The organism is Bianquea renquensis (genome assembly GCF_014384895.1).
GTDB lineage: Bacteria > Bacillota > Clostridia > Lachnospirales > Bianqueaceae > Bianquea > Bianquea renquensis.
The window spans coordinates 57,672-115,342 of record NZ_JACRSQ010000013.1; the positions used below are offsets into that span (position 1 = coordinate 57,672).

Annotated in this window: 45 protein-coding genes and 5 pseudogenes (2 of these 50 cut by a window edge); 3 read left to right on the forward strand and 47 right to left on the reverse strand. The window is 50.3% G+C overall.

Annotated elements, in window-relative coordinates; translation table 11 throughout:
• The 31 genes and pseudogenes from H8730_RS09880 to H8730_RS10035 all read right to left on the reverse strand — a co-directional run.
• On the reverse strand, positions 1–62 hold the beginning of the coding sequence (locus tag H8730_RS09880) for a DUF6262 family protein (protein WP_346726571.1). It extends 325 nt beyond the left edge of the window; only the first 62 of its 387 coding nucleotides appear in the window; it begins with the start codon at positions 60–62; its stop codon lies beyond the left edge, outside the window.
• Positions 63–82: 20 nt separating this feature from the next.
• Positions 83–478, reverse strand: coding sequence for a hypothetical protein (locus H8730_RS09885; RefSeq protein ID WP_177716513.1), 396 nt, complete (start codon positions 476–478; stop codon positions 83–85).
• A 497-nt stretch (positions 479–975) separates the two neighbouring features.
• Positions 976–3,312, reverse strand: a complete 2,337-nt coding sequence (locus tag H8730_RS09890; RefSeq protein ID WP_177716517.1) for an LPXTG cell wall anchor domain-containing protein — start codon at positions 3,310–3,312, stop codon at positions 976–978.
• Between the two features lie 47 nt (positions 3,313–3,359).
• On the reverse strand, positions 3,360–5,627 hold the full coding sequence (locus H8730_RS09895; RefSeq protein WP_177716519.1) for a DUF6273 domain-containing protein: 2,268 nt from the start codon (positions 5,625–5,627) through the stop codon (positions 3,360–3,362).
• A complete protein-coding gene (locus H8730_RS09900; protein WP_177716521.1) occupies positions 5,624–5,959 on the reverse strand; it encodes a hypothetical protein in 336 nt (111 codons plus the stop codon). The genes H8730_RS09895 and H8730_RS09900 overlap by 4 nt, the downstream gene beginning before the upstream one ends.
• Before the next feature lie 519 nt (positions 5,960–6,478).
• Positions 6,479–7,687 carry a LuxR C-terminal-related transcriptional regulator gene (locus H8730_RS17895; RefSeq protein ID WP_430385382.1) on the reverse strand — a complete coding sequence of 403 codons (1,209 nt, stop codon included), beginning with the start codon at positions 7,685–7,687 and terminating at the stop codon, positions 6,479–6,481.
• A 386-nt stretch (positions 7,688–8,073) separates the two neighbouring features.
• Positions 8,074–8,643, reverse strand: a pseudogene (locus tag H8730_RS18035) (type IV secretory system conjugative DNA transfer family protein); the annotation flags it as partial.
• A gap of 24 nt (positions 8,644–8,667) precedes the next feature.
• Positions 8,668–8,934, reverse strand: coding sequence for a transposase (locus H8730_RS09920; protein WP_249289776.1), 267 nt, complete (start codon positions 8,932–8,934; stop codon positions 8,668–8,670).
• Between the two features lie 64 nt (positions 8,935–8,998).
• Positions 8,999–9,181: a hypothetical protein gene (locus H8730_RS09925; protein ID WP_177714656.1), complete on the reverse strand. Its 183-nt coding sequence runs from the start codon at positions 9,179–9,181 to the stop codon at positions 8,999–9,001.
• 95 nt (positions 9,182–9,276) lie between these two features.
• Complete coding sequence (locus H8730_RS09930) at positions 9,277–11,148, reverse strand: DUF6788 family protein (RefSeq protein ID WP_177714658.1); 1,872 nt, start codon at positions 11,146–11,148, stop codon at positions 9,277–9,279.
• Positions 11,149–11,240: 92 nt separating this feature from the next.
• Complete coding sequence (locus H8730_RS09935; protein WP_249289777.1) at positions 11,241–11,702, reverse strand: class B sortase; 462 nt, start codon at positions 11,700–11,702, stop codon at positions 11,241–11,243.
• On the reverse strand, positions 11,600–12,640 hold the full coding sequence (locus H8730_RS09940) for a HipA domain-containing protein (RefSeq protein ID WP_249289778.1): 1,041 nt from the start codon (positions 12,638–12,640) through the stop codon (positions 11,600–11,602). The genes H8730_RS09935 and H8730_RS09940 overlap by 103 nt, the downstream gene beginning before the upstream one ends.
• A complete protein-coding gene (locus H8730_RS09945; RefSeq protein ID WP_249289779.1) occupies positions 12,637–13,056 on the reverse strand; it encodes a helix-turn-helix domain-containing protein in 420 nt (139 codons plus the stop codon). The genes H8730_RS09940 and H8730_RS09945 overlap by 4 nt, the downstream gene beginning before the upstream one ends.
• A gap of 82 nt (positions 13,057–13,138) precedes the next feature.
• A pseudogene (locus tag H8730_RS09950) lies at positions 13,139–13,456 on the reverse strand (conjugal transfer protein TrbL family protein); the annotation flags it as partial.
• Between the two features lie 46 nt (positions 13,457–13,502).
• Positions 13,503–13,880: a DDE-type integrase/transposase/recombinase gene (locus H8730_RS09955; RefSeq protein WP_346726572.1), complete on the reverse strand. Its 378-nt coding sequence runs from the start codon at positions 13,878–13,880 to the stop codon at positions 13,503–13,505.
• Positions 13,816–14,334, reverse strand: coding sequence for a hypothetical protein (locus tag H8730_RS09960; RefSeq protein WP_177718675.1), 519 nt, complete (start codon positions 14,332–14,334; stop codon positions 13,816–13,818). The genes H8730_RS09955 and H8730_RS09960 overlap by 65 nt, the downstream gene beginning before the upstream one ends.
• A gap of 179 nt (positions 14,335–14,513) precedes the next feature.
• Entirely contained in the window at positions 14,514–15,188 is a 675-nt protein-coding gene (locus tag H8730_RS09965; protein ID WP_346726573.1) for a flavodoxin, read from the reverse strand.
• Positions 15,189–15,319: 131 nt separating this feature from the next.
• Positions 15,320–15,574, reverse strand: a pseudogene (locus H8730_RS09970) (flavodoxin); the annotation flags it as partial.
• Positions 15,575–15,630: 56 nt separating this feature from the next.
• On the reverse strand, positions 15,631–16,974 hold the full coding sequence (locus H8730_RS09975; RefSeq protein WP_177718695.1) for an MATE family efflux transporter: 1,344 nt from the start codon (positions 16,972–16,974) through the stop codon (positions 15,631–15,633).
• 36 nt (positions 16,975–17,010) lie between these two features.
• Complete coding sequence (locus tag H8730_RS09980) at positions 17,011–18,486, reverse strand: flavodoxin (RefSeq protein WP_177718693.1); 1,476 nt, start codon at positions 18,484–18,486, stop codon at positions 17,011–17,013.
• Positions 18,473–19,186 carry a DUF4405 domain-containing protein gene (locus H8730_RS09985; protein WP_177718691.1) on the reverse strand — a complete coding sequence of 238 codons (714 nt, stop codon included), beginning with the start codon at positions 19,184–19,186 and terminating at the stop codon, positions 18,473–18,475. Before H8730_RS09985 ends, H8730_RS09980 begins: the two co-directional genes overlap by 14 nt.
• Before the next feature lie 20 nt (positions 19,187–19,206).
• Positions 19,207–19,989, reverse strand: coding sequence for a flavodoxin (locus H8730_RS09990; protein ID WP_177718689.1), 783 nt, complete (start codon positions 19,987–19,989; stop codon positions 19,207–19,209).
• Between the two features lie 31 nt (positions 19,990–20,020).
• Entirely contained in the window at positions 20,021–20,719 is a 699-nt protein-coding gene (locus H8730_RS09995; protein WP_177718687.1) for a flavodoxin, read from the reverse strand.
• Positions 20,720–20,890: 171 nt separating this feature from the next.
• The gene (locus tag H8730_RS10000; protein ID WP_177718685.1) at positions 20,891–21,433 is read right to left on the reverse strand and encodes a cyclophilin-like fold protein; all 543 of its coding nucleotides are present in this window, start codon (positions 21,431–21,433) and stop codon (positions 20,891–20,893) included.
• Positions 21,430–21,768 carry a carboxymuconolactone decarboxylase family protein gene (locus H8730_RS10005; protein WP_177718683.1) on the reverse strand — a complete coding sequence of 113 codons (339 nt, stop codon included), beginning with the start codon at positions 21,766–21,768 and terminating at the stop codon, positions 21,430–21,432. The genes H8730_RS10000 and H8730_RS10005 overlap by 4 nt, the downstream gene beginning before the upstream one ends.
• Before the next feature lie 14 nt (positions 21,769–21,782).
• Entirely contained in the window at positions 21,783–22,196 is a 414-nt protein-coding gene (locus tag H8730_RS10010) for a cupin domain-containing protein (protein ID WP_177718681.1), read from the reverse strand.
• A gap of 18 nt (positions 22,197–22,214) precedes the next feature.
• The gene (locus H8730_RS10015; protein WP_177718679.1) at positions 22,215–23,387 is read right to left on the reverse strand and encodes an iron-containing alcohol dehydrogenase; all 1,173 of its coding nucleotides are present in this window, start codon (positions 23,385–23,387) and stop codon (positions 22,215–22,217) included.
• A 14-nt stretch (positions 23,388–23,401) separates the two neighbouring features.
• Positions 23,402–23,569 carry a hypothetical protein gene (locus H8730_RS10020; RefSeq protein WP_177718677.1) on the reverse strand — a complete coding sequence of 56 codons (168 nt, stop codon included), beginning with the start codon at positions 23,567–23,569 and terminating at the stop codon, positions 23,402–23,404.
• 336 nt (positions 23,570–23,905) lie between these two features.
• Positions 23,906–30,655 carry an Ig-like domain-containing protein gene (locus H8730_RS10025; protein WP_249289780.1) on the reverse strand — a complete coding sequence of 2,250 codons (6,750 nt, stop codon included), beginning with the start codon at positions 30,653–30,655 and terminating at the stop codon, positions 23,906–23,908.
• Between the two features lie 25 nt (positions 30,656–30,680).
• Positions 30,681–38,216 carry a hypothetical protein gene (locus tag H8730_RS10030; protein ID WP_249289781.1) on the reverse strand — a complete coding sequence of 2,512 codons (7,536 nt, stop codon included), beginning with the start codon at positions 38,214–38,216 and terminating at the stop codon, positions 30,681–30,683.
• Positions 38,213–38,665, reverse strand: coding sequence for a response regulator (locus H8730_RS10035; protein WP_249289782.1), 453 nt, complete (start codon positions 38,663–38,665; stop codon positions 38,213–38,215). The genes H8730_RS10030 and H8730_RS10035 overlap by 4 nt, the downstream gene beginning before the upstream one ends.
• Positions 38,666–38,896: 231 nt before the next feature.
• On the opposite strand from H8730_RS10035, the gene H8730_RS10040 reads away from it, so the two are divergent.
• Both H8730_RS10040 and H8730_RS10045 read left to right on the forward strand, forming a co-directional pair.
• Positions 38,897–39,616 (forward strand): LytR/AlgR family response regulator transcription factor, encoded by a 720-nt coding sequence (locus H8730_RS10040; RefSeq protein WP_177715531.1) that lies wholly within the window; start codon positions 38,897–38,899, stop codon positions 39,614–39,616.
• Positions 39,613–40,926, forward strand: a complete 1,314-nt coding sequence (locus H8730_RS10045; RefSeq protein ID WP_177715533.1) for a sensor histidine kinase — start codon at positions 39,613–39,615, stop codon at positions 40,924–40,926. The genes H8730_RS10040 and H8730_RS10045 overlap by 4 nt, the downstream gene beginning before the upstream one ends.
• 177 nt (positions 40,927–41,103) lie before the next feature.
• Here H8730_RS10045 and H8730_RS10050 read toward each other — a convergent pair whose 3' ends face one another.
• The 14 genes and pseudogenes from H8730_RS10050 to tnpA all read right to left on the reverse strand — a co-directional run.
• On the reverse strand, positions 41,104–42,003 hold the full coding sequence (locus H8730_RS10050; RefSeq protein ID WP_346726574.1) for a HipA domain-containing protein: 900 nt from the start codon (positions 42,001–42,003) through the stop codon (positions 41,104–41,106).
• Positions 42,000–42,419, reverse strand: a complete 420-nt coding sequence (locus H8730_RS10055) for a helix-turn-helix transcriptional regulator (RefSeq protein ID WP_249289783.1) — start codon at positions 42,417–42,419, stop codon at positions 42,000–42,002. The genes H8730_RS10050 and H8730_RS10055 overlap by 4 nt, the downstream gene beginning before the upstream one ends.
• A 14-nt stretch (positions 42,420–42,433) precedes the next feature.
• Positions 42,434–43,750 (reverse strand): ATP-binding protein, encoded by a 1,317-nt coding sequence (locus H8730_RS10060; RefSeq protein ID WP_249289784.1) that lies wholly within the window; start codon positions 43,748–43,750, stop codon positions 42,434–42,436.
• A 126-nt stretch (positions 43,751–43,876) separates the two neighbouring features.
• A pseudogene (locus H8730_RS18185) lies at positions 43,877–43,969 on the reverse strand (DUF6788 family protein); the annotation flags it as partial.
• 72 nt (positions 43,970–44,041) lie between these two features.
• Entirely contained in the window at positions 44,042–44,173 is a 132-nt protein-coding gene (locus H8730_RS18040; protein WP_430385385.1) for a flavodoxin, read from the reverse strand.
• Positions 44,174–44,208: 35 nt separating this feature from the next.
• Complete coding sequence (locus H8730_RS10065; RefSeq protein ID WP_177714666.1) at positions 44,209–45,366, reverse strand: iron-containing alcohol dehydrogenase; 1,158 nt, start codon at positions 45,364–45,366, stop codon at positions 44,209–44,211.
• 30 nt (positions 45,367–45,396) lie between these two features.
• Positions 45,397–46,287 (reverse strand): alpha/beta hydrolase, encoded by an 891-nt coding sequence (locus H8730_RS10070; protein ID WP_249289785.1) that lies wholly within the window; start codon positions 46,285–46,287, stop codon positions 45,397–45,399.
• 342 nt (positions 46,288–46,629) lie between these two features.
• On the reverse strand, positions 46,630–47,559 hold the full coding sequence (locus tag H8730_RS10075; protein WP_177714670.1) for a LysR family transcriptional regulator: 930 nt from the start codon (positions 47,557–47,559) through the stop codon (positions 46,630–46,632).
• Positions 47,540–47,752 carry a helix-turn-helix domain-containing protein gene (locus tag H8730_RS10080; protein ID WP_283243935.1) on the reverse strand — a complete coding sequence of 71 codons (213 nt, stop codon included), beginning with the start codon at positions 47,750–47,752 and terminating at the stop codon, positions 47,540–47,542. The genes H8730_RS10075 and H8730_RS10080 overlap by 20 nt, the downstream gene beginning before the upstream one ends.
• A complete protein-coding gene (locus H8730_RS18045) occupies positions 47,733–47,951 on the reverse strand; it encodes a DUF6886 family protein (protein ID WP_430385383.1) in 219 nt (72 codons plus the stop codon). Before H8730_RS18045 ends, H8730_RS10080 begins: the two co-directional genes overlap by 20 nt.
• A gap of 42 nt (positions 47,952–47,993) precedes the next feature.
• The gene (locus tag H8730_RS10085; RefSeq protein ID WP_177714672.1) at positions 47,994–48,554 is read right to left on the reverse strand and encodes a hypothetical protein; all 561 of its coding nucleotides are present in this window, start codon (positions 48,552–48,554) and stop codon (positions 47,994–47,996) included.
• A gap of 337 nt (positions 48,555–48,891) precedes the next feature.
• A complete protein-coding gene (locus H8730_RS10090) occupies positions 48,892–52,830 on the reverse strand; it encodes a hypothetical protein (protein WP_177714674.1) in 3,939 nt (1,312 codons plus the stop codon).
• Positions 52,820–53,080 (reverse strand): hypothetical protein, encoded by a 261-nt coding sequence (locus tag H8730_RS10095; RefSeq protein ID WP_177714676.1) that lies wholly within the window; start codon positions 53,078–53,080, stop codon positions 52,820–52,822. The genes H8730_RS10090 and H8730_RS10095 overlap by 11 nt, the downstream gene beginning before the upstream one ends.
• Positions 53,081–53,442: 362 nt before the next feature.
• Positions 53,443–53,679 (reverse strand): annotated as a pseudogene (gene tnpA, locus H8730_RS10100) (IS200/IS605 family transposase); the annotation flags it as partial.
• Positions 53,680–53,860: 181 nt separating this feature from the next.
• Between tnpA and H8730_RS10105 the strand changes: the two are divergent.
• The gene (locus tag H8730_RS10105) at positions 53,861–55,489 is read left to right on the forward strand and encodes an IS1182 family transposase (RefSeq protein ID WP_177714678.1); all 1,629 of its coding nucleotides are present in this window, start codon (positions 53,861–53,863) and stop codon (positions 55,487–55,489) included.
• A 394-nt stretch (positions 55,490–55,883) separates the two neighbouring features.
• Here H8730_RS10105 and H8730_RS10110 read toward each other — a convergent pair whose 3' ends face one another.
• Positions 55,884–57,596, reverse strand: coding sequence for a UvrD-helicase domain-containing protein (locus H8730_RS10110; RefSeq protein WP_177714679.1), 1,713 nt, complete (start codon positions 57,594–57,596; stop codon positions 55,884–55,886).
• 6 nt (positions 57,597–57,602) lie between these two features.
• Positions 57,603–57,671, reverse strand: partial view of an ATP-dependent nuclease gene (locus H8730_RS10115; protein ID WP_177714680.1) — the end only. The gene runs 1,689 nt beyond the window's last position; 69 of the gene's 1,758 nt are visible here — the last part of the coding sequence; the start codon falls outside the window, past its right edge; the stop codon is at positions 57,603–57,605.

Here is a 57,671-nt window from a genome sequence, read left to right on the forward strand (position 1 = left end):
ACCTTTTCATCACTGCGTTCTTTGTTAATCTCAACCATCTTGTCGTATTTGTTCATATTCATCACCCCATCCTTCTAAGTTTTCAAGTAATATTCGTGTTGATGAACAATCCTTCCAGATTTGCATATCCGAATAGCTTTCCGATACTTTCCAGCACATTTCGCAGCTTTAATATATCGTCACCGTTTGATTTTCCTGATGAGCCGTTGGTTGCCTTGTGGATCAGGTATTCTTCAATCAGCTCCCGGTTTATATCTTTACAGGATTGAATGTCGCTTCGTTTATCCTGCAGATACTTGGAAAACTGCCGTAAGGAACTGATTTCCCGCTGCACTGTTCTGAGTTTTTCGTATTTCAGGTGCAGATAGACCGCCTGTTTGACTTCCTGCCGGATTTGCTCCTGCGTGATCTTGGTGAAATTCAGTGTGTTTGTCCTGTAAATCGGGTTTTGTTCGATGGGAATATCCAGTTTTTCCAAGCACCAGATGTCTTTTTCCTACTCCGGTCTGATATCCTCCGGCTGCAAAAATCTTACCACTCGCCGTATAAGCCGCAGCAGGTGTGCTTCCCGATAGCTTTGAGTGCCATATACGCTGGTTTTCGTTTCGTAGAAGGAAACGCCATTTTGCGTTGGCATATTTATCATCTGCCATTTTGTATACCTCCAATCAATCGTTTTTGAATTTTTCAAAACGATTGACCGAGGCGGGCTTCTGCAGCCTGCGCACGGCTGCCTGCCCGTTAGATGGACGCGACGCAAAAAGCCAAACCTATCCCATGAAAAACACGGGACAAATTCGGCTTTACGGTTGAAGTATTTACATTCCTGTCGATGAGGTATGTAAAAAAAATATGCGGCAGGATGTTTTTCTACAGAGATATGGCGGGCATATCTAAAAATAATCGTCCTTCATTTATGCGCTCCAACCGCAGCAATACCGTCGGTTGAAGGGCTTTGGTCAGTTATTATTTGCTTTATGCGGCTTTTCTTTTTTTGCGAGCTGCTATTACAATCAGTGTTCCTCCGGATACAGCCATCAGCGCCAGCCACAGGGTCATATTGCTGTTATCCCCGGTCTGAGGAGATTGTACATTTGTATCGGTATTATTGGTACTTGTGCTGGTGCCCGGATTCGGCTTTGCGGCAGGCAGCTTTTCAATCTCCACCTTCTCCGTATAGCCGCAAACGGTGCAGGTGTGCTCCTTTTCGCCGCATTCCGTTTCGGTGGCTTCTTTCGTTACCGTCCACTCACCGTACCGGTGCGCTTCCTTGTTCTGCACATCGCCGCAGCCGCATTCATCCCAGTGCTCGGTTTCGTTGTGTTCCAGGGTATAGTCGTGGGCAGTGTAAGCATTGGTAAAGAGCATCTTCTCCTCCGGGGAGTCCCAGTCCATGTTATCCCAATCTATATAGTAGATCGAGCCGTTCTCCGTTTCCTCGCAGGTTGCCTGGAAGATCAGTATTTTATATTCCGGTTCGTATTCCGGCTCCACACCATCCGATAAGGCCATCGCAGCGGCTTCGGTATCATCTGCCAGAACCAGGTACCACACCGCGTCGTCGTATGTCCAGTTCTCTTTGCCGTCGTCCACCTGCTGCACGAACATGCCTTGGCGGAGCATACTCTTAAGCTGCTGAGAGAGGCCGGTGAAGGTCATGGCTCCGTCATAATCACCCTTTCCGTTGGTGGTGACGGAAGCGGAAATTGTCATATCCTGATACATGTCCTCATCGACTTCGCCCATAAACATGATCTCCAACGTAAACACGGTTTCGCCGGGAACACCGCTGTCGCCCAATTCCACCGTGGTGGTGAAGGGCGCGGTCAGGGTAATGATCTCGTCCCAATAAGCAATGAAGGTCGCATCTTCTGTCACCGCATACTTTTCACCAGCGTAATAGAGGGAAGAGCCAGAAGAATCTATGCCCCACCAGCCAATGAACACACGGTTGCCGTTGTCGTCCTTCAGTTCGGGGAGTGAGATGGGGTCATCGCCCTCTTCCACCGCCATGGTATCGAGAATTGTCCCATCCTCGTCTTGGAAGGTGACGGAAAAAGTCGCTGGCTCAGGAGCAACGACAAGCTCCCAATAAAGGCGAGGGACACCGTTTGCATCTTGAACCCAAATTCCTTCTTCGGATATTTCACAGAGTTTTTGGAAAAGTTCTGTCAAATTTGTTGATAAGGTTCCATTCTCATCTGTTCCGACAGTATAGTAACAGTTTTCAACTATCGCATTCGCCCTTCCGTTTTCTTCACCTGCATAATTCATTTTTGATAGTGAAGGAGAAATTGCACCAGCAGCAACATCGCCTGCTATCGCAGCAGAAGAATAGCAACTATAAACCCCTGAAGTTGCCGTACCTGTCTGACCGCTAGATAATACAGCACTCACCACTCCTGCGATACCACCGGCATTTCTGGGTGAAGTAACAGCCCCCTCGTTATAGCAATCTCGAATTTCCGAAACAACGGGATCACCTCCTGTATAAACCATTCCCGCAATGCCGCCAGCGTTTCCATATTTACCGTTTGCTGCTTTTACAGAGATATCCCCTTCATTCTTGCAAGCGTCTATCTTCCCTGCATAAACGGTCCCAGAAAGCCCTCCGGCATATAAATCACCATAAGCGGCAGAAAAATTCAAATCAATGCGGCCGGAATAAAGACAATTTTGCATGGCTCCTGCCTGCACTTCGCCAGTCACTCCGCCAAAGAATGAAGCGTTTGAATTTCCCTCTTGAATCGTAATATCCACATTGGAAGCACAGTTGGTAATATTACCGGCAAACAGACCGCAGATACCGCCTAACCAGGAAGCCTCAATCTTCGAAACGTCTGAGATGCTTCCGTTCACAGTCAGATTCAAAATTTCACCTTCAGCAATGCCAAACAAACCTACGCCAGAACGAGGGCCAACATTGCTTAATTCTGAAATACTGTATGCGATACAGCGCCCCTGGCCATCAAAATTGCCATGAAAGTAGTGGCCGGCATAGTAATCGTTCTGCAGCGAGCCGCCTATAGGCTCCCAGCTCACAGCCGTCATATCAAGATCGCTGGTCAGAATATAATGAGCATCCGCCCCGGCACCGGCTTTGATTTGTTCTGCAAAATAGGCGAACTGTTCTGCCGTTGCAATCTCATACGGGTTTGCTTCCGTACCATCGCCACTTTCATATGCAGTTGCCACAGAGTTTCCGTCCCACACGCTCACAGTGGACTCCTCCGCAAAAGCCATTGTCGGCATAAGCCCTGCCAGCAGGCAAAATGCAAGCAGCAAACTTAATAATCGTTTTTTTGTTTTCATATCGTCGGTTTCCTTTCTGTATACATTGAATGAACTATATGCAGTTCTTATTTCCCAAACAAGACCTTGCGCTTTGTATAGAGGAAGATCAGCAGGGCAATCAACCCGGCAAGGGAAAGGCCGGATATACCCATAAAGACATGGAGAAGCGTTGACTGGCCGGAGTTCTGTTCGCTAATCGGCGCCATAGCCGCTACCGCTTCTTCCGTGCGTACCACGCCGGCGTTCAGTTCGGTTCCATCGGACAAGGTTAAAATGCGTTCACCGTCCTCGTTGATCGTTGCACCGATGATCCCCACGCCGTCGCTGCCCGTTACCTTGCCGAGATTTTTTTCTGTGCCGTCGGTAAGGGTAACAATCAGCTCGCCGCTGTCGTTGATCTCAATGTTGGCAATCCCAACGCCATCTTTACCGTCTTGGCCATCCACACCATTTTTGCCGTCTTTTCCGGGAGCGCCGTTTGTACCGTCAACGCCGTCTTTGCCATTTACGCCGTCCGAACCGTCTTTTCCGTCGGCACTCGTTGCCTTAATGCCGGTATCAGTGGTGCCAATCCACCAGTTGCCATTATCGCCTATGTACGGGGGCAAGCCGTCTTGTCCATCTTTGCCGTCCTGCCCGTCTGCGCCGGGGTCGCCTTTATCACCCTTGTCGCCTTTCAAGCCTTGCAGGGCGGAAATGGCGATCAGATTTTTCCACTCGGTATCGGAGCCGGTTGTGTATCTCCACTGGATATAACCGCCGTCAACCCGCAGTTCTACCTCACGGCCATCGGCTCCGTCCTGTCCGTCTTTGCCGTCCTGTCCGGCCGCACCGGTAAGCGCAGAAAGGTCAACAAGATCATTCCATGTGGTATCACCCTTATATCGCCATTGAATGGTAGTGCCGTTGTTTTGCAGTTCGATCTCGCGGCCATCTGCGCCGTCGGAGCCGCCGGAGCCGTCCCCGCCAGCAATGGCGGAAAGGGCAAGCAGGTCACGCCACGCGTCGTCGCCCTCACTCTTATATTTCCACTGGATATGGGTTTCGTTGGTGCGAAGCTCCACCTTGCCGCCATCCGCGATTACAATAGAGGTAATATCTACAAAATCACTTGCGTAGTCCGTCTTTTGATCCCCGTTGTACTGTTCGTTGAATACATACAGCTTGGTATTCGCGCTTAAAGTTACATCCGCCGGGAGGGAAAGGCTCGCCGTTCCGTTTGCGCCGTTCGCCGTGCCGTCCAACTGCAAAACGTGCCCGTAGTAGGTGACCGCGCCGTTATCCACCACAACAGCGGAAATGTATTCGTCTGTCCCGGTCTGTGCGCCGGAGTAAGAAAAGCTGACTGTACCGTTTTGCATCGACACGCCGGAAACAGAGAAGCTTTTACGGCTTGCGTCCAGCAGCGTCAGCTTCCATTCATTGCCGGAATAGCCGGCAACGGCTTGCAGCGCGTCTGCGCCCACGGTGCCGGAGGCTTTGCCGTCGACCGCGGCCGATGTAAGGAGGACGGCGTTTTGATCCAGGTTAAAAGCGGGGCGAGCCGGCCAAAGAAGGTTCGATTGGAAGTTGCTCACAACACCATCTGCTGTGACCCGACCTACATACCAAGTTTTGAGTTGTGCGGTATTGCCTGTGTAAGGAGAACGGAGCCACCAATTGCTCACGACCGAACCCAAATAGGCGATTCGCGCAGCGTCATTGGTAAATCCGTAAGCCCCGGTTTCCGCTTCCTCTGCCGAAAGGAAAAACACCTTGTCCCCGTTTAAAATATTGTCAGAAGCGGCAAATGTGGCGCTATATGTGCTGCTGGTAAATGCTCCGTCGCTTTTCGTCGTCGCCAAAACCGCGCCCTGTTCCAGCATGGTCAGATTGCCGCTGTAAAAGTCATTGCACCATTCCTGCGCCTCGCTGTCCTGCCATGCGTTCGCGATCTGGCAATTTGCGTGGTCGCCATCATGGGACTCGCCTTTGTAATATGTCCAGGAGTTACCATCATAAACAGAATGCTGGGACTCCTGAAAATACACACTCGTCCAATTGTCTTTTATCAACAGCGTTTCAGACAGCATGAACAAGCCCGTTTCCTCAGTGTTGGTCTGGTCGTCCAGCACCCGCCATTTGATGGGGCCGGGGGTGGTGTAGTCGGTCTCAATCTCCCAGTAGCCGAAATAGATATAGTCATATCCATCCGCGCTGTCCCAGCCGGAAATCCCGCCTGTGCCAAGCTGTATGGCTTTGCCAGTGTCTGTTCCCACTGCCAATACCGCTGGCGGCACAAGCCCCACAAGCAGGCAAACGCAGAGCAGTACCGCGAATAATCGTTTTTTCATGTTGTGTCCTCCTTTTTTGCTCTGGCTTTGGTTCTTTTGGGTTTCACGCCGGAGCGTCTTTGTTCATTCCTGCATACCCCCAGCAGGGAGCCGGGGAATTGGTGATAGTGGCGGCAGGAGCCGCAGTCAATGCTGTCCGGATTGTCGTCCGCCATATCGGTATAGGGGCAGGCGTCCTCAATGGTCAAAAGGACAGGCCGCCCTGATGGCGAGTAGATCGGGTTTTCAATCACGCTTTTGTAATCTTCCACATACGTTTGGGCGCCCTCGTCCCAGCGCAGGGGTACTTCAATCACTTCACCCTCAAACGCATACCGTTTGACCTGTTCCATTTCTCAACCTCCGCTCGGTTGGCGGCGGCGCTTTGTCGCTGCGTCCAGAGCCACCCCCGCAGCAAAGGCGGCCAGTATCAAAACGCCGGAGCGGGCGCGGGTTTCATGGCTATACACTCTGCGGACACCCCCTTTCCCCAAACGCCGGGTTTGCCAAAGCGCAAAAAGGACGCGCCCCGCCCACGGAATGACCGTGGACGCAGCACGTCCCTTGAAACAGCGTTAGGAAGCTCTGATTGTACGCAGGAAAAAAGGATAGACTTATCCTGCTGTCTGTCTGTCTGTCTGTCTGTCTGTCTGTCTGTCTGTCTAATTATGGGGGATAAATCCCATTTGTCAAGACTTATTTTATAAATTTCCATCTTTTCTCCCTGCATTTTTACGGCAAACTCCGCCGCCCTTTTAGCGGCAGGTCTATGGCCGCACTCATATTATACAGGAAAGAAAAAGGAAAAAAAATCACCCATTTTGACCCCTAAAATGGGTGGCCCCCGAAGCCCTTTTCGGGGGTCGCTTTGCCTATAAAAGCATGTACTTTTTCAGGTCTTTCCGGTTCTCCACGTTCAGTTTCCGCATGGCTGCGGAAATGTGGATTTTGGCCGTATTTACTGATATTTTCAGGTGTTTTGCGATCTCCTGGGTCGTCCAGTCGCGGGCGGCAAGCATGGCAATCGCAAACTCCGTGGTGGTTAAATCGTCGGCCACGTCATGCCCTGTTATGGGGTTGTGAACTCTACGCCAGCCCGAAGAGAAACGATAAGTGATGTCGATAATCCTTTTAAAATCTTTCGGCCATTTGGGTTTAATGACCGCCTCCAGCATAGCCCCCAAAAGCCCGTGGTGTTCTCCAAAGCCCTCGATCAGATCATCGGGGCGGGCAAGCTCCCACGCCGCCAGAAGATGGGTCTCTGCCCGGTCAGGCTGTTTCATGCTCATGTAGTCCATGACCGCCACCAGATGTAAGTAGATGGCGGGGATTGGGTAACTGGCCGCGCCCATAGCAAGGGTAGCCGCCACAATTCCCGCGCTTTGGGCATATTCCCCTTTCAAATAGAGGGCGTGGGCCTGCACATACAGGGCAAAGGCGCGTATCCCCGGCGGCAGCAAAGGCAGGAAGTAATCGGCCTCCGGCATTTCCTCCGGCAGCGGCAAATGTAAAAGCACCGCCCCCGTGGACGCGATAAACGCCGACGCCGCCCGAAACTGGGGCGACTGCTCCCCCGCAGCGGCAAGGGAAGCGTCCAGCTCCCCCAGGGCAAACCGGGAGCGCTGTATCTGCCCCATAGGGAGATTGGCATAGGCATAAATCAGACAGGCGGAGAGCCGCGCCCCCATGTCGGGGCTGGTGAGATAGGCTTCCGCCTCTTTTGCCGCCGCTTCCGGCTGGCCGCTGAAATAGTGGTACTCCGCCATAGCAATATCCCGCCGTGGGCCTGCCGCCATCGCTTCCACCGCTTCCCGGCAATGTCCCGGCGCAAAAGCTGTATTCATAAGGGGCATAAGGTTTGTGTAGTCAATCCCGCCCGCGTCTGCTTCTTTTGCAGGGGGCTTTGTCTGCCGTCTGGTCCGGCGCGGGTCTTTGGGCTTCTCCGCGCCGGCGGGAACCGCCCATGCGTTTCCGATTTTCTGTGCGCCGGGGATACGCCCCTCGGCGCAGTATTGGTTGATCCTCCGTTCCGACACGCCCCATTTTTCCGCCGCTTCCCGGAGAGAAAGATATTGTTTCATGCTGCCACCGCCTTTATGTCTGCGGATTGTTTTCCGCTTATTATCAGCCTCTATTATATACGAAATGCCGTATGTTTTCAAGTTCGCAAGCAATCCACGATTCGACAGCAGAGAGAAATACAACTTTTTGCCGGGCTGCTTTTCTCTCTGCATATCGTTCTTCGTTTTTTATCCTGCTGTAAATGGATAATCTTTTCTTTCTGCCGTAGTTTCCTTAGATTGGGAGGTTCAAAGGGGTTCATGATGAACCGGCGCTCGGTTCACCATGAAGACATACTGCCCCCTTGTGAGTGAAGATGTCTTGTTTTACAGCAGATAATATCGATTGGAGGTCGCACTGCCGTTTTCACGGTAGTGCGCCTCTTTTCGTATCAGCCCGGCTTTTTCTAAATCCTTGACTGCCCATCGCTTTGCACCTCCGGTTCATGACGGACAGCAGGAGGGCTGTTCCGTCTGTTTTTCGGCGCAGTTGTCTGCAGGCCTGCGCCGCCGGATTTTTTCTCCCTTGCCGGCGGTTTTCTGTTCTTCGGTGCGTTCTTTTCGCTCATCTGCTGATCCTGTCCACCGGGAGGAGCTTCCTCCGGCGGAAGTGATACCGCTGCCAGTTCGGGATGATATTTTTCGATAATGCCGTCCATGATTTCTTTCTTATCGGCATATTCCACCTTTCTGCTACCGTTGTCGGCTACGGTGTAGGGATTATTCTCATCAAACCGAATGCCCCATTTGAAGAACAGCTTCAGTTTGACACGCATAGGATGCACACCGGTTTTCATCACCACAAACTGTCCTTTGGGCATGGATTTGAGTTCATCGGGCGTGAGCAAGGGCCGTTCTATCATCTGCAGAGATTGTGACGGATCGTTCTTGCCGCGGCTGACCGAGCCGGACATGACCGTCCGGCTGCCAAGCGCTTTGGATAATACCTCCGCAGAACTGCTGTTGGGCGCAAAACCTAACATTTTCTGGCTGCTTCAATGTCAATGCCTGATACATGCGTATCCGGCCATAAGTCCCTTTACCTGCTGGCGAAGCTGGATGAGTTCCTCATTAAGCGTCATGGCGCTTTGTGGGGTCTGTGACCCTGCCCCCAGATCAAGATTGCCAAGACGGTTAGCCCGCACCCAGCCATACATGGTATTCTTGGGAACCCCCAGTTCTTTGGCCGCCTTAGCTTGTCCGATTTCTTTTGCCAGCTTCACGGCCTGTACTTTGTATTCGTGGTCATATTGTCTGTTTTCTGCCATTTTTGTTCACTCCTTATTCTCTTAATTATATCTCAAATCCTTGAGTATGGAGTGTCAACTTTTTTTATACCACATCAGTGGATGGCGGGTATTCCCGGATCACCCATGTGCATCGGTAACTGTCGCCGAGGATATAGTGGTCGGATAAAAATTTGATGGTACCGGGCAGGATCATATCGAAAAAGTCCTTTGTGCGGATTTCTTCCATCTGCTCCGGCGTGAGTACCTTTGGTTTTCGTTTCAGCATGTTTCCTCCTTCCGCCGTCTTGTGAAAGCTGAAAAGGCGCAAAAAAATCAGCCGCTTCGCTTTCACAAAACGACTGATTCTTGTTACTGTTTGATTTATAAAGTCGGGTGGAATCCCTCATCCTCCGAGACGGTTTCCTCCAGCCTGCTGGCCAGTGTGATCTCCGGCAGCGCCTTTAGGAACTGCTCGGCGTTCCGGTAGGCGATGCCATCCTCCGTGTCCACATCCTCTCCAAGATACAGGACATACCGGCCTGCCAGCGTCCCGTACCGGGGCGAGGTCAGCGCCAACTTTTCCTCATCCAGCAGATGCCTTGCCTGCTCCCGTACATACTGGCTGCTGTGCTTGATCTCATAGGCGGCGCAGGAATTGGTTTCTCTATCATAGATGACCATATCATATTCGCCGCTGGCAAACTGCAGCTTGAACACCTTGTACTGCTTGGGAAGCGCCTTCATCGTTTCCAATAGGATAATGTCCTCCAGCATCCGCCCCCGGACTTCTCCGAGGATACGCTCCGTGATATAGTCCCTTTCATCCGATGATAGCTGGCTGAATGTTTCGTCCTGCATCAGCGAATACACCAAAGCCTGCGCCTGGCAGTAGCGCATACCGGGCTGTGTAAACAAGACCCTCTGCTCTTTCTCAGCGCCGGGCGCATACTCGATGGGGCATTCCACGATCAAATCCAGCGATTTTAAATACTGCTTGATCTGTAGTGCCTGGGAATCGGTCACGTTAAGCGTCTGCTGCTCCCGGTTGCGGATATTGAGAAGCTGCATCAGCTTTTCAGTCACGGCCTGTTTGTCAATCCTGCCGAGCGCGTCCGTCCTTTTTGTGGCATCCCTCTCATTGCGCAGGTTCCGTTCTGAAATGCCCAGGTCATGGGAGACAAAATCCTGCGTGATAACCTTCTGCACAAAACTGTGGTTCATATCCTCAATGATACGGTTGATGGCATTGGTCAGTTCATCCGCTTCATAGAGACTGCGCAGATGCCCGAAATAATGGCCATATCTAAAGCACGCCAGCGAATGCTGGATGTTTTTCGCAATGGCTGTGTCAATATACCGCCGGGTGGACTCGTTATCCCGGAAGGAGGAATCGTCTGCGGCGGCATCCTCATCCTCGAAGGCCAGTTCCCCCGGCTGGAGCATCCCGCCGTAGCGGATATACTCATCGATGCTGTCGATGCCAAGTAGACGGCTATATTCCCGGAATGGGATGAATGTCGTGTGGATGGTGCGCACCCGGTCATACAGCTCGTTGTCCCGTGCAAACCAGAAGCCCAGGGAATCCGTACCGGACAGCACGATCCGCATTCCCATAGGGACATACAGGTCGGAAAGCAGCGCGGCGGAGTCGATAAAATCCTCCATCAGAGTTACTTCATCGATAAAGATATACTTATATCCGGCATGGTACAGTGTATCCAGGTCATGGACAAGGTTGTTCATGATATCGCTGCTTCGCATCTTCACATAAGCGGTTTTTTCCAGTTCTTCCTCATTCATATCTGCAATCGCCTGATACAGCATGGTCGTCTTTCCTGTCCTGCGAAGGCCGTAGACAGCGCAGACCCTCGTCCAGTTTTTATCATCCCGCAGATAACGCACAAGTTTTTCAAAGCAATCCCGCTTTTCAAGTTCCCTGACATTCCGAACCATACTGCCAAGTGCAGCCCCGGTTATGAGATTTGTTTCAAACTTCATCGCTTTCACCTCCTGGATGGGAACCTGTTTTTTCAGTTCCTTCAACCGTTCTTCCAACTGTTTCCGTTCCCCGATCTGATCCCGGATTTCCTCCAGTTCATCTTCCCGGATATATTTGCTTTTGATTTTCCCGTCCTCCCGCCACTGTCGGTAGTGCTGGACTTTCCCTTTAATCGTCTTTCGGGAAATGTATCCGGCAGGCAGCCCTGCAATCCGTTCTTCGATACGGCGTATGATCTCATACACATCCTCCATAGGTCACTGCACCTCCTTTGCTTATAGTATATCCAAAGATAACCTACAAGTCAAGAGGTTATCCAGAAAAGGGGGATAACATCCGCAGACGCTCATCCGTCTGCTGTGGTTTCCGCCGCAATCACAAGCAGCCGGTCATCGCTGCCGGATCCATGGCAGGTGGAGAGGGTCAGAAGCTGCCCGCCGTAAACCGGCATTGCTTCCGTCTTGAGCAGGGATTTCTCCCGGATACGGGAAACCTGTTCCTGACACACCGCCTCATCTGCCGCATCAAGGAAGCTGTACCAGTCATCATACTTATTGACAACGGCCACGGCGAACACCTCATACCGCATACAGCCGGAGGCGGTTTCAAATTCAATGGCCGGATGCGCTGTAAGGTAGTCCCTGTCTGTATACTGCTCCAGGCTCCCAAACATCGTACCGTTTTTCATGTTATGGCCGAACAGGATCAGGTTATCACTTTGCAGGCTGCATCTGGCGTCCAGGAACGGCACACCGCTTTGGCTGTACTCGCCGGATAATTCACCTCTGTGCCTGGGATACAAATCCATCCGATGCAGTCGCTGTTCTCTGCGAAGAGTGGGGCAAGGTTTCTCGCCTCCGCAGCTTCGGGAACCTGTTCTGCTTCCTCTGCCACAGGTTCTGATTCCGTTTCCTTTGTGGGTTCCGGTTCCACCATTTCCACAAGCGTCTGAAAATGCTCCTTGTCTGACCTGATTCGTTCCATATCGATTCTCGGCACAATCCGCCGGATAGCCGCCTTGCACTCCTTATCCTCCACGCCGGACAGGAAATCATAGTAATTGATTTTCCGGCCGTTCTGCTTGATAGCGGAGGTTGGGAACTGATAGACACGGGCGTTCAGCGCGTCCTCGTCTGCCAGGACTTCTCTCATGACATTTTCATCCGCCTGCGGCAGCAGACAGCTCCCGCAGTCAAACACCGGCGCTATACACGCCTGATTTGCGATGTCGTCATAAAGGAATCCCCAGTTTCCATTGTGGCGGTCGAAATTTCCAAGCAGGGCGTCCACCACGAACACATTCCAGAAATGCCCGGTCAGCATAGCAGGATCGACATACTGCTGTTTTTCCAACGCTTCCAGTATATCCGAAAGTTCTGTACCGCTGCCGTCTGATTCCGAATCGAGAATCGTATTCTTGATGGAGCAGAAATCAAAGAACCGCTTTCCGTCTGCTGTAAAATCCTTGCAAGCGCATACAACCTTTGTCTTTGTTCCCACCCGGTAAGTGCCGAGCAGCGTTTCCTGCGCCGTCACACCCAGAAGATTGAAGATGCTGCTGGCGATATGCTCGCTGATACAGCTATTGGTATAGGACAGCGTTGTGGGTTTTTTCCCGCCGGATGGGGAAAACTTCAGCATATACTGACTCCCGCCGTATTCTATGGCAATTTTCTTTCCGTTTGCTCCGTTGTAAGCTCTGCCGAGTATCTTGCGGCAGTCTGTAAAGTCAACTCCTTCCATCATGGATTCCTTCCCCATAGATATTTCTTTCGCAGGTAATCGGCGTGTTCCGGCGTAATAACGCCTTCGCTGATTTCTGCCAGATTGATGCTTCCGTAAAGCTCTCCCCAATAACAGTCGAGGAGTTTGGACTTCGTCTTAAGCCCGTCCTTGTAGGCGTCCAGATCGTGCTGGAGATATTCGGGAAGTCCGTATTCATAAGCGCGTTCACGCTCGGTCTGCCGGATGCCGCCTTCTGCAAGCAGTTCCATTGTAACGCCAAGCGCCTTTGCCAGCTTGTAAACCGTTTCAGCAGAACATTTTTCCAGTTTCGTTTTTCCGCTGCATATATCGCTCAGCGTAGCGTGCGGGATACCCGCCTGTTCTGCAAGCCGGTATTTGGTCATGTGCGCCTGCTTTAACAAATCGTCAATAATCATCGTACCATCACCTCTCACTTTATTATATCGGCATACCGAAATAAAATCAAGTGGGTTTGAAAAACTTTACGAAAGGTTCCCTTTATTTTCCGGCTGCTCTTGCCACGCTTCGGGTTAGGTTCACCGCTGTGGTAGTCGCGTGAACGACACTCATCATGTTCACTCTGACAGAGGAGTCCAGGCCGAACTGCTGCGCAATCCTCGGCACTTCATTGGACGCAAGCATGATGCCGAGTCCCAGGAGCATATTTCCGGGAAAGGTCAAAAGTCCGAGATACAAAAGCGTTGTCTGCATAAAAGCAGTTAAACACAAAGCTGTTATCTGCTTGCACCATTGATTGAAGCCGTCCTGATAACCTCTTGGGACTGAGAACATATATAAAGAGCCGACTGCCATCTGATTTTGTCAATATTAGTTGACACATTTTCCTCAAGGATTTTGTATCCTATGCTGCTTTTTTCAACGAATCATAGTATTGCTGTCGTTTGACCATCGGAGGGAGCCCACCATTAGCAGAACATATCCTTCGGTTATTCCAGTAGCTGACAAAATACCTCCAGATGACAGTCCTGAGTTCCTCAGTGGTCATTTCTTCTGTATCATAACGGTCATACAGCAGTTCTGACTTCATTCTGGCCCACATGCTTTCACATCGGGCATTATCGTGACATCTGCCGCCTGCGCTGTTCATGCTTTGCTGTATGCCATACTGCCGGATTGCATCCCGGTAAAGCTGGCTGGTGTACTGGCCCCCCCTGTCACTGTGGATAATAGCTCCACGGATTCCTGGATACGCTTTCGCTGCATTCTCCAGTGTCTGCACACATAACGGGGCTTTCATGTTGGTATCCATCGCCAGACCGACCACGCTGGAAATGAATGTCTTGGAATTGGATTTCGTTCTTTGCCACAAACCGTTTCACTGCATCCCATAATTTCAAATCTGCCGTCAGCAGATACAGGGCAGACATGAGGGAATAATTCTTTTTGTCGAGCTTCTCCGTAGCTTCGGCAAATACCTTTCGATGCTTCTCGTTTCTGAATTCCATAGGGTTGTTCTCACTTTCTCTGATATATTTTTCAAGCCGAATTAAAAACGGCTCATAGTTGATACACGACATGGCTTTGGCCATAACCTCCCGGTATGTCGCCATGCCGGACTCTATGCCCTCTGCAGAACAGATTACAACGACGCCATGTCCTCTCGGCGGGAAGTTTGGAATTCTCCGCATCATCTTTTCATATTCCTGGAGAGGATAGTTGTCGGTAAAATACATTTCGTTTGATTCCTTTCGATAAAATAAAAAAGAGATGGCTTTTGTTCCATCTCTCTGATTCATAACTGTATTTGATTTTTCTTGTAGAGGCGATTAAGCCTAAAAAGGCTAATCGCCTCTTTACAAAAAAAATAAGGCACGATCCTTTCATTGAATCATGCCCCAAAACTTTTTTGCTGTTATAATCCCAAGCTGTCAATCCATTCTTTGATGTCAGCTTCGGAAACGCTTGAACTGAACCGCTGTCCTTCCAGCCAATTTCCGGTTCCCGCCATTTCTTCAAGCAATTTCCCCGATTCTCCAATACCTGAACTGGAGGATGTACAAAATGGTATCACCGTCTTACCTGTAAAATCATTATTCCTTATGAACTCGTTGACCGGCCAGGCAGCAATCCCCCACCACACAGGATAACCTACATAGACTACAGATGCGTCCTGGAAACCATCGATTGTGGCTGAAACTAACTCCACCGTTCTTTCTGCTTCGTTTTCATGCTCTCTGCTGACACGGCTATCACTATTTGTCCAATCCAAATCTTCATCTGTATATGGTTCGACAGGCTCAAGCTCGAATAACTCACCTCCTGTAGCGTCAGCAATCATACCTGCTGCTTTTTCGGTCGTTCCTGTTGCTGAGAAATATACGACAAGTGTTTTCTCTGCGGTCGGTTCATTTGTATCTTCCTTTACATCCGAGGTATCTTCATTCTGTGAAGATTGGTTGGTCTGTTGCGGCTGTGATGTACTGCTGCCTTCCTGTTCCTCTTTAACTGTACCACACCCGCTTAACACGCCAACCAAAACCACCCCTACAAGCAGAATGGATAAAACTCTTTTTTTCATACTTGGCATAACTTCTTTCACATCCTATTTTCTATTTATCACGATACACACTTTTCAATATTTTTGTGTATCATGTTGCTTTCTATCTCAATTTTCAAACTATATGCACGCTATACACTCTTATTTAGTTACTACAGTTTAGGGAACCCCACGAAAACAACATCATATTTTTCCATGTCAGGCAGCTTCTCCGCAATCGCAGGCCGGGATGACGGGTCGTTCATCTCCATCGAGCTTCTGCTCTTTTTGTCCATCCAGTTCAAATCGGCCCTCGTATAAGGAATCTCCGGTTTAATTTCGTGCAGATCAGCGCCAATCGCTTCTGAAAGCTTCCACGCTGCCTTTGCAGTTATGCCGCTAGCTGAAAAATACGCCACTAAAATGTTCTTGCTCATACTATACCTCCATCATTTTTTTACACACAAATTGCTGGCGGAACTTTGAATAAAAACTATATTACCTGAAAAGTTTTCCACTTCCCAGACTTCTGTCTCCAGAAGAAAATAATCGCCCGGATGCCCCAGTCGTTGACCATTGCAATCGCAATTCCTATGACGCCCATTTGCAGGACAACCCCTAAAAGCCAGGACAGCAGCAGGCGCACCACTATGGTGGATATGACCGAAACATACATGGTGAACTTCACATCGCCTGCGGCCCGCAGTCCGTTGCTGAGTGCCCCGGAAAAAGGATAGGCGATGGCATTGAACAGATTGTGGATCAGAACCAGTTGGATCACAAGCTGCTTTGTATCCGGCTCCAATGCATAGAATCTCATAAAGAAGGGAGTCAACAGGAAAATCAGAAGATTCCATGCTGACGAAAGCAACAGTGTGATCTTCGCCAATTTCTTAAAGTAGATTTCTGCGGCCTGTATATCCCTGTTTCCCATACACTGCCCAATGACTGTGATGAACACTGGCCCCATAGCAACACCGGCCAGGGCAGCCAAAGACCAGATACTCTGCGCCACGCCATTTGCTGCAATCTGATAAGTACCAAAAAGTGCCACAATACTGCTGAGAGCCACCTTTACCAACTGGAAAACGCCGTTTTCCAGCCCATTTGGAATGGCAATCCTTAAAATGTGCCGCATAAGCGCTCCGTTCCACTGAAAAATCCACTTGCGGGCATAGAATACATGGTTTTTCTTGCGGAAACAAAGCACGGTGATGACCACAGCCGAAAATGTCCGGGCAATCAAGGAAGGCCAGGCGACACCGGCAACACCTGCGCGCAGCGCAAACACACCGACCAGGTTGCCAATGACATTGATGATATTGGACGCCACCGACAGATACATAGTCACGCTGGTCTTTCCCACGCTGCGGAAAAGCGCGGCGCCGGCGTTATAAACCGCCAAAGCCGGGTAGGAATAAGCGGAAATTCTAAGATAAGTAATGCAGGCTTGCATCACATCGCTTTCCACTTTTCCGAACATCAGACGAAGCATTCCCTCGTTCCCAATCAGCACAAGTGCCGAAACCAATGCGGAAAAAATCACAGAGAACAGCAGGAGCTGGCTTGCGGATTCCCCGGCAGCATCCATTGCCTTTCTGCCAATATACTGGCTGATCACCACGGCGCCGCCGGATGCCAGCGCCGTAAACAGGTAAATAAAAATCGTGTTGAACTGGTTTACCAGAGAAACGCCGGAAACCGCCGCTTCTCCGGCATAGCTGACGACCAGGGTATCTGCCAGCCCCACGAGCATGACCAGCAGTTGCTCTAAAAATAGTGGGATAATCATATCCTGTAATGCTTTATTTGAAAATAACCCTACTTGCTGATTCATGCCTTTTCCTATGCTCTACCCTTTCGCTAATTGCTTTTATTCTAAAATCCCATTACTCTCCAGCCATTCCGTTATATCGTCCGGCAAACTGTCGCCGCCGGAGTAATGTACCGATAATGCTTCACCCATTACAGCATCCGGCACCAGCTTGGCAATCGCCGTCAGACTCTGCCCGAACCGTCCGCCGCCATGAGAGCAGAAAGGAATAATTGTTTTTCCTGTAAAATCATATTCTTCGAGGAAAGACGCAATCGGCATGGGGATGGATGCCCACCAGTTGGGATAACCCAACAGGATGGTATCATACTCGTCCATATTTTCTACATGAGTTGCCAGTTCCGGGCGGGCCTGTTCATTCTGATCCCGCTGTGCTTCATCCAATACGGTATTATAATCCGTGGAATAGGGATTTACCAATGTAATTTCAAACAAATCCGCACCCGTCTGAGACTGGATTTCTTCTGCGATTCCCGCTGTATTTCCTCCCCATGAGAAATAGGCAATCAGCACCTTGCCGCCTGCGCTCTCTGTATTCTCAGTGCCTGTGCTGACAACACTGCCTGCTCCGTTTCCCGCATTTTTCACGAGCCGGATGCCAATGTTAAAGCTGCCTTTATCTTCTGCCATGGCTGCCCGATATGCGCTCCGCATATTTTTCGCAAAGTCATTCCAGCCGCCGCCTCTGTATACTCGAAGAGTGCCCGTTTCCGGACCGGTGGGATCCCTCTGCTCCTCTGCGCTGTATGCTCCATAGTAGTCCCATACCCATTCGCTGACATTCCCATGCATATTGTAAAGGCCCCATCCGTTAGGGGAAAAGCTGGTCACTTCAACGGTGGTCTGCCGGTATTCCCCCGGCTGGGTATCAAGGTTGCCTTGAGAGAAATAATTCTCCTCGATTTCATAGGGATAATGTCCGTAATAATTCGCTTCCTCCGCACTGATGGAGGTTTCTGTATTGAAAGGTGTTACAGTTCCTGCGCGGCAGGCATACTCCCATTCTGCTTCTGTGGGGAGACGGTATCCGTCTGCACTGCGATCCCATGTTACCGTCTGTCCATCTATAGCATAAGCAGGCGTTAAACCCTCAAGCTCGCTCCTGGCATTGCAATAAGCCACTGCATCCAGCCACGAAACGTTTTCTACCGGGAGGGCATCACCGGAAAAACTGCTGGGATTGTTGCCCATCACTTCAGCGTATTCCGTCTGCGTGACCTCATACATACTCATATAGAAATCGCTGACCGTCACGGTATGCTGTGTTTCATCTTCAGACCGCCAGCCTTCCATATCCGGACTCCCCATCTCAAAAGTCCCGCCCGTTATCAGAACAAAATTTTCAGGCGCCTCGGACAGGACAGCGTTCAAATCTTCCGTTTCTTCCGAAGAAACCGTACTCTGAACGGCTTCTGTTTCAGATCTGCTTGTCTCCGGTTCCTGTGACATTGTACCGCACGCAGCCAACGAAAAAACCATTACAGCCGCCATCAGAAAAGCACTAATTCTTTTCATTGATCTTCTCCCTTCCTATCGAGTGTTTGCCGGAAATCTTTCCGATTCCCCGGGTCATATAAAAGCTGACAAAAATCCAGAATCCCATCATCGCAATGTACTCTGCGAATACGGATATTGCGCTTTGGTCAAAATTAAAAAATACAAATTGATTTTTCAGAAACATATAAGAAACAATGTCCTTTTGGATAAAACAGAACAGTCCATATCCGGCGATTACGGCGGCGGCCAGCCGCAGCCCCCACACCGCCGCACCCGGCAATTTCCTGCCTTTCAAAAGCCTGCGGAACATTCCCACGATCATTCCCCAGTGCATTCCCAAATGGAGGCTCATCAGCACAAATCCCCAATAGGAGGCTGCCATGTGCATACTTCTCGCAGTAGCCATTGGCCCGCCTATAGGAAACGCCGCAAAGACATGGCGTGACAAGACGATTCCACTATATCCAAGACAAAGCATGGAAATAAGTACGCTAAAATTAACGATTGTCTGTAAAATGCGCAGAAGCTTGTAATTCCCCTTGAACAGATTGCCATACCACCGAATGTTGAGGATATGATGTGCGATAAACAAAAGCAGCATCCCGGCACCGAACCACTCATGAAGCGCCTCCCCGGTGATTTGATATGCCATCAGGCAGAGCAGCAGCGCTGTCATCAGGAGATCAATTCCCATCTTGATTTTCATTTTTGGTTTCATGAGTCATTCACCCCTTCCCATCACTTGGATACGTCGAGTTCAGCCACCCATTCATTCACTCTGCTTTCCGCATCAGTTACACTGGAAGCGCCAATATGAAGGCCGTCAAGGACGGTTGCGTTCGGCTCCATATCTTTTATTTCTTCAATTGCATCCGAAAATGCGCTGCCGCCGGACGTGCAGAAGGGGATCACCGTTTTTCCGCTGAAATCATACTCGTCAAAAAAGCTGTACATGACCATGGGCATTCCATACCACCAGTTGGGGAACCCCACAAAAACGGTACGGTACTGATCCAGATTCTCGATATGCGTAGACAGCTCAGGGCGAATTCCATTGTTCTTTTCAGACTGTCCAACATCGATGGTGTCATCATAGCTGTCGGGATAAGGTTCTACCGTCCGAATAGAGAACAGCTCTCCGCCGGATGCTTCTGCGATCATGTGAGCCATCACACCGGTATTGCCTGTGACTTCGCCGTTAAAGATTTGAATACTGGCTGTTGCAGAGGCATCCACATCATCGGGAAGTTCCGCATTTTCGCCGTAGGTAAAGTAAGCGATCAGGATGTTGCTTTCCTCACTCTCCGTTTCCGTAGAGGCGGTTTCTGTATCCGAAGCATTCATATTATCCTCCTCCGGCAAAGACTCTGTTTCCGCAGTCTGTACCGGAGTGGATTCTGCTACCTGTGAGGATTCTTCGCTGGACGCAGGATTGGAATCACGGCTCTGCTGTGTATTGGAGCAGGCCGCCAGAGAAAACACAAGTGCAGCCGAAAGCATAAGTGCAAATATTTTTCTCATGGTATCATCTCCTTAAAATTTCTTTATCCGATTATTCTCCCAGGCTCAGACCGAGGCTGTTTACCCATTCCATTACGGTATCCTGAGAATCACGGCCGTTCAAACGCCGTCCTTCAAGCCAGTTGGCACCGCTGGTAAGCTGTTCCAGATTGGTTGCACTGGAACCGACACCGCTGCCGCCGGACGTGCAGAAGGGAACAATGGTCTTACCGGAAAAGTCGTAGCTTTCCATAAAGGTGCTGACAATTCTCGGCGCTTCTCCCCACCAGATGGGATAACCGAGAAATACAATGTCATACTGATCCATGTTATCCACAGAACCGGAAATGGCGGGGCGGGCAGACGGATCATTCATTTCAATCGTAGTACGGCTGTTGTTGTCATTGTAGTTAAGGTCAGCATCCGTATAAGGTTCTTCCGGAACAATCTCGTAAATGTCTGCGTTCAGACCGTTTGCAATATGTTCCGCCACGCCTTCGGTAGTACCAGTGGCAGAGAAATAGGCTACCAGTACCTTGGTTCCTTCCGCCTCGGTTTCCGTTTCATCGGGCTGCGAAGCTTCGGTTCCCGGCTCGGATTCTGCCGCACTGCTTTCCGATGCCGATGTTTCGTCCACCACACTGCTCTCCACATCAGGGGAGTTTGTTTCAGCCGGTTCACTATTTCCGGCACAGGCCGCAAGAGATATGACCATCATGAGAGTAAGTGAGAAAGCTGCAAATTTCTTCATTGTTTTTTCCTCCAATTTTTTATAGCTATGAGCAGCGCAGACAGAAAATTGCAGGTATTAGATGGGGAGCTTGCTCACCAGATAATACCTGGAGTTTTCCGGCTATGGGGCGAACGCCCCAAAGTGAGAAAAAGCGGAGCTTTTTCGAGCTTTCTTCGCTGCGGGGTACATTTATTCAGCCAGCGAGAAAGTAATTTCCTCACGGCTGTCAAGGTTTTCAAAAACGGATAAATCCGAAGTCACTCTGCCAATGGGAATGACATCCACAGAAAGCACTGGATCATCTGTCTGTGCATAAAAGTTTGCCATGTTGTGGTGAGCCTCACAGTAAGTAATGTCGCCATCGTGAAAGGTATTTCCACCGCCCACCAAATTCTCCTCCGCCGGGTAGAAATCTACACCGCCATAATACTCTCTCCCCCCGAAGCCACTCATGGAAATGGTAAGAGGAAAATATTCTTTGATTTCCTGGGCAAGTGCCGTGTCATAGATCACTCCGTCAAGAACAATATCTCCAATCGTGATGGTTATGGCTGTTTCTCCATTTCCCGCTCCAGCGCTTTCACCTGTCATACCTATGCTTTCAAGCCATGTCACAGCCTGGGTGCTATCACCAAACGTTTCGTTTTCCTCCTGCCCGGAGGATTCCGCTCCGCACGCAGCCACGGAAAGCATCATGAAAATGCTGAGTATGAACGCCAAACCTTTCTTCATGTTTCCACCTTCTGTGCTTCCCCATAAACTTCTTTCGCCATTCTGAATGCAGCCCATGCCTTCGGCCAACCGGCATAAAAGGCCGCATGGGTCAGGATTTCTGCCATTTCTTCTGCCGTTACCCCGTGATTTTTTGCATTCAAAATATGGAATTTCAGCGAGCTGTCCAACACGCCGCTTGCCATCAGTGCCGTTACTGTAACCACACTTCTGTCTCTGGCGGACAGCTTATCCTCCCGCGACCAAACCTCACCGAACAACACATCATCGTTTAACTCAGCAAACTTAGGTGCAAAAGCGCCCAATTCATCATGACCTGCAGTAACCTTTGCCATTTGAAACGCCTCCTTTACTTCAACTTTCCGTATTCTTCCTCTGAGACCGGCTCCAGCCACTCATTGGAAGTGTTCTCGCCAGGAACCTCTATGGCGATATGCGCAAACCAGCTATCCTTTGCCGCCCCATGCCAGTGCTTGACATCCACAGGAATGGCAACTACATCTCCCGCATGAAGCTCCTGAGCGTCCTTGCCCCATTCCTGATACCAGCCGCGCCCGCCGGTGACCAGCAAAATCTGTCCGCCGCCCTTATCACCGTGGTGGATGTGCCAGTTGTTCCGGCAGGCGGGTTCAAAGGTCACATTTGCAACGCCCACGCCGTTTAACTGTGTCAGCATCGCCAGATAAGACTGGCCGGAAAAATATTCTCCAAAAGGGTTCGGAACACCCTTTTCAAAAATGGTTCCATACTCTAATTCGTTCATGTAAAAACCGCCTTTCTTTTATTTGTATGACTTCTGATAGATTGCCACACATTCCTCATGGGATAACGCTTTCGGATCGGCAGTAAACAGACCGCCCATGGTTTCACGGGCATTTTCTGCCAGGCTGTCGAGTTCGTCCTCCTGAATCCCAAAGTCGGACATTTTAAGGTCTGCCACACCGCAGTCTTTCTGAAGCTGCACCAACACATCCACAAAATCCTGCGCCCGGGAAGCGTCCTCTTTTCCCATCGCCTTCGCCATGGTAATGAACCGTTCATTACAGGCATGACAGTCCACAAAATGCTGATAGTACGCAGCAGAAATCATGATCAGCCCTGCCCCGTGAGGCAGCTCCTGATGGTAGGCGCTCATGGCGTGTTCCATCGAGTGTTCGCTGGTACAGCAGCTCACGGTCATCACCTGCCCGGACAGGTTATTTGCGAAGGCCACGCCTTCGCGGGCCTCCAGATCGTTTCCATCCTTTACGGCACGGACAAGATACCTTCCGATATTTTCAATGGCAGTCAGGGCCAGCATATCACCCATACGGTTATGCGCTTTGGAAATATAGCACTCTGTACTGTGGAACAGTGCATCGAACCCCTGATATGCTGTAAACTTCGGCGGAACCGAAACCATCAGCTCCGGGTCAACCACGGACAGAACCGGGAACAGGCAGTCATAACCGCCGAATCCGATTTTCTCATTGGTTTCATCGTTGGTGATCACGCCCCACTGATCCGCTTCGGAGCCGGTTCCTGCCGTTGTGGTAATACAGATTACCGGCAATGCTTTTTCTGTAAGGGTTTTCCCGCCGCCAGTGCCGCCGTTCATGTAGTCCCAAATGTCACCGTCATTGGTTGCCATAGCAGCCATCGCTTTTGATGCGTCCATCACGCTGCCGCCGCCCAACGCAACGATAAAGTCACAGCTATTTTCCTTTGCGTAAGCCGCGCCATCCATGACGGTAGAGCGAAGGGGATTTGCCTGCACATGGTCAAACACCACCGTCTCCACGCCAACATACGCTAATTCTTTTAACACCCGGTAAAGCGTTCCCGTTTCCTTCATAGACTTGCCATTCGAGATTACGACCATCGCTTTCTTTCCGGGCATTTCCTGTGTGTGCAATTCGTTTAATTTTCCAGCGCCGAATAAGGTGCGGGTAGGAACGTAAAATTGATAACTCATAAAAAATCCTCCTGTTATTTTTTTCTTATTTCATGAATCATATAGTCTAACTGGTCTAATAACTGCTGCTTGCTGTGGATTTCATCCAGTAATTCTGCCCTGCTTTTCCGTATAATCCTGATCTGTTCCTCCTTTGTATTCCCATACTTTTCTAACTGCTTTGTTACTTCCTCTAACGTCATTTCCTGCCTCCATATCCCTAATAGAAAGCGAATCCCCAAATTTCCGTTATCAAAAAAAATGAAGGTGTAGAGGAAAGTGCGCTGCACTTTTTTCTACACCTTTATTATAAACGGAGATCCATGTTATATCAAATACTTAGTTTCTACACCTTTATTATGCCTAAAAAGCATTTCATGTGTTCTATGAATTTCGTCACTGCCAGACTAAACGGCTGCTGCTTTTTCCAAGCCAGTTGGATACTTCATTCCGTACATTTGTCCTCCTCGGAAGGACGATCGGCATATTCTCCAGATCTTTTGCATTTACCGCTTCTTTCTCCGCAAGCGGATCATCGGTTATTCTTTTCTTTCTTTGCGCTTCTTCGCGGCGATCACCGCAAGCGCCCCTCCGCTGATGTAGACGGCGAAAAGCCAAATCTGCCAGCTTCTTTCGTCACCGGTATTTGCGCCGTTTCCATTCTGGCCGGGGCTGCCCGCATTTCCGCTTCCCGGCTTCTCATCTCCTTCATCCGGATTCTTCGTATATACCGCCTGCACCGTCACATCCTCTGTGATATTTTCCAGACTGCCCGGCTGCCAATAGGGCGCCGTCTCGTCATACCCTTCCTTCTCCGGGATTTCCGGAAATGCCTCCAGCGGGATGCTGCTTCCATAGTTTGCCTGCATGGCAGCGACAATGACGCCATCCACCACAAAGCTTACGGTGTAAACCTCATATACCGCGACTGTGTAAGCCATTGTATTGCCTGCCGCGTCAGAAACCTCAATCACATGCTCCTTATTGTCTGCCTTCAGGGTATAGGCTTCCCCGTCCAGCTGAATCTCTGCGCCGTCCACCTTTACCTGCAGGCCGTTTTCCTCGCGGACGGTGAAGGTCTTGTCTCCGTAGTATATGCCTCCGTCCTCTATTCCCTGCACCGCGGGCGCCGTGCTGTCAAGCACAAGGCCGTCCGACGAACACCAGGTTACATTTCCTGCCTTGTCTGTGGCTTTTGCATAAATCACGTATTTGTTGTCCGGGTCGATGGTGAAGCCTTCCGTGTACTCGGTCCAGTCAGCTTCGCCCAGTGCCTTGACTTCTTCAAGGCTGAGAGCCTGCTCCGATACATAGTAGCAGAGCGTATCCAGCCCGCTTCCCTTCTCGTCCACCGTAATCGTCACCTTCTGCTTCTCATTGAAGAAGTTGCCAAAGGTAATGAAGTTTAAGAAGCTCTTCCAGATGATACCCTTTACCTTGATTTCCACTTGGGGAGGCGTTATATCCGCCACCCCCTCCACAGTAACAGTCTTTGTACTGTGCAGTTCTTCTATGGTATAGACGCCATCCTGGCCAATCAGGGGAACTCCATTGGCATACACTGCAAAATCCTCTCCCGCTGTGTAGCCCTCCAGAATCTCCACCCGGAAAATGAAGTCCTGGCCATCCTCCACCAAAAGCTCCTGCTCGGTGGAAACGGTATAGCCCACGGTATTTTCAGGAAGCAGGACAGAGTGGAATTCTCCGCTTGACCTGCGGTTTCCTCCCAGTACAACTGCCGCCTGCTGCTTATCTAATGTAACGGTCAGCATTCCATTGACAGTGTTGTCTGTGGTCAGGCTCTGTCCATCCATGGAGGCTGTTCCGTCCACAATGTAAAGCTCCCAGTCTGCCTGACGTCCCACATTGCTGTCTTCGGGAATTACAATGCTCTTCCCGCCGGAAACAACCCGCAGTTCAAGCTCCGCGCAGGTGCCCGCCTGCAGCGTCCGTCCGGTATAATCGGCGCCGTTCACAAACACGGCAATGGCTGCGTCGGCCGCCCCCAAAAGCTCATTGGTCAGCTTCATGGAATATTCCTTCGTCCTGTTTCCCGCCGCGTCCTCCGCATAAACCGTCAGCTTCTGTTCCAGCTTATCCGTATCCATGCCAAGCTCCGTCGTAAAGCTTCCATTTTCATCGGCAGAAACAGTCTTTACCTTCTCTCCGTCCAACAGGAAGGTAATGGCGGCTCCCGGCTCGCAGATGCCTTCCACCGTGGTCTGCTCCCCGAAGAAAGCGCCGTCCGAAGGCCCTGCAAGCATTAGCCTGGGCGCTGTGGCGTCCACGCGGAACCTATATTGAACTTGTACGCCGTCGCCGTCTTCATCCTCGCCCTTAAGGCTCAGGATATGCTCGCCCTCGGTAAGTCCATCCTCCGCGTCCAAATCTCCGGAAGCCTGCCGCCCGCGAAGCGTAATGGTTCCGGAAGGATTTGCCGACCAGCTGCCCTCGGCCATGCCGCCGTCCAGCGTCCATGTTCCCGATACGGGCGCATCCGATGTAATATTTATAACAACCTGAGTCTGGTTCACCACATCAATGGAGCTTTCCAGAGGATTTCCCTCCGAATCCGCTAGCCCCGCCAGCTCATCGGCCAGAGCCTTTGCCCCCTGGGCCGACACAGTCACCGCCGCGGGGGTGGGTTTTTTCATCTGAACCTCGCTGCTTACGGCCTTTTCCGACAGATACATGCCCAGTCCGTCGGCAGTGGTTTTATAAGCCGCAACCTCTACGCGGTAAGTTTTTCCTGCCTCCAGCCCCACGTATTCTGTCGTTTCTGTCAGGCCCTCCATCTCCTCAGCCTCCGCCGGCGTATAATGGTTTCCTTCCGAATCCGTCCACACCGTAGCCGCGTACCTGCCGCCTACGGTCAAGGTTTCAGGAAGTGTCCCATCCTCATCCGGCAAAATCCACTGGTTTACAAAATCTGTCGCCGTCCATCCATCTCCGTCAGCGCCTGACTGTTTTTCATAAATGGAAACCACATAACCGTCATAATCGCCTCTGGCTTCCGCACCGATATCTATGCTGTAATCGCCGCCCAGGACAGCTTCCCCCAGTACAGGCGCGGCCGGCTGGTTTGGATTCGTATAAGCAAAGATTCCGTCAGCTTCCACAATACTGCTGGCAGACTCCGCCTCGTTGGAGGCCGTCACAGAAATCCGGTAGCTTCCGGAGGGCAGTGTATCCGGCAGGGTAAAGGAAACGGCGCCGCTTCCGATTTCCTGGCTGTCCTTCGTCTCGTAAAGCACATACATCTGTTCTTCATCGTCTACGGCATACACGGCCAGGCTGTTCATTTTTTCCATCTGGCTGCCGTTCCAGGTCACCTGCATCTGTCCTCCGCCGGAGGTGTAGTCTGCGCTCTCCAGTCCCGGCAGATGCTTCATCTCATAAAGCGCTGCATCGCAGGAGCTTTCCGCAGTCAAAGTCCAGGTGTGGCCATAGCTTTCCCGGTCCGTAAAGGAAATCAGGATACTGCCCTGGCCTGTGCCCTCAGGAGGCGTCAGCAGGGCGTTGGCTTCTGTCTGGGTTTCTGCGTCCTTCGAGGAATCCAGCCATACGAGAGGGTACGCTTCTCCCTCTTCGTTCTTTAAAACAAGCCCTTTCCTGAACTGCTCCGCCTCTGCCGCCGTATCTGCGTCAAAGGTAACTGCCAGAGCCATATCGCCTTCCTCTGAGTAGGTCCCCAGAGATATGTCATAGCGCATTCTGTCTGCCGTCCCGGAAATCTCAGGCTCTGGGGAGCCTGCCTTAAAGGAAACAGGGCTTCCGGCCGTCAGCGCCTCCGCCGCCAGAACAGCGTTGGTCCCCACGTTCATATAGAGGACGCGCCCCGTCTCCTCGTCTGTGTAAACGGGAATATCCGCCGCCAGCGCCGCCACAGGCAGCGTAGGCTCCGGTGCGTCATATTTCCCGAAGGCAAAATCCACGTCTCCGCCCCAGTAATACGTCACACCCATATCCAGCATCAATACATGGAGGGCGCCCCATATTTTGGAGGCATTGACTCCCAAATCTGCGCTTCCAATGGTAATTTCTCCAATCAGCGGGATTTTCGGCGTTTTCAGGGAGGCCGTCACAAATCCCTCCCAGAAAATGCTTCCGTCTCTGTCGTCTTCCTCCACCACCAGATATCCGCCGCCTTCTATAATGCTGAGGATATCCACATTCAAAGAACCTCTCAGCTGCAGCCTTGGATACCAGTAGGCGGATAAGCCAACCTGTTCAATCAGATCGATTCCCGCGATTCCGATATTGCTCATGCTCACGTTAAAGCCCCGCATACTCAGGTTCAAATCGGTTCTGGCCTGCATCAGGGCAAACAGGGCAAACTGCCCGGAAAGCATCATGGTCAGAGGAGGGATGGTGGAGGACACAAACAGGGAATCGTAAAGCTTATCCACGCCGCCTCCCAGGCCCTGAATCCAGAATACTCCCATACCATCCACGTTGATGCCCGGCGTGGAGCCGCCAATATAGAGATACAGCTTATTGGGGACCGGTATGTTGTTGTATGCCTTTAGCTCCAGAGACGCTTCCATCTCCAGAAATTCAAAATCTGCCTCTCCTTCTATGCCCACGGTCCATGTTGTATTGGCCGGCATGATGTTCAGGTTCAGCGTACCCTCGATTCCCGGCATCCCGTCGGCATAGCTGGGAATCCCTACCTCCAGAGAGGTATTGAAGCCCACAAATCCGCCGCCGAAAAGGATATCGTGTACATAAAGAGCCAGGCTTCCGGCCTCGGCCTCCTCCCAGGCCGCCTGGTCTGCCGCATAGCGGTCCTGCACGTCCCGCAGCTGATCCGGCGTATAGTTGCTCTTGGCCATTTTCAGCTGAACCACCTCCAGGGCAGAGGTCTGCCTCCCGCCCCAGTCAAAATTCGTAGGGACAAGAAAATCCGGGGACATCTCTGCCCCAAAGGCAATCACCCGCCGCTTCGGCGCGCTTGTATCGGCAATATCCGTCGTTGTCCTCATCTGGCCGAACTGGCAGTACCGAAATTCCATAATCACTCCGGCGATGGTCTGGGCGGTGCTGGCCGCTCCAGGCCAAATGAGGGTAATCGCGTTGGTGTTGGCAACGCTGTTTTTCAAATCGTCGAGGACTGTTCCGTCATAGCCGTACTGCAAAAGCGTGCTCTCCTCGCCGTTTTCGATGGAGCTGATGGCGCACACACCATCCCAGACCTTTGTCCGGCTGTTGGTCGTATAGACCTTGGCGTCAATGTTTGTCTCGATGCACTGGTCCTCCGCGCCCGGATTTTCCACCACGATATCCAGGGTTCCGGCCTCCACATCCAGACAGTCGCTGATGGTGATGGTTCCGCTGACCTTCCCCTCGATATCCTCCAGGGACACGGCCTTGGCCTCTGTCACATTGCCCTCCTCATCATACCAGAGGCTGAAATTTCCCCTAAATTCCAAAAGCACCCTGTTATCCGCATCCTTCATGCGGCTCTTATAGTCGGCCTCGTCCTCATAAGCCTGAAGCTGATAGGCGGTGCTCTGGGCGTAATCCTCCGCCTTTTCAATGGTTACAATGCCGTAAGTGGGCGCCATATATTCCGGCTTGTCTGTGGCCGTAAACTGCAGCATGGGGCTTGTGGTATCCTCTTTCCCGGTTTCATTCCAGTCAAATACCACCTGGTAGGCTCCCGCCTCCAGCGCGGCCTCCACCTGCAGGTACATGGTATTCTTGGCCGTATCCACGATTACCTTGTTGGAAGGAATCACCACATCCTCTCCTCCCGACAGGGGCTTAAGATAGGTCACATAGGCGCTGGTATCCCTCAGAAGGGAGAGGTTCTGGCCGGAAATATACAGATTCCTGGACCCTTCCGTATAAACCATCTGGGGCTCTATACTGTTGAAGGTAACGACCTCCCCCAGCACGCCGGGACAGAACAGGTAAAATTCCCTGCTGCCTAAAAGCTTCTCCTGGGTCAGTGTTTCTCCTCTGCCCGCGTCATAGCAGAGCACCTCGAATTTCCTGTATTCGCTGGCCGGCAGGGGCGTCACCTGAAAATACGCTTCCGCCCTTGCCACCTCGCCAGGCTGGAAATCCGATATCACCGTCTTAAAATCCGCCAGCTCATCCTCATAAAGCAGGTTGTCATACCAGCTCTCGTATGGCCGCACGTTATTCTGGGTTTTCACCACCACAGTAATATCGTCCACCGCATTTGCCGTAATGTTCTCCACATTCATCTCAAGCCTGATGTCTCCCGGCCTGCCGCCGTCCACCTGGGACAGGTAAGCGTCCTGCGCTTCGTTAAAGGCCATGGAACCGGGGAGGGTGGGAAAATTAATTGCCGCCCGTTCTTCGCTTCCCACCGTAACATTGGAAAATACGCCGTAATATGTACTCATGCTGGCAGACTGTCCATTTTCCAGAGTCCCCAGGTCGAAATAGAGGGCATAGGCGCTGTCTGCCGTCATGTAAGCCTCATTATAAGGATTTGTAAAATCCAGCCCCTCTTCCGGCATAAAATCGAATACAGTGGACGCCAGGTTATTCCAGTGCCCAAAGGCGACCTGATAGGGCGCAATGGTCTGGCCGTCGATGGTCGTGTTCAAGGTATAGGCCGTCACCGTAGGCGCGCCCGTATCATTGACCCCGTAGAACATCCCGTCAAAGGCCTCTCCGTTCCGGTTATCTAAAAGCTTCTCCGTCCGTACATGGGAATATTCCCCAAGGCTGTTGGGGACCTCGTATACGGCATAATCCTGATATCCCAGAGCCGTGTCCACCATGAGCCGCATCTGTATGCTGGCCACCTCGTCGCTCTTAGCCGTGACGGTATAGCCGATGGAAACCATGCCGTGCTGGGCTGCACTTTCATCCAAAAGGGACAGCCTCTGCTCAGCAGCAATCTCCTCCACGCTCCAGGAAGCAATCAGCGTCTTCCCTTCTTGCGAAAGCGTCACTTTCCCGCCTTCAATTCCCTCATAGCTGTAATCTCTTCCAAAAATATAATCCTTTACACTGCCGTCCTTCCTGGTCACGCGGAAAGAAGTATAGGAAGTGTCGAAATCCTCGGAAGGATAAACCAAAAACTTGTTGTCATCTGATTTTTTCAGCTTATCTCCGGCCACAGTATCAATCAGAAAGCCGCCGTTTTCACCGGAAACCGTAACGCTGATATAGTCGTCCTTAAGCTCCAGCTTGTCACTGGGTCCGGCGGCAGCTGTTTCCTCCGCCAGCGCGGTGACGGGAATTCCCGTCACCCACAGGGCGGCTGCCAGAACCAGCGCCAGTCCTTTTTTTAACAATGCCTTCATATCTGCTCCTCACTATCCATGTCTGTTATTCTTCCACATATACCACAAAACGGTAGGTCTTCCGTCCCTGCGTGGTCAGGCAGAACGTATAGTATCCGGGCTTGCTGAACGTAACGTCCAGCGTCTTTTCCTTCTGGCCCGTGTAACCGCTGACGGATACAGCCCCTGTCTTTAACTGAGCCGCCGTCTTGATGCCGGCTTTCATGTCCACCTTGTATCGCTCCCCATTGGAGGTGACGGTAATCACCGGATTTCTGGAATCCAAAAGAACCGTCTCATCCCAGGTGACAAGCTTTCCGTCCACAGCTACCTGAAGCTCTGTCCCGTCATAGAGCCGCAGCCAGAAGATTCCTGACGTCTCATTTCCCGCTTCGTCCCTGACCGTGTAGGAGACAGGCAGCTTCTCCCTGTTTCCTTCCCGGCTGTAAGAAAATTCCACAATGAGCCGGGACTGGGGCGTTGTGTCATCGCTGCAGAGCAGATTTGCTTTAAACATTTCCTCCAGCTCTTCATCCCCTGTCTGGACAGACGCAGACAAAAGGCTCTTGTTTACCACTGCCCTGGGCGCCGTCCTGTCTCCCATGGGTATCCTGAGAAGCTGCAGGATGGTTCCGTTACCGTAGTCGTCCACCGCATAGACAGAAGGATACAGCCCCTCTGCGTCTTCTCCTATGACTACCGGCACCCATTCTCCCGCGCCAGCCCTCTCAGGGCTTCCTCCGTTTACAGAAATTTCCGAAGCTCTGTTTGTCCTTGCATAGAGCACCTCTCCCACGGAAGGCTTGTAGCTCTCCGGGTCAATGATGCTGCCTTCGGTTCCCGCCGTGCTCAGCTCCAGTGTCAGGGCGTCTGTCACCAGGTCTGTCACTGTGGCAGTCACGCTGTTTTTATTGCCGCCCTTGTCCACCACCGTATAGGTAAAGGTGCCGTTCTCACGGACAGTTACCGTAAAGACCGTCGCATCTCCCGTCCTGGTTCCTGTTTTTCCGTTTTCCTGCAGGATTGCCCCTGTCTCGTCGGCCCTGATGGTGATATGGGCGGTTCTGTGGCTGGGGCCATAGGCCACCTCGTCTACCGTCACCTCCGGCGTCCTCTTGTCAATGGTAGTGACGGCCGGAATGTCAACGACAGCTTCTTTTCCGTTGAAGGCAGACGTCACCTTCATTCTGGTATCCTCCGGTATATTGCCTTCAAATACAATGGTCGCCCTGTTTTCCATCCAGGAAACAGACATTCCCGATTCCGGCCCGATGATAAGGCCGTCCTTCGTCTGCAGCTCCACTTCTCCCAGGGCCTTGTCAAACTGCATCTGCAGGCTGATATCCTGATTGGTGAAGCGCTCTCCTGTTTCGTCATAATTGGCTGACCATGTGGTTTTCTGCAGGGACGGCGGATTTTCATCTACACCGCTTACCTCCACTCTAAGAGTTCCCGTATAAGCGGTTCCCTCATAAACGTAGGAATAATGAACCGGCTGGATTCCGTTTTTCACGACAGACAGATAAGGGAAGCCAAAGAGCCGCGACTTTTCATCGTCCTCGGTTTCTGCATCTGGTACGCCGTCGTTATCGTCGTCATTGGTAATCTGCAGGTCTGAAGCGCCCTCCATGTTGGGCGGCAGCAGATAAATCCGCGCATCCCCGTTTTTGGTGAGCACCGTCACATAACCGGGCTCCGGCTGCTCTCCCAGGTTCGTAAGCTCTAAATACACCGAAGTGCTGTTGCCCTTCTCATCCACTGCAAACAAAGTAAACTCTGCGTTTTCCTCCGCCTGCAGAGTCCTGCCCTGAAGAGTCACACCGGGAATCGAATCGCTGGTTCCTGTCTCGTAATCCGGCGCCTGGCCATCCGCTCCCTTCTGTATAAACAAACGAACCGCACTCTCGTCTGCAATATCCACACGGAACAGATAGCTTTCCGCCCATCCAAATTTTGCTAGAAGCAGATTTACATCCTTAAAGACATTCTCCGGCTCATAATTTCCGTATTCTCCATAAAGAGACAGACCTACATTGCTTTCCTCGGACCGTCCGGAATCCTCCTGCAGGTAAGCCGCTTCAATCTCCGAAGATACGCCGTTCCGGATGGAATAACCGGTCAGGGCCAAATCAGGGCGGTATGTGTCCTTCTCCGCCGCAGAATCAGGGTAGGGCAGCAGGGTAACGGGAAGCGTCACCGTAAAATCCTCCCCTTTCATCCCGTACTGGTTCACATAACCGCTGAAGGTATATTCCGTTTCTCCGCCCGGCACAAAGACGTAGACAGGCGCCGTGCCCGTGCGGGGGTCAATCAGCTCGCTGCCGTTTTCATCCACCAGGACGGCTCTCGCCTCTCCGTAGGCCACCGTCTCCAGCTTCACCTCGTCCTGCTCCCCGCCTTCCGCCGGAACCACCGTCTCATAATAATCCCAGACGACGGCAGGTAGAATCTCTTTATTGTAAATGTTGTCTATGGCAACGGTTATGGATTTCCGGTCCTCCGCCGCCACCGGGTCTTTATCCAGAGCATAGTATACGGAAATGCTTCCGTTTTCCGGGACAGTCAGGACAAGCCTGCCCGTTCCGTTACCCTCTATTACCGTGCCTTCCGGCAGGCTGCTCTCCTCCACTCCCAGTGTATAAGCCTGGCTGTTCACCGTCACCGTCACCGGGTCTTTCGTAAAATCTTCCGTGGAGACAGATACCTGCGGGTCCTCAGGAATCCCCGCAAGCTCCAGAGTCTGCTCGTAGGTCTGTCCGTAGGGGTCTTCCACAGTAAGATGGAAGGAGCCGTTTTCATATGCCCGAAGGTCAAAGGCTGTGGAGAAGCTGCCCTTTGTCCCCGCTTCCCTGACATAAGCATTGCTTATGACTCCCACCTGTCCAATGGCCGGCTCCGTATCGGCCTGGCTAACCGACGGCTTTGTATTGGCCGCGCTGACGGTAAGGCTCTTCTTCGAAAGATTAGGTCCATGGTCGGTTTCGTCTGTCCTTCCATTGAAGGTGACAGTCACCGTATGGTTTATGACGGCTCCCTCCTCCACGGAAGAATCATAGGGAAGGGCAAACCGGATTTTTCCGGCGCAGCTGCTGCTGGTTCCGTTTGTGACGCCAATGATTCCGGCAGAGTTCACCACAGTCAGCTCATGGTCCGATAAGTCGCTTATGGTATAGGGCGTCCTGCCGTCCACCTGAACGGTAATGGATTCTGCAATCTTCTCCAGCCTCATCCAGTCGGTAGATTCTATCGTAATCTCATAGGAGCCGTCGCCCACCGCCTCGCATGTCATTCCAATCTCACATGTTTTGCTCTGGATTCCGTTTATATCAATGTTGTCGGTAACGTGGTAATAATATTCATCCGCCTCATTGTTTCCGCCATAGGTGATGGGGTAGGCCGACATAATATTCCCCGCGCTGTCGACTGCGCAGATAAATTCGTATACAGAAGGGTTTCCGCCCCAGGAGGGGATGTACGTGCTGGCGGAGCCGCAGTACCCGTCGCCCGGCGAGGATAAGCGGATGGTCTCTCCGGCCGGCACCTCCTCGTAGGTCCAGGTGCTTCTCCCGTTTACAGACTTCAAAAGGGCATGGTATATCTTCACCCCGCCGTTGGGAGAAAAAGCGTTTTCCACGGTCACGTCAATATAATCCGTATGGCGGGTATAAATGTCCGTCCCCGTCCAGGAATCCTTCTCCAGCACAGTAGGACCATAGCTGTAGCTCAGCTCCAGAGTGGGCGACTGCTCCGTCAGGTTAAGCTGGAACTGATATACAGGCGACTCGGCTCCGTTCTCCATCTTGAGCTGGTAACAAATTATATTGGAACCCAGGGCCACCTTAAAGTCTCCGACAGAAGCCGCCGCCAGCGCCTCAGCGGATACCACGGTAGAGCCGTCCCCGTACCATCCATAATATCCTGTGACAGGAACTCCGTAGCAGGTTTTGCCGCCCACTGTTACCGGATAAGCCGTTTTATATGCTACCGTTGACGGGTCCCCTGTGCTGGCCGCGTTCCAGTACCGGATTTCCGCCACCTTTCCGGGCGCATATCCGATATAGGTTTCCGGCTCCTTCGGAAGCTCTGCCAAAAGATTAAAGGTAAAGGAACCGTTGCCGCTGCTGTTTTGCAGCGAGTTCTGAACCTCTGTCACATATCCGGGATGGCCGTCCACCTCCACCACATTGCCTCTTTCTTCATTGGACATGCCGTACCGGTCTGGACGGGCCACGCCGATATTGACGGAGGTAAGCACCTGCCCGTCTAAAGCCGCGCGGCTCCAGTCCAGCGTGCCGGTGCCCATGGTCACTGCAGCGCTGGCCGAATAGGAAAACACGCCGAATCTGACAGGCATTTCAGAGGCGTCCAGCACAAACCGCCTGTCTCCGTAAAAGTCTCTTGTTCCGCCTTCCTTCTGGGCAATATGTACCTTTACTGCGTATACTCCCGTGGCAAAGGCATTTCCGTCTTTATCCGCCGCCGGGAAGGAAAACACCTGGGACGCGCTCCGGGACAGAGGGATTCTGGCCGACGCCTCCTCGTCCAGGATGTTCCCGTCGTTATCCGCCCTCAGGACCACCGCGTAGGAAGCCTCAAAGTCCATGTCCTCCAGTTTCCATTCCGGCATCATAAGGGTAGACACGTCAAAGAAATATCTTGTTCCCGCCAGGCTCTGGTTCACCACGGAATAGGAAACACCTTTCTCCGTATCATACCTTCTCTCCAGAGTCTGCCCGGCCGCATCCTGTACTGCGCCAAAGGATACGCTGTAAACCCCGTCGTTCCTGCTGGCGTGTTTGAAGGTCAGTACGGCGTCCTGATGTCCGGTGAAATCGTCTGTCTTTTCCAGCTGTTCATTCTCCACCGGAACCAGGCTGTCTGTCAGGCTGGAATACAACGTCACCTCTACCGTCCCGTAATAGCTGCCCCATTGGGGAACGCCGCCGGGAGTCACCGACGTGTAGACGCCGTCCACCACCGTCACCTGATACCAGTCGGCCGCCGTCTCGTCCATAAGTCTTACCGGTTCTTCCGAAGCGCCGTCAAAGGAAAATACCCCCACATAGGTCTCGTCCCCCATGGATACCAAAGCCCTTGTGGCTGCAGTGTCTCCTGTGCCTTCCGACGTGGACAAAGGTCTGGAAATCAGTACGTCATGGCTGTCGGAGGGAAGCTGCGGGTTTCCGGATACAATGTACTGTCCCACGGCGCGGCCGGGGTCTGCCGTCATGGTAATCTGCTTCTCCGTCATATTCCCGTGGACGTCAAATACCCGGACGTATAAATCCCGGCTCACCAGCGCCACGCTGTCGGCGGATGCCGTAAAGCTCTGGCTGTACTCTTCTCCGGAGGTGCTCTTGATATTCACCTGCTGCCATCCGTTATCTGCCGGAGAAGCGCCGGATTCCACCCACTGATACTCCATCCGGTCCAGGCCGTTCCTGTCTGAAGCCGCCGCTTGAGCCCGGAAGGATACTGTATTGAAAGCCCCGGCTCTCTCTATATCGGTTCCCTCTGGAATCACAGTCAGCTCCGGCGCCACGGAATCAATGTCCAGATTTTTTATGGAAAGAGCCGACTGGGCTTCATTTCCTATCACATCCTCCAGCAGAATGGAAAGGCCAAGCCCCTGGGCGTCCAGAAGCTCCTTTTCTTCAATGCCCGTCAGCTTTAAATGCAGATAATAAACACCCTCCCCGGTCAGGGAAAAGGAACTCCATACGGCGCTGTCCCCTCCGCTTACGATCCCTGTTTTCGTCAGGTTCTCCGGCAGCGTCGCCTCTCTTGTCACCTCATAGGCATAGCGTATCTGGGGAGCGTTTTCATAGCTGGTCAGGGCCAGTCTGCCCTCTGAGCCGGAGACTCCGGCATAAAGCTCTCCCGCCTCTCCGTCCTTTACCTGGAAGGCTACGGTATAATCAGCCTCTGTCTCCGTCCTTTCACCGGGTATGATGTCAAGAAGCTCTGCCGTCGGCCCTTCCGTGTCCAGATAATTCTGGATGTTGGGAGCCAAAGCGCTCAAATCTGTGGTTCCTCCCGCCATGGCGTTCTTGCTGTAATCCTTAAGAAGCTCCATACCGGTTATGCTGGCAGCCTTAATCTGCCCTCCCTGGGGCTCCATTCCCTCGGTAATGGCAATAGGCTCGAAAATCAGAGTGGACACAATATTTCCGTTGCTGCCGTCGGCATTGGAATCCTGAATCTCAGACAGCTTAGCTGTCACAGGACTTCCGTCGGCATTGGAAAGATTCGTCTGCAGGACAATCTCCTGCAGCTGTTCCGTAGACAAACCAATGACCTGCTCACTTAACTGCAGGCTGAACTGTACCATATCTCCCGCCGTTGAAAACAGGCTGCTCCTGTCGATATCCTCCGGCCACTGGTCGGGAGGCGTCGTGGCAGTGCTGTCAACCGAGGTTCCGCTTATTTTTACACGGCTCACCTCCGGAGCCTTCATATCCAGCTGAAGATTATACGCGCGTACATTGGTTTCAGAAAGCCCCTTCAAATATACGCCGTTTCCCGCCAGGTCTGTGACGCATGTATCCGCACTGGTATTGGCATTTTGCCCAAGGGAGTTCATCCCTCCGCTGGCAGCTACGCTGTACCAGCCATACTCCGTACCGTCTGTCACGGTCACAATCTGGTATTCCACTCCTGCGTACTTTTCCCAGTCACTGTCCAGCACCCGGAAGCCCAAGCCATGGCAGTCGTCGCTGATTCCCACCGCCTGCGCCGTCACATAAGAAAGCTCCGCCGTCGGAGTCTCCTTCGGGACAATCCCAAGAGTTACCTTCATCTTGTTAAAATCGTTCTTACCCATGCTGCCGCCGCTGGACGTGCGCAGAAGGTCGTCCGTCCTGAGCCACAGGATGGGAGCCCCTTCCGCCGGGTCGTTGGTCACCTCGTATTCCCATCCGTCCTCGCCGGGACTGATTAAATCTGCCAGCAGGACATAAGCAAAACGCAGATCTGTTCTTTCTCCACCGGTAATGACAGCGTTCATCCCGTTATAGGGCATCCAGTCGGTTTGAACCCATTCTCCTTTGACATTCTCAAACTTAAAATTCCTTCCGGTGCCGGGGTTGACGGTCAGATATCCGTTTGTCCCCTGATAGTAGGTGAAAGCCCGGATGGCAATCTGCACATCGTCCGTAATCCCCGTCTCGTCAAAGCCGGTATCGGAGAAGGAAAGGCTCCAGTCTCCCTGCCCCTCGCCCTTTCCTTTCACATACATGCTGGAAAGCACCGACTTGTTTTCCCTGTTTTCCACGACCGTGACATTGCTTTTGCCCGTAAGCTTCATGTTATCCGCCACCGACCATTTCCCATACAGGGAATGGCTGAGATTGCCGCTGTTTTCTGTCAGGGGAATCGTCTGCTTGTTCATAATCTTAATGTGCCAGAAGTCGGACGAGCCCGACGTATTGTATGCATGAACCGTCTCCATCCCCCCTGTGAGGTAAGGAATCAGCGGGCTCAGGGGATTCAGAAGAAGCGTCGCCGCCACGCCCAGGCTGAGCAGCTGCTTTTTGAACCTCCCCTTTCTTTCGTGTCCTTGTCTTACCTGATTTTTTTTCATAAACTCTCTCCTCTTCCTTTTGAAGCTTTTTCATATAATTCCGGTTCCGGCCTATCTGCCCGTTTTCCGTGCCTCATCTGATATCCCCGGTTCTCGTACCAGCGGGACAGCCCGTTTTTCAACTCTCCCTCTGTGGCCGGGTAAAGCATAAAATATTCCACCCACAGCCTGTAAGCCTGCTGGGAAAAATCCAGGTCACTGCACCAAATCAGCCTACATTCAGGATAAAGGGAACGCAGGTGCTCCACTGTATTCAGCCCGGAAACGCCGGAAATCTCAACAATAACCCCGTCCGGCCTGGACTTCTGTGCCGTATAAAAGAAACATTCCGGATTCTCGTAATGTTCTATGGAAGGGAACAGCCCCCACTCCTCACTGAACATTCTTACCCATCGGCAAAGCTGCTGCCCCCGGACCTCATGGTCTGTCAAGACGGCAATGCGATACATAGGTACCTCCCTCTTCAGTAAAAGTCAATCCATATCATCTTAATACTATACAGATATCCTGAAAATTTTCCATAGGCCCGTCCCGAACTGTAAAAATCCGTCCTAAACTGTAATGTCTCACCTGGATCATAAAAAAATTTTTCTGAAATATTTTCCCGTTTGTGATATACTGAACGATAGGCGACGAACGCAGGCCTGCGTTCGTAGATTTTTCTATAGGGGGAATGGACTATGCGGATTGCCATAGTAGACGATATCGGCTCAGAGCGGGAAGCTTTGTCCATGCGGCTGACTCTCCAGCTTAACCGGCTGGCGCTCCATGCCGACATTTCAGGATTTGAATCGGGGAGGGATTTTCTTTCCGCCGCCAAAGAGGAGCCCTTTGACCTGGTGTTTCTTGATATCTATATGGACGGTGAAAACGGCGTGGACACTGCAAAGGAGCTGCGCCTGTTTGACCAGGACTGCCTTCTGGTGTTCACCACCACTTCCACAGACCACGCCCTGGACGGCTTTCGTGTCCGGGCATTCCAATATCTGGTCAAGCCCTATTCTGACAGAGAGCTGGAGGTATTGTTTGACGAGCTGATGGCCCGTCTGCCGGAGCCCGACCAATATATCGAAGTCAACGTCACCGGCGGGAGTGTCCGGCTGCGCTTCCGGGAAATCCTGTATGCGGAGCATTATCTGCATCAAATCCACATCTGGACCTCAGATGGCAGGGAAACCGTGACCCGCCAGACCTTCCGCGAATTTAAAGCCCGTCTCTGCGACAGCAGATTCTTTCCCTGTTCGCGGGGCATGATTATCAATTTAGAGTATGTAAAGGACTTTAACGGGACAGATTTTATCTTAAAGGACGGAAAGCGGATTCCTGTCAGCCGTGACCAGGCAAAGGCGGCCAGGCTCGCCTTTGGCGACTTTCTGTTTCAAAGGGGGCACACATTATGACAGAGCTTCTCCAGCCTGTAATTGAACTGTTGATTTTTATACCCGGTATGCTTTTAGCCTATCTGCCCATGAAGCAGAACCTGCGTCTGCGTCCCGGACGCCTTGCCGCAGCCATGGTTCCCTTTATTCTCCTTCTCTGCCTTGGAGGCGGCCTGCTCTGGCATTCGCTCCCCGTCAAAGCCAAATGGATTTATCTTCCCGCTGCGGCCATAGCCGGACTGGTTTACATCCGTACCCTTCAAATATCCTTATGGAAATCCGTCAGCGTCTTTTTGGCCGTATGCGGCGTCTTTTCCTGTCTCGGCAGTCTGGCAAAAATCCTGGATTTCATTCTCAGGCCGGAAAATACAGCCCCCTGGATTTCCACCGAAGCCGGGCTCCTTTACAATCTGTTCTGCTGGGCCTTTGTCTTTCTGGCCTGGTACCCTGCCACCCATGCGGCGCGGAGTCTTCTGGAGGACGACGCCTTTGCCCAGACCTGGTTTGTCTTCTGGATCCTGCCTATTTTATTTATTGCCCTGAACCTGTTTATCACCCCGATTCACCCGGAGCTTATGAATCAGGGGCGGATTATCCAGATTTACATCGTGGTCATTCTTGCACTCCTGTTCCTGCTTCTTATGTTCTATTTTATGTTTTATCTCATGGCTGCCAGCCTGAACCGGAACCACCGGCTCCGGCAGGAAAACCAGTTTCTCTCCATGCAGCAGATGCAGTATGACAGCCTCCGCTCCGCCATTGCGGAAACCCGCGAAGCACGCCATGATATGCGCCATCATTTTGACACTCTCATGAGTCTCGCCCAAAAAGGGGAGTGGGAAAAACTGGAAAGCTATCTTGCCGACGCCCGCGGTGCCATCCCCGCCTCGGAGCTGAACCTGTGTGAAAACGCCGCCGCAGACGGAATCGCCAGCCACTATGCACTGCTGTACCGTAAATACGGGATCCCCTTCTCCTTTGCCCTGGACTTGCCCGCCATTCTTCCTGTCCCGGAGATTGATTTTTGCGTGGTGCTTTCCAACCTGCTGGAAAACGCATTGGAAGCCAGCCTGAATACTGATTCGTCAAGACAGCAGATTAAAATACAGGCATACCTCCACTCCGGCTGCATGATTCTTTTAACGGTGGAAAATGCTTTTGACCGGTGCGTCAAAGAGAAAAACGGCGTCTTTCAGTCCTCCAAACGAAAGGGCGAGGGAACCGGCATCCAGTCCATTCGCCGGATTGCGGAAAAAAATGGCGGTTACAGCCGGTTTTTCTATGAAAACGGCATGTTCCGCGCCAATGTCATGCTGAGGGCTGAATCGTAACCATGTTTCGATATAACAGGTGATTTCCTGCCCGATATCACAGTCCACCTTCATATCACGGTCGATCGCGATGTCCGGGCGTTCCTTAAACCAAACAAAGCACCGCTTGATACGGTGCTTTGGGTCATTATATATTTCATTTTTTCGTTACAGAGAAAGCGTCGAACCTGCTGTTTCTTATTTCTCAGAGGATAACAGTTCCAATGCAGGCTTTAAGATTTTATCATAGCGTGCTTCAATATACCGGCTGTAAAATTCCTTTTGCAGGTCGGAGATATACGGGACTTCTCCGAGAAATTCCCGGATTCGTTCCATATCGATTCCCGGCACAATCCGCCGGATAGCCGCCTTGCAATCCTTATCCTCCACGCCGGACAGGAAATCATAGTAATTGATCTTCCGGCCGTTTTGCTTGATGGCGGAGGTTGGGAACTGATAAACACGGGCGTTCAGCGCATCCTCATCTGCAAGAACTTCTCTCATGACCTTCTCATCCGCCTGCGGCAGCAGACAGCTCCCGCAGTCAAACACCGGCGCTATGCACGCCTGATCTGCGGCGTCATCATAAAGGAATCCCCAGTTTCCGTTGTGGCGGTCGAAATTTCCAAGTAGGGCGTCCACCACGAACACATTCCAGAAATGCCCGGTCAGCATAGCAGGATCGACATACTGCTGTTTTTCCAGCGCTTCCAGTATATCCGAAAGCTCCGTACCGCTGCCGTCTGATTCCGAATCGAGGATCGTATTCTTGATGGAGCAGAAATCAAAGAGCCGCTTTCCGTCTGCTGTGAAATCCTTGCAGGCGCATACAACCTTTGTCTTTGCTCCCACCTGATAGGTGCCAAGCAGCGTGTCCTGCGCCGTCACGCCCAGGAGATTGAAGATGCTGCTGGCGATATGCTCGCTGATGCAGCTATTGGTATAGGACAGTGTTGTTGGTTTTCTCTCGCCTGATGGGGGAAACTTCAGCATATACTGGCTCCCGCCGTATTCTATGGCAATTTTCTTTCCGTTTGCTCCGTTGTAAGCTCTGCCGAGTATCTTACGGCAGTCTGTGAAGTCGATTCGTTCCATCATAGCTTCCTTCCCCATAGATATTTCTTTCGCAGGTAATCGGCGTGTTCCGGCGTAATGACGCCTTCGCTGATTTCTGCCAGATTGATGCTTCCGTAAAGCTCTCCCCAATAACAGTCGAGAAGTTTGGACTTTGTCCTAAGCCCGTCCTTATAGGCGTCCAGATCGTGCTGGAGATATTCGGGAAGTCCGTATTCATAAGCGCGTTCACGCTCGGTCTGCCGGATGCCGCCTTCTGCAAGCAGTTCCATTGTAACACCAAGCGCCTTTGCCAGCTTGTAAACCGTTTCGGCAGAACACTTTTCTAGTTTCGTTTTTCCTGTGCATATATCGCTCAGCGTAGCGTGCGGGATACCCGCCTGTTCTGCAAGCCGGTATTTGGTCATGTGCGCCTGCTTTAACAAATCGTCAATGATCATTATGCCATCACCTCTCACTCTATGATTATATCGGCATACCGAAATAAAATCAAGTGGTTTTGAAAAACTTTGCAAAAGGCTGTTTTCCGCATCCTGTACCAAGCACCATGCCCATATCTTTCAGATTCAAATACCCGACGATAGCTATCATAGATGACCATATCAAACTCGCCGACGCGGAATACCAGCTTAAATACCTTGTACTGCTTAGGAAGCGCCCTTGTCGCCTCCAGCAGGACGATATCCTCCAGCATCCGGCCCCGGACTTCCTCCAGAATACGCTCTGTGATCAGCGTCCGCTTTTCTTCCTCCAGCGTCTTAAAATAGTCATCCTTCATCAGCGAATGCACCAAAGCCTGTGCCTGACAGTAGCGCATACCGGGCTGTAAAAACAGCATATGCTCTTGTGGCGGAAGTCCTGTTTCTGCTGACTCAATCGGGCAGTTCACGATCAGGTCAAGGTCTTTCAGGTACTTTTTGATCAGATTCACCAGGCCGTCAGTTAAGCCTATGGTCTGATCCTCCTGATTCCGTATCTTGAGGATATCCATGAGCCGTTTGGTCACCGCCTCCCGGTCAATTTCATAAAGCGCGCGGGTACGGATTTCCGGGTTCCTGTCCTGCCGGAGATTTCTGGCTGAGATACCAAGGTCATGGGATACAAAATCTCTGGTCAGCACTTCCAGGACAAACCGATGGTTCATATCCTCAATAATACGGTTGATGGCTCCCGTCAGTTCCCCTTTTTCATACAAGGGATACAGGTGATGGAAGTGGCTGCCGTATTCGTAACATTCCAGGGAATGCTGGATATTCTGGGCGATAGCGGTATCGATATACCGTCTTGTATTTTCATCATCCCGAAACACCGCGTCACTGGCCAGGGCGTCCTCATCGCCAAAGGCAAGCTCCCCCGCCCGGAGGGTTCCCCCATAGCGGATATACTCGTCAATGCTGTCGATCCCAAGCAGGCGGCTGTACTCCCGGTAAGGAATAAACGTCGTATGGCTCATCCACTCCCTGTCGTACAGTTCATTATCCCGCGCGATCCAAAAGCCCAGGGAATCCATGCCGGACAGCACAATCCGCATCCCCATCATGGCATAAATATCCGATAACAGCGCCGCCGAATCAATGAAATCCTCCATGGACATCTCCGCCATCGCCTGAAACAGCAATGTCGTTTTTCCCGTCCGCCTTAAGCCATAGAGAATATAGACTTTCCCGCCTCTGGTGTTATGGATATATTTGTCAAGCCTCCCGAAACAGTCCCGCTTCTCATAGCCCCGGACATCGCAGATCAGGTTTTCCAATGCCTCGCCGGTTACCACTCTCGTCCGGTAATGTGGCCTCTCCTTTGTATGGGCAGGCTCCATTTCTGTTTTTGACCGAAGGCGCTTTATCTGCGCCTGGAGTTCCTTCCTCCGGGCGATCTGCGCCGAGAGTGGTTCTACCTCGTCCGCTTTCAGATACCGGCTTTTCTTCTTCCCATTTTCTGACCACTGGTGATAGTAATAGGTGTTCCCCCTGACGCTTAAAGTGCTACCTATTCAGTTGGGGGAGTATCTCTCTTACCCCTCCCCAAAAAAGAGGCACGATCTCTTTTCGGATCATGCCCCATATCAAAACCTGTTTTTATAATCCCAGACTCTCAATCTTACACGGCTGTCGCTGTTCGTCCAGTTTGAATCTGCATCGGTATAAGGCTCAACAGGCTCGATAGCAAACAGATCGGCAGATCGATTACCATAAATAAAGCAGTCCTTTTTTCATGGTAAAATCAATCCTTTCAAATGCATTCTTGTAAGATTTCATAAATCTCATCATGTGTCAGTTTTTTACAGCAGCCCGCTGTGATGTTTGTTGAATCGGCAACAGCGCGGAAATTGGTATCTGTCGGGATGCCCATCTGCATGAAACTGGTCGGAAGACCGATTTCTTCGATGAAAGTTGCCAAAGCCTCCACACCTGCAAGAGCCGTTTTTTCGGCCGTTTTCTTTTCCTTGATTCCCCACACATTTTCTGCAAAACGGACAAATCGCTCTACGCCGTTCTTATAGATGTGGCGGTATAATACCGGGTGAATGACGGCAAGTCCCTGTCCGTGGTTGCAGTCGGTATATGCACCGAGCTGGTGCTCAATCTGGTGGCACTGGAAGTCGGTGATTTTGCCAATTTTTAAAATACCGTTTTCCGCCATGGAGGATGCCCACATCAGCTCACTTCGTGCATCGTAGTTTTCATGATCGCGAAGCAAAATGCGGATATTGCGGATGACACTTCTCATGACCGCTTCGTTAATATCATCGGACAGGTTATTATCGTACGGCTTGCCGAAGTAGGTTTCCATCCCGTGGCTGAGTGTGTCGAATGCCCCCGAAATGACCTGTTTAAACGGGACAGACATTGTATAGCTCGGATCAAGAAATACAAACTGTGCCTGTGCACCCATCAGCCCGCACTTGATTTTTTGAGCTTCATTGGTGATGACTGCGCCGTTGTTCATCTCCGAGCCTGTGCCTGCGGCGGTAACAATAGCTCCCATCGGAATAAAATCGGTGGGAAAATCTCTTTTAACAGTCTCCATTTCCCAAATATCCTCTGCACTTTTTGCCTGTGCGGAAACAATCTTACAGCAGTCTATAACCGAGCCGCCGCCAACAGCCAAAATGAAATCTACATGGTTTTCATGGACGCGCTTTGCACCCTCCTGCACTTTTGCATATGTCGGATTCGGCATAATACCGGGGAAATCCACCACCGTTTTTCCTGCCTTCTGTAAAATGGCGGTTACCTCGTCATATATACCGTTTTTCTTAATGGAACCGCCTCCGTAGGCAAGCATTACGGTATCGCCGACATTTTTTAAGAGACAGCAAAGATATTCCTTAACGCCTCCTTTGCCGAAATATACCTTGGTTGTGTTTCCGTAAATGAAATTGTTCATTGTCTTTTCCTCCAAATCAGTTTTATGTACTTACATTTGCTTTTCCCAAAACGAAACGGCGGCGTCGAGCCAGCCCTCCGCAACCGTTCCTGTTCCAATCCCGAATCCGTGACCCAGCCCCGGATATTTGTGAAACTCGGTATCAATACCGACTGATTTCATAGTGTTTGCTCGGTTTTCCATTGTGCGCCAGCTTGCAATGCCGTCATTTTCTCCGACACACATAAAAGTGGGGGGATCGCTTTTTGTATATTCGCTGTGACCTGTATATTGAATAACGGCAGTGCCCGGTCTTGGGTAGCTTGCTTCCCCAAAGCTTTGCGTTCCGTAGGAGCTTAGATAGGCGGTCATTCTGCCTCCGGCAGAACCGCCCCACAAAGAATAGCAATCCGTGTTTACTTCTAACTCGTCAGCGTGGTCAAAAATAAAAGCGATTGCCCGTGCTAAATCCTCACAGGCCGTTTGCGCTCCGGGGCGATAAATCAGTGCAAAGGCGTTATAGCCCTTTTTGGATAACTCCAACGCATGAGGAAAGCTGTCATGCATAGCACCTACATAAGCAAAAGCACCGCCTGCATTACAGATTGCAAACCTTGCGCCGGGATCACCTTTAAAGAAGAACACGCCTGTATCTTTCTTTTCAGGATCAGCAGCCTTTTCTTCATCGCTGTAAATATCATAAAAGATGGTTTCTCCCGCCTCTGCATGGCTTTTCATGTAATTTGCGATTTCTACTGTTTTATTTGGATCAATATGGCTATACCATGTCAGCCGAAGCTCGCCCAGCGTATCTCCGCTATAATATCCGCTGTTTACAGGGAAGATGAGTCTGCCGTAATCTCCAAATGCTGTGTCTGAAAGCACATCCGATATCTTGGTGTTAGTGGTATACGGTTCACTATGGTCTACATTTGTCTGCACACTGTTTTTTCCTCCTGTGGAACTGATTCCAGAATTGCTGCCAGATGTTTGGCTTGTATCCAGCCCTGTGTTCTTCTCTGTGCTACATCCCGCAAAGCAAAATAGTAGACAAATCGCCAGAATCAATGCGGTATATCTTTTCAAATTCATTCACCTGCCGTATCTTTACTAACTTTATTATAAGAACCTCTACGGTTTCCAAAATCAAAGATTTTGACCGTAACGAGAACCTTGAACTATATGTGGGAGGATTCTGGTCTCCTGCATATAGTATAAAAAAGTCGAGACCTCATAAGAAGTCTCGATTCGTTAGGCGGTTTATACCCAAAGGTTATATCTCGTCTAATTTCCTGTATAGCAACGATCTCCCTGCCCGCAGGGGTCTTTCACCGCCGCCTGCGCGGCACTAAGAAAACGCTTAACTAATTCTGTCGGCTGCGGCGAGTGCAATATGCCGTAGGGAATACAATGCTCCCATTCTACAGGAATAACCTTTAACAACGGATGTACATTTGCCCAGCCGGGAATAGCCATCAGGACATCGTTTCCGTTTTCGCAGCGATTGAATATGTTTACATCGTAAAAATCAAAATCTATTACATTGATTTGCGGATGGTTTTTCCAAATATCATCGCGCAGACCGTCAACATAACGGCTCCAGTCACGGTGCATTAAGAGCAAATTTTCACCATATAAATCCTCTATCTTTAATTTATCCTTTGAGGCGAGGCGATGATGAAAAGACACTGCACAGCAAAGCGGCTCACAAGACAGTCTCAAACCATCACAATGACGAAGATGGAGCATTGTTTCATCAAAGATACCGCCGATAACATCAATATTTGTGCCAAGGTTCGCTAAAATCTCCCTTGCATTTTCAGGTGTATTTTCAAACGGTACAATCTGAAATTTTATATCAGGGCAATGCTCATGCATTTTGGGCCATAACTGCATAAGCAATTGCGCCGGCGTGGTAGCTGATGTTCCGATTCGGATAGTATTTGTATCCTCTTGCATGGCATTTTTTGCCCGCGTTACGGAATCCCGGCAATACTGAATGATGTATTTTGTATCCTGATACAAGGATTTTCCTGCTTTCGTTAAGGTTAATCCTCTGTGAGTTCTTTCAAACAGTTTCACATCCAATTCGGCTTCCAGCAGATTGATCTGCTTAATCACAGCGGTTGGCGTTATATATGCTTCCTCTGCCGCTTTGTTGAAGCTGCCCGCATCTGCTACCCGCAGAAAGGTATCAAGTTGGGGATTGTACATGATTCTCACCACCTTTCTTTCTTAAATCGTTTGGCTTTTTTGCGTCTTTTGGAATCATCCATGAACGACCAAAGCGCTTTACGCCATCAATTCTGCCTTCTTCACACAGTTTTTGAATCCAACGCTCTGAAACACCCCAAAGCTCGGTTGCCTCTTTGACCGATATAAAACCTTTAAAGACGTGGCAAAGCAAACAAGTCAGTCAGTATGTATTTTTCTTTTGGATATTGTGTTGTTTTTGCAACATAGTATCCGGCAATATCGTCTTGTAAAACAAACTCTCGTGGGTCAAATTCATATAAATATAATGTGGTAGTATTCATAATGCGAAACCATTTACTCTCAATCACAATTGCATATGTAAGGGTGAGACAAAGAGAATCTCTTGTCATTTTTCTGGGGAGACTTGAACTCTCGCAAACAGGCGTATCCCTTTACTCTTTTATAATTGGAATATAGGCGTAAGCCGTGTGGAGCGGGGTGCTGTATTCAGCGTGACAATTATATTCCACCTCAACGCAAACTTCGAAATTCTGCTGATAGTGGTTTGCTTCGGCGGCAGTGCGCAATATTTTCCGTTCATCTGAAAAATATTCATGAACCTCTGCGCTTTCCTTGCCAAGCAGTGCAGCTGCGTTTCTATCATTGCGTATACGCAACCATAAACCGCCTGGTTGTGTAAACAGGCCATATCGTTCGTCTTGTTTATCTGAATATGTTTCTTGCGCGAACATAATGCCGCACGGCTTGTCGACGCAATAATTAATTGAAAGTGCGGCACTCCAATCCGGATTCATAAGTTCGTTCTTTGGAATTTCGATTAACTTTTGATAGCGCTCCAGCGTTGCTCCGATATCGGATTCATCCGCGTTATTGCTTGCGTAATCAACGCAACCGACCCATAAAACCTCGGGGCGTTCAACCACTTCAAATTCCACACCCTTATAAAGGAACGTCTCAACTAGCTTCTCAACCGGATGGTTCAATTTTTGCATTTTTATTACCTCCTTCTTATACGTTTTTTATCTTCAGCTTCTTTATTACTATATCAAAAACCTGCCGATAAAGCAACTTTAACTTTTTCGACAGGTTTCTATATTGCGAAAGGCACATGAAAAAGATTTTTGCCCGCCGAGTTGCTGACGGGCGTGGGGGAGGGCGCAATGTATGCGTTCAACTTCGCCGCGATACAGAAATGGCTGTCCTGGGGGGGGGAACTGTACGCATAAATTCCTGAAAACGAGAGTATAGGGATAAAGCAAGGAAAATACAATGTAGCAGAGGACGGTAGTGATTTGGCTCACTACCGCCCTCCGCTAACTAAGAAGTCAATTATTTCTGCGCTGCTTGTTTCTTTCTGCTATAAACGGCAAAGGTGATTATCGCACTGCCGCTGATGAACATAAGCGCAACCCATAGCCATCTGCTGTTATCTCCCGTTATAGGAGGGGTTGTGTCAGCAGGTTTATTAAGTTCTGCCAAGTCCGCAATCGCCTTGTCAAGCTTTGTTTTGGAGTCCTTATTTACGAGAGATTTTTCGTAATCGGTAAGGGCGTTATAAATGTTCTCGGCGGCTTTGATTGCCTCGATATCGTCCTTTGTCACCGTATCGGGCAGAACATTGATCTGATCCTCAACGGTCTCTACTTTCTCAATGACCTTCAAAGCCTCATCTATGCGGTCAATATCGTCCTGAACAGCTTTCTTTTCGTCTTCGGTCAAATTGTTTTCATACTCTTCGAGTGCCTTTTCCAAGTCCTCTTTGGCTTTTTCAAGGTCATCCTTATCCTCTGGGATGACATTCCGGGCGGTGATGTCCTTAACCTTTTCGGTAATATCAGCGATCTCATCAGCGGTTTCATCCATGTTTTGGATCAAAGTCTCCGCAATGGTTTTCGCCTTTTCTAAAGCTGCTTTTTCATCCTCTGTGAGATTTTCACCATCCAGCAATGTGTCAGCGCGATCAACTAAATCCTCAAGATCTGCCCTGTCATCTGAAGTGACGTTCTCCGGATCGTAACCGTTTGCTTTATCCGTAATATCCGTGATTTCATCGGCAGTGTCAGCGATCTTTTGAAGAAGCGCATCACACTTATCAAGGATTTCCTGCAAGGCCGCTTTTTCCTCATCGGTGGCGTGGGTCTTATCCACAGCCTCGACTGCCGCTTTCACCGCTTCAATTTCTGTTTTATCGCTGGACTTCACATTTTCCAGGGCGATATCATCGATCGGCTGAGAAAGAGAAGAGATCGGCTTCATCGTTACGGTAACGGTGGTGGTGTTGCCCGCCTTGTCGGCAGCCGTTATGGTATAGGCGGCTTCCTTGTTGCCGTCCAGCGTAATTGGGCTGGTAACCGTGCTGCCGTTCAACCTCACAGATTCCAAATTAATATCCTGAATTTCCGCTATCTGCGTGGTGTAATACGTCTCTCCATCGGTCACATCGCTGATGACGGGGGCCGTGGTATCGAAGGTTACGCCGTCCGAACAGATCATCGTCTCATTTCCCGCATGGTCGGTGAGCTTCACATAAACGATCACCTTATGAATGGGGTCGATATCGATCGGAGCGGTATAGGCGCTCCACTCATCAATCGCTTCTGCTTCCGTTTTGGTCAGGGCCTGCTCCGACAGATAATATTCGACCGTAACGGCTTTATCATCCGTATAGCCGCTATGAGTGTAGCTGTCGTCGTTTGCCGTTATGGTCACAGTCTGCATTTCCTTGAAAAACAGCCCGAAGGTGATGGTATTCAAGAAGCTGTTCCATTTGTTCTCTCCAAGCGCAATTTCACCGGTCGGTGCAGTCGTGTCCGTCAGCAGAGCACCGTACCCCGCTTGACAATCCTGGCAGACCGCTTTTTCGAAATAGGACGCCGTTCCCCCGGAACAGGCTTCGGTTTCGGTATGGCTCGAATCACGGGCGCAGATGCGGGTATGGGTATCGTTGCCGTTAAAGCTCCACGCGCCGTAAGCGTGCCCCAACGCGGCGCCGCTTGTAAAGGTTTCTTCATCGTTTGTTCCCTGAGAGGATTCGCCGCAGTCGCAGGAGATATAATACACCGCCGCGTGCTCGCAGTCCGCCGGGGTTGCCAGAAACTTTTCATCGGGGTTTTTAACGGTAAAGCTGTGGATATGCGGAACCGCCAGCTGAACCGTATTCGTTTTGCTGTTTTCAATCGCATAGTTATCGTCATCACTGGTAAAATACCCGGAATAATTCGCGTTGTTTTGGCCGGTGACGGAAACAGGAGAACCCTCCGCCGGCTCCGCAGAGGTGGTAATGCCGATCTTTGCCCCCTGTGTTAGCGTATCCACCGTGATCGTTTTTCTGGAAGCCAGATAAAGATTGTTTGCTGTACTATTTACCGTGTTGCCGGTGATGACCGGTGCGCCGGATAGAACGACGCTATTGTCGTCACTCGGTATCATGACGCCACCGCCTCGCTCACTAGCCGTGTTGCCGGTGATGCTGCCGCCGTTCATCACAAAGCTGCCTTTCAAAACGTACACTCCGCCTCCGCCGAAACCGCCTGTATTATTGCTGATGTTTCCATCGTACATGGTAAAAGCGCCGTTGTAAACATAGACGCCGCCGCCTCCACCCGTACTTTTGGTTACTTCATTTCCGGACACAGAGCCTCCATACATAAAGAACGTCCCGGTGGTGGATTGGCCCCCAATGCACACACCTCCGCCGAAACTGGTCGTCTTATTTCCACTGATGCTGCCGCTGTATAACGAAACCGTACCCTCTTCAATGATGTAGATACCGCCGGCGCCGGAACTATTGCCGTTGCCGCCGGTGATTGTACCGCCGTCTGCACAGTCGCAGATATTCAGCGTGCCGCCCTGTATATAGACAACACCTGTAACAACTATACTTCCTTCATATTTCAGCGTGTGACCGTTGAGGCAGAGAGAGATCGTCACACCCGCAGGAATTTCCCATGCGGCGCTGAGACTGACATCCTCCTTCAGATAATAACTGCCGGATTTCGAAGGCATGGCGTCGGCAGTCCCCCATGCAGTCCACGTGGTATCGTCGCTGCACACGTGACTGCCGGTGGTCACATCTCCGCCGCAGACGCAGTGGGTGTGCATTTCAACCTGAACCTGAATCCGGACGGCCCCGTTTCCGATCTGGGTAACCTGTCTGACTGTTTCTCCGTTTACAATGACATCGTATGTTGCGTCAGAAGAGTCAACGGTGCTGGAATACACACCGTTTCCCTGATGGCTTAAAGAGGTTTCCTGATTGGAGGCAGTATGCCTGATCGAAACAGCAGCATTGGTCACCAGGTTGTCAGAGGTATCTAGTACCGTGACGGATATAGAACCGGGTGCGCCGCTCAGCCCTGGGGTGAACCCCTGCAGATAGGGATAGCCGCCGTTGACGGCCGGGTCGATTGCCCAGATGGCATCAAAATCCCAGTTCTCAAAGGTGCTTTGGGTTTTCAGTTCTTCTGAGGTGCGTCCGAGATCGGTTCGACCTGCATCCGAGCTGAAATTCGGAGAAAGAGTACTATCAAAATAGGTACTGACAAACTGATCGTTTGATACAGGGGAACCATCACTCCAGCCGGCAATGGGGCGGATCTCCCCAATGCAGGCGGAATAGCAGTTTGTAATTTCAACGCTGGTCGCCTTGTTCCAGCCGGAGATGCCCGCTAAATCCTTTGTATAGGTGCCATTTTGAATAATTTCAACACGGGCATAGCAATTGCTGATTTGCGTTTTATAAGTGACGTCATAAGTAGAACCAAGAATACCGGATACAGCGCCCCGGCCCTTTACCGTACCCGTTACATAGCAGCGTGAAATGGCGCCGCCTTTGGCATTGCCGGCCAAAACAGCCACGTCATCCCTCTTGGATGTAATATTGGCATTTTCGATACCAAGATTCTGAATATTTGCATTCTCAAGCCTTCCAAACAGTGCGGCATACTGGACGGTAGCATTGATCGTCAGGTTATAAATAATATGGTTTTCGCCATCAAAAGTTCCGCTAAACACGTAGTCGGTATTATTTCCGATCGGCGTCCAGTTCGTCTCCCCGCTGAGATCAAGATTGGCTTTCAGCGTCACCGTTTTGCCGCTGTAATTCTCTCCGCTATTCACAGAATCCCGAAAGGCTTTCAACTCCTCCACATTGTGGATAGCAATAATCTCATCAGCGGTCGCTGTGTTACCGAAGCTCGGCAGCATACCCAGCATCATGCACAGGCTGAGCAACACCGCCATAAATGGGTTGGTCTTTTTATTTCTCATCAAAATTCTCCTCTCCGCGATCCAACTTCTTTATAAAACCGACAGAACGCTTTGCCGCCGGTGAAACGTCTGCTTCAGTCTTTCCTCTGCTGCGAACCGCCATAACCGTAAAGACGAAACTGGCAATCAGCGCAAGCCAGAACAATAGGGCGAAACGGTGGAAAGTACCAAATGCTTCCCCCGTGGAAAAAGAAGCAGTAATACCACAAAAAGCAGCAGTACAGCCGCAAAGGCCAGCACAAACCGCCATCACTTGAGTAATGCAAATATAGTCGTCGATCTATTCATAATTCACCTCGTCGGGATATGCCTACTTTACAAATTTACATATATCCAGTGCCATTATAACAAAAAGCCATTCTTACGGACGGCTTCTGTCGTGATTGGTTATTTTTTCGGCGTGATTGGTCATAAGCGGGTCAGGTATTCAGGATAACGCATGCAGTCAAGCGCCTCACACCTTCCAAGATATTTTTATTCTTTGAACATATTTGCGCGATCCCGACCTTTCCGCTCAACCCTTGCAAAAAACTGGGCACAGCGTGCACTGCGTCCAGATGTGGATCATTGTTGCAAAACAGATACCCGCCGCTCGCGGGCACAAAACTTTAAAATAAACTGTGCTATACTTAAATGCGGCGGAATACTTACCAGTATATGGATGTGGTCCGGACATGCTTCTGCCTCTATTATCTTCACATCCTTTTGCTCGCACAATTTCCTCAATATCTCTCCAATATCTTTTTTCAGCTGACCATATATCTCTTTCCTTCTGTATTTCGGTGCAATAACTATATGATATTCGCAACGATATTTTGAATGTGCCGTACTTTTTATTTCATTTTTCATTTGTAAAAAACCTCCTTGTTGTTTTAGTAATGCGGTCGCCAAACCACTACTATTTTACAACAAGAAGGTTTTTATTTACTAAAGTTTTTTCTTGGGGCTGTCTCACTAATGCAGTGAGGCAGCTCCAAAATAACGGCAGCCGGCTCTGTACAAGAGTCGGCAGTCGGCGTATAATTAAGGTGTGAAACTAAAAAACACGCAAGTAGAGTATACAGCATACGGGACTGAATATCAAGTCTGCTTGCCCATGAATTTAGAAATAATGATCCCGTCAGACGAACCCGTGAGATTACTCAGCGCTGTTACAGAGGAGTTGGATTACAGAAGATTGACAACGACCTACTCCCGGTTGGGGAGAATCGAGTACTCACCGCGTCTGTTGTTTAAGATTGTCCTGTACGGCTGCTCCCGGGGAATCTACACGACCCGGGAAATCGAGCGTGCCTGCCGGGAGAATGTCAATTTCATGTACCTTCTGGAAGGCCGCCCCGCCCCGGATCACAACACCATCGCCCGGTTCCGCAGGAATCATCTGCCCTACGCGGTAGAGGATTTGTTGAATCAGATGGTGAAGTTGCGGGTGGACTGCGGAGAAATATCTTTTGAGGAATCCGCGGTATTCATTGACGGCACGAAAATGGAGGCCAACGCCAATCGGTACTCGTTCGTCTGGAAGACCGCGGTAACAAAGCGGCAGATCAAGCTGGGGGAAAAGATCGCAAGTGAACTGCCGAAGCTTCTGGAGGCCTCTGGGACGGGAATCGTCATCCCGCCGCGGATTACGGTGCAGCGGCTGAAAAAGGTAAGAAAACAGCTGTATTGTGCAAAGGAAACCGGGAATGTGGCATTTGTCCGAGGGAAAGGACACCATAAGTGCGGTTTGCAGAAGGCCATTGAAAGCATCGACAGCTGGCTGGAACGGTTAAAACGGTACAATCTGGATCTCCACATTTGTGGGGATCGGAACAGTTACAGCAAAACAGACCCCGACGCAACCTTTATGCACATGAAGGAAGACCATATGAAAAACGGGCAGTTAAAGCCCGGGTATAATGTAAATGTGGCAACGGTCAGCGAGTACATCATAGGAAATTATATCTCCGCGGATCGGACAGATACCAAACCCTTCATCCCGTTTCTGGAAAAGCTGTGCCAGAAGCTTCCCGTAAAACGTGTCGTGGTCGATTCGGGCTATGAGAGCGAGGAAAACTACCACTATGTAGATGGAAGCGAACAGCTTTCCCTGTTTGTAAAGCCCTCCAACCATGAGCAAAAGAAGAAGCGCAAATATAAAAACGACATCGGACGCAGGGAAAACATGGCCTATGACGCAGAGAAAGACGAATATACCTGTGCGCAGGGCCGGAAATTACAAGCTGTAAGTGTGAAAAAACGGAAGTCAGAAACAGGATACGTCCAAGAGGTGACGGTGTATGAGTGCGCTGACTGCAAGGATTGTCCGGTAAAGGAAAAGTGCATCCGGCAGAAGAAAACGGACAAGACGCCCCTTGCCGACAAGGTAAAGCGGCTGAATGTGTCCAAGTATTTCATCCGACAGCGGGAAGCCATGGAGAAAAAGATTTCCACAGAGGAAGGAATTCGGCTTCGCAGTAACCGCTCCATACAGTCGGAGGGAGTATTTGCCATGATTAAAGAGGACATGAACTTCCGGCGTTTTCTGACACGGGGAAATCCCAATGTTATGGTGGAATGGTATCTTGTGAGCATGGCCTATACCCTTCTGAAGCTGCATCATAAAATACAAACAGGCCGGTTGGGAACACACCTGGTTGTCCCAACTGTTGCATAGCGTCTCCAAGAATAAAAACTGTGCACTTTTTTGAGAGGCAGACCCTGCCCCTCAGAGTTCGTATGCTGTTTTTCGTGTTTCTTAGTCAAGTTCTTCCACAGCTTCGCACATAAAGAGGAGGCCGCCCCTCATGATTTCAGAAAATCATTTTGTGACAGCCCCTTTTTCCTCGCATAAATGCACCAATAAAAAACCTGCGGTCGCAAATTGCTGACCGCAGGTCTGTGAGAGGCACATGAAAAAGATTTTTTCGGCTTATCGGAGGTGGGATTTGAACTCTTGTAAATAATGTTGTTTTGAAAAAACTGCAAACTTAAAGAATAGTCTTTCTAAGCGCAGAATGGTTTCATACCACTATAATGATAAGTAGTGGCTATTGTCTTGCTCATACAGATTACAGTAATTCACAGGGTTTGCTACATGGAGTTAAAACGAATGTTTTTTTCTTGGCACGTGTTACTGCCACCCGCAAATTCAAACGTGCTTTATCTATTTCCTCTGGATTAGTTAGTATTCTTCCCTTATACTTTTCCTCATAAATTATCACTACATCGAATTCTTTACCTTTTGACTTGTGTATAGTCATTACATTTACTCCATTTGAATCTTGAATATCCATGGAGAAATATTCTTGTGTAAAAGCATTTTCCGTTGCAATTTGTGCACCAAAGTAATTCAAATTTGTTCGCCAAAGATCACTTAATGTTGAATAAAGCGCAGACCCTTTTCTAAGCAACCGTACATGGAAAGAGTCACGATAAAGCATACTCAAATATTTATTAGGGTCATTGAATAGTTCACGTACAGCTTTCCAGTCATCGATAATATTTCCAGTGTAAACTATTTTGTTCGCTGCATCTGCTAAGCGTTCACATAAAGATATTAGATTTTCACGATTCTTTCCTCGTGTTTTTCCCGTTTTTAAATAGGAAAGGAGTGCATCACACATTATATTATCAGCATTCGAAATTTTGCCGCTGTTCTTCCCAGAAATGTGTTTTTCCAGTAGATTTACAATATTAGAAACTGAGCATTTGCATTGAGAGCCTAATTCCAATACTGATGCAATGGCTATGGCGGACAACGTTGGTCCAGTCATATCAATAAACACATTATGCGTGATGGAAGGAAGAACATGTTCATTTGAAAAGCGCTGACTGTTGTAAAGAAAATCTGAAACATCAATCATTAATGAATTAGACGCTGTCAATATGGCTACTGACCAATTCGAAGAAGAATTATTTAACTTTCGTATTATTGAAAGCAACCCACTTTTTAATTTTATTAACCCACTCTTATTATGGTACCCTTCATCATATAGACAAATACTAACATCATGGTATTCCTTACCTATATTTGCACCTGTTAACAAATCGTTACCAAATTCGACAATATCGGTTCCGGAACTTCTTTTGTTGTTTTTCCCAAAATCGAAGGAAGATGGTGAAAACAACTTTATGTATTCACCTACTCGGGCAGGTGATGCACCCCTGAAGTCATATATCCTTTGCTCTGGGTCAGCGAGTGCAACCAAGGTACTGTATTGTCCCAACGAGCATATCATATCCCACTCGTCTTGATTCGTATCCTGAAACTCGTCCAAAATTATGATTGGATATAAATCTGAAATAAGTTTTAAAACAGAATCGCTTTGAGACAACAGTCTGGCCGTTTCTGACGCAAATAAATCGAAATGAAGTTTTTCACTATTCACAAACTCTTTACTGGTGGCCTGTTTGAGGTCATCCTCGGATAGTCCTCTAAATAAGACGGCAGCTTCATGCGGCGGCAATATCGATAACGGATGCTTTGATATCAACATGGCGTTAGATTTTAATAGTTTCCATTCAAAAGCGTGATATGTGCTTATCTCAATATTCTTCAAATCTGTAGTATTAAGAATACCTTGGCTCTGTTTATATACTCTGACTACAGTAGCTCTCGCAAAGCTTAAAAAAAGTATCTTTTGAAAGGGTTTTAGTTTTTCAATATCATGTTTAGCCTTGCATAAAGCAATAGTGGTCTTGCCAGAACCTGGTCCGCCCAAGACTAATATATGATCATCGGTTTGTAGAAGTTTCTTTCTCTCATCATCCAACTCTATCATGTGTAATTACTCCAGCAAAATGCTATCTATTTTGGATTTTATATCTGATATCGTATCGGAAACAAATGTTGGAAA

What these genes read in the sequence shown, in the direction of transcription:
- H8730_RS09890 (WP_177716517.1), bottom strand. Translation starts at nt 3,312, where the DNA reads ATGAAAACAAAAAAACGATTATTAAGTTTGCTGCTTGCATTTTGCCTG.
- H8730_RS09895 (WP_177716519.1), bottom strand. Translation starts at nt 5,627, where the DNA reads ATGAAAAAACGATTATTCGCGGTACTGCTCTGCGTTTGCCTGCTTGTG.
- H8730_RS09900 (WP_177716521.1), bottom strand. Translation starts at nt 5,959, where the DNA reads ATGGAACAGGTCAAACGGTATGCGTTTGAGGGTGAAGTGATTGAAGTA.
- H8730_RS17895 (WP_430385382.1), bottom strand. Translation starts at nt 7,687, where the DNA reads ATGAAACAATATCTTTCTCTCCGGGAAGCGGCGGAAAAATGGGGCGTG.
- H8730_RS09920 (WP_249289776.1), bottom strand. Translation starts at nt 8,934, where the DNA reads ATGGCAGAAAACAGACAATATGACCACGAATACAAAGTACAGGCCGTG.
- H8730_RS09925 (WP_177714656.1), bottom strand. Translation starts at nt 9,181, where the DNA reads ATGCTGAAACGAAAACCAAAGGTACTCACGCCGGAGCAGATGGAAGAA.
- H8730_RS09930 (WP_177714658.1), bottom strand. Translation starts at nt 11,148, where the DNA reads ATGGAGGATGTGTATGAGATCATACGCCGTATCGAAGAACGGATTGCA.
- H8730_RS09935 (WP_249289777.1), bottom strand. Translation starts at nt 11,702, where the DNA reads ATGGATTTGTATCCCAGGCACAGAGGTGAATTATCCGGCGAGTACAGC.
- H8730_RS09940 (WP_249289778.1), bottom strand. Translation starts at nt 12,640, where the DNA reads ATGATGGAAGGAGTTGACTTTACAGACTGCCGCAAGATACTCGGCAGA.
- H8730_RS09945 (WP_249289779.1), bottom strand. Translation starts at nt 13,056, where the DNA reads ATGATTATTGACGATTTGTTAAAGCAGGCGCACATGACCAAATACCGG.
- H8730_RS09960 (WP_177718675.1), bottom strand. Translation starts at nt 14,334, where the DNA reads ATGTATTTTACCGACAACTATCCTCTCCAGGAATATGAAAAGATGATG.
- H8730_RS09965 (WP_346726573.1), bottom strand. Translation starts at nt 15,188, where the DNA reads ATGCCAAGTATGAAAAAAAGAGTTTTATCCATTCTGCTTGTAGGGGTG.
- H8730_RS09975 (WP_177718695.1), bottom strand. Translation starts at nt 16,974, where the DNA reads ATGAATCAGCAAGTAGGGTTATTTTCAAATAAAGCATTACAGGATATG.
- H8730_RS09980 (WP_177718693.1), bottom strand. Translation starts at nt 18,486, where the DNA reads ATGAAAAGAATTAGTGCTTTTCTGATGGCGGCTGTAATGGTTTTTTCG.
- H8730_RS09985 (WP_177718691.1), bottom strand. Translation starts at nt 19,186, where the DNA reads ATGAAACCAAAAATGAAAATCAAGATGGGAATTGATCTCCTGATGACA.
- H8730_RS09990 (WP_177718689.1), bottom strand. Translation starts at nt 19,989, where the DNA reads ATGAGAAAAATATTTGCACTTATGCTTTCGGCTGCACTTGTGTTTTCT.
- H8730_RS09995 (WP_177718687.1), bottom strand. Translation starts at nt 20,719, where the DNA reads ATGAAGAAATTTGCAGCTTTCTCACTTACTCTCATGATGGTCATATCT.
- H8730_RS10000 (WP_177718685.1), bottom strand. Translation starts at nt 21,433, where the DNA reads ATGAAGAAAGGTTTGGCGTTCATACTCAGCATTTTCATGATGCTTTCC.
- H8730_RS10005 (WP_177718683.1), bottom strand. Translation starts at nt 21,768, where the DNA reads ATGGCAAAGGTTACTGCAGGTCATGATGAATTGGGCGCTTTTGCACCT.
- H8730_RS10010 (WP_177718681.1), bottom strand. Translation starts at nt 22,196, where the DNA reads ATGAACGAATTAGAGTATGGAACCATTTTTGAAAAGGGTGTTCCGAAC.
- H8730_RS10015 (WP_177718679.1), bottom strand. Translation starts at nt 23,387, where the DNA reads ATGAGTTATCAATTTTACGTTCCTACCCGCACCTTATTCGGCGCTGGA.
- H8730_RS10020 (WP_177718677.1), bottom strand. Translation starts at nt 23,569, where the DNA reads ATGACGTTAGAGGAAGTAACAAAGCAGTTAGAAAAGTATGGGAATACA.
- H8730_RS10025 (WP_249289780.1), bottom strand. Translation starts at nt 30,655, where the DNA reads ATGAAGGCATTGTTAAAAAAAGGACTGGCGCTGGTTCTGGCAGCCGCC.
- H8730_RS10030 (WP_249289781.1), bottom strand. Translation starts at nt 38,216, where the DNA reads ATGAAAAAAAATCAGGTAAGACAAGGACACGAAAGAAAGGGGAGGTTC.
- H8730_RS10035 (WP_249289782.1), bottom strand. Translation starts at nt 38,665, where the DNA reads ATGTATCGCATTGCCGTCTTGACAGACCATGAGGTCCGGGGGCAGCAG.
- H8730_RS10040 (WP_177715531.1), top strand. Translation starts at nt 38,897, where the DNA reads ATGCGGATTGCCATAGTAGACGATATCGGCTCAGAGCGGGAAGCTTTG.
- H8730_RS10045 (WP_177715533.1), top strand. Translation starts at nt 39,613, where the DNA reads ATGACAGAGCTTCTCCAGCCTGTAATTGAACTGTTGATTTTTATACCC.
- H8730_RS10050 (WP_346726574.1), bottom strand. Translation starts at nt 42,003, where the DNA reads ATGATGGAACGAATCGACTTCACAGACTGCCGTAAGATACTCGGCAGA.
- H8730_RS10055 (WP_249289783.1), bottom strand. Translation starts at nt 42,419, where the DNA reads ATGATCATTGACGATTTGTTAAAGCAGGCGCACATGACCAAATACCGG.
- H8730_RS10065 (WP_177714666.1), bottom strand. Translation starts at nt 45,366, where the DNA reads ATGAACAATTTCATTTACGGAAACACAACCAAGGTATATTTCGGCAAA.
- H8730_RS10075 (WP_177714670.1), bottom strand. Translation starts at nt 47,559, where the DNA reads ATGTACAATCCCCAACTTGATACCTTTCTGCGGGTAGCAGATGCGGGC.
- H8730_RS18045 (WP_430385383.1), bottom strand. Translation starts at nt 47,951, where the DNA reads ATGACAAGAGATTCTCTTTGTCTCACCCTTACATATGCAATTGTGATT.
- H8730_RS10085 (WP_177714672.1), bottom strand. Translation starts at nt 48,554, where the DNA reads ATGCAAAAATTGAACCATCCGGTTGAGAAGCTAGTTGAGACGTTCCTT.
- H8730_RS10090 (WP_177714674.1), bottom strand. Translation starts at nt 52,830, where the DNA reads ATGAGAAATAAAAAGACCAACCCATTTATGGCGGTGTTGCTCAGCCTG.
- H8730_RS10095 (WP_177714676.1), bottom strand. Translation starts at nt 53,080, where the DNA reads ATGGCGGTTTGTGCTGGCCTTTGCGGCTGTACTGCTGCTTTTTGTGGT.
- H8730_RS10110 (WP_177714679.1), bottom strand. Translation starts at nt 57,596, where the DNA reads ATGATAGAGTTGGATGATGAGAGAAAGAAACTTCTACAAACCGATGAT.